Origin of the sequence: Nisaea denitrificans DSM 18348 (assembly GCF_000426505.1) — a bacterium.
Lineage (GTDB): Bacteria > Pseudomonadota > Alphaproteobacteria > Thalassobaculales > Thalassobaculaceae > Nisaea > Nisaea denitrificans.
On sequence record NZ_AUFM01000021.1, the window covers coordinates 1 to 53,556 of the forward strand.

Consider the following 53,556-nt stretch of genomic DNA (forward strand, 5'->3'; position numbering starts at 1 on the left):
CGATGGCGAAGGAAAAGTTTGAGCGGAATAAGCCGCACTGCAACATTGGCACGATCGGCCATGTTGATCACGGCAAGACGTCTTTGACGGCAGCGATCACGAAGGTCCTGGCGGAAGCCGGCGGCGCAAGCTTCACGGCTTACGACCAGATCGACAAAGCCCCGGAAGAGCGTGCTCGTGGTATCACGATCTCGACGGCCCACGTTGAGTATGAGACGGAAGCGCGTCATTACGCGCACGTCGATTGCCCGGGCCACGCCGATTATGTGAAGAACATGATCACGGGCGCTGCGCAGATGGACGGCGCGATCCTGGTTGTGTCGGCCGCTGACGGCCCGATGCCGCAGACCCGCGAGCACATCCTTCTGGCACGCCAGGTTGGTGTTCCGGCGCTTGTTGTGTTCCTGAACAAGGTCGATCAGGTTGACGACGAAGAGCTTCTTGAGCTTGTTGAGCTCGAAGTTCGTGAGCTTCTGTCGTCCTACGACTTCCCGGGCGACGACATTCCGATCGTGAAGGGGTCTGCTCTTGCGGCTCTGGAAGACAGCAACGAGGAAATCGGCAAGAAAGCCATTCTCGAGCTGATGGCCGAAGTCGACAAGTACATCCCGCAGCCGGAGCGTCCGATCGATCTGCCGTTCCTGATGCCGATCGAAGACGTTTTCTCGATCTCTGGCCGTGGCACGGTTGTGACCGGTCGCGTCGAGCGCGGTGTTGTGAATGTTGGCGACGAAATCGAAATCGTCGGTATCAAGGACACGGTGAAGACGACCTGCACGGGCGTCGAGATGTTCCGCAAGCTGCTTGATCGCGGTGAAGCTGGTGACAACGTCGGTGTTCTTCTGCGTGGCACGAAGCGTGAAGACGTTGAGCGCGGTCAGGTTCTGGCCAAGCCGGGTTCGATCACGCCGCACACGAAGTTCACCTGTGAGGCTTACATCCTGACGAAGGATGAAGGTGGCCGTCACACGCCGTTCTTCTCGAACTATCGTCCGCAGTTCTACTTCCGTACGACGGACGTGACCGGGACGGTTGAGCTTCCGGAAGGTACCGAGATGGTGATGCCGGGCGACAATATCGCGATGACGGTTAACCTGATCGCGCCGATTGCCATGGATGAAGGCCTGCGCTTCGCTATCCGCGAAGGTGGCCGCACCGTTGGCGCCGGCGTCGTTGCCAAAATCGTCGAGTAAAGCTGGACATTGGGCTCGGTCACCGAGCCGGAGATAGAAGAATATGGACAGTCAAAACATTAGAATTCGCCTCAAGGCGTTTGATCATCGGATCCTTGATCAGTCGACCGGCGAAATCGTGAACACGGCGAAGCGCACTGGCGCGCAGGTCAAGGGCCCGATCCCGCTGCCGACCCGTATCGAGCGCTTCACCGTTCTTCGCGGTCCGCACATCGACAAGAAGAGCCGTGAGCAATTCGAAATCCGCACACATAAGCGGGTTCTGGACATCGTCGACCCGACCCCGCAGACGGTCGACGCTCTGATGAAGCTTGATCTCGCGTCCGGTGTTGACGTCGAAATCAAGCTCTAACGCTGAAGGATTAGATTCATGCGTTCCGGAGTAATCGCACAGAAGATGGGCATGACCCGAGTGTTCACCGATACAGGTGATCACGTTCCGGTCACGGTCCTGAAGATGGACAGCTGCCAGGTGGTAGGTGTTCGAACCGAAGAGAATGACGGCTACAGCGCCGTTCAGCTCGGCGTTGGCGCAGCCAAGGTCAAGCGTGTCAGCAAGCAGATGCGCGGCCACTTCGCGAAAGCGAAAGTCGAGCCGAAGCGGAAACTGGCCGAATTCCGTGTCAGCCCCGATGCTCTCATTGAGGTCGGCGCGGAAATCACCGCGGACCATTTTGTTGCCGGTCAGAAGGTCGACGTTGTCGGCACCTCTATCGGTAAGGGTTTCGCCGGTGCCATGAAGCGGCACAATTTCGGCGGCATGCGCGCCTCTCACGGTGTCTCCATCTCCCACCGCGCACACGGTTCCACGGGTAACTCCCAGGATCCGGGGCGTGTGTGGAAGGGCAAGAAGATGGCCGGCCACATGGGCGACGAGCGGGTGACGACGCAGAACCTCGAAGTGGTTCAGCTCGACGTCGATCGTGGTCTGATCCTGGTCAAGGGATCGGTTCCGGGCGCCAAGGGCGGCTGGGTTCTGATTTCCGATGCCGTAAAGGTGAAGCAGCCTGAAAATCTCCCGTTCCCGGCTGCCGTGCGCATGCCGACCGCGGAAGAAGTGGCCGAGCCGGAAGTTGTCGAAGCCGCTGCTGATGCGCCGGCTGAAGCCGAGACCTCGGCTGACGACAACGCCGAGAATAAGGACTGAGGGTCATGAAGCTTCCTGTTACGACACTCGACAACAAGAAGTCTGGCGACATTGAAGTCGCGGACTCCGTGTTCGCCGTCGAGCCGCGCCGGGATATTCTTGCCCGTGTGGTAAACTGGCAGCTGGCCAAGCGCCGAGCCGGTACCCACGCGACCAAGACTGTTTCCCAGGTCAGCGGCACGACAAAGAAGCCGTTCAAGCAAAAAGGTACCGGTCGGGCCCGTGCGGGCTCGCTGCGGGCTACCCAGTACCGCGGTGGCGGTATCTCCCATGGTCCGATGTCTCGTGACCACGGGTTTGCTCTGCCGAAGAAGGTCCGCAAGCTCGGCATGCGCTCTGCGCTGTCGGCCAAGCAGGCCGAAGGCAAGCTGATCGTGATCGACGATGCGGCGGGCGAAACCAAGACCAAGGAACTGGCCAAGAAGCTTACCGCTCTCGGTTGGAATTCGGTCCTGTTCATCGGCGGTAGTGCGCTCGACGAGGGCTTTGCCCGGGCCGCGCGGAACATCCCGAATGTGGATGTGCTGCCGGAACAGGGCGCGAACGTCTATGACATCCTCCGCCGGGACACCCTGGTGCTGACCAAGGCCGCGGTGGAAAGCCTGGAGGCTCGCCTGAAATGAGCATGCGTCCTTACAATGCCAGCCAAGTTCGGCTGAGCGACGAGCGCGCGTACGACATCATCGTCCGCCCGATCGTCACCGAGAAATCCAGCCTCGGATCGCAGTTCGGCCAAGTGACTTTCGAAGTCACCCTCGATGCGACCAAGCCGGAAATCAAGGTCGCCGTCGAAAGGTTGTTCGATCGCAAGGTTAAAGCCGTCAACACCGTGCTGACCAAAGGCAAGGTTAAACGCTTCCGGGGCAAACTCGGCAAGCGGTCGGATTACAAAAAAGCGATCGTCACTTTCGAGGACGGTCAGGACATCGATGTTACGCAGGGGGTCTGATCCATGGCGTTGAAGACATTCAATCCGACGACGCCGTCCCAGCGCGACCTGGTGATCGTCGACCGCTCGGAACTCTGGAAAGGCAAGCCGGTCAAAGCATTGACCCGTGGCCTGACCAAGTCCGGCGGACGGAATAACACGGGCCGCACAACGTCTTTCTGGCGTGGCGGCGGGCATAAGCGTAAATACCGCATCATCGACTTCAAGCGCCGTAAATTTGACGTGGCGGCGACGGTCGAGCGGCTTGAATACGATCCGAACCGGACCGCGTTCATTGCGCTGATCAAATATGACGACGGTGAGCAGGCTTACATCCTGGCTCCGCAGCGTCTCAAGGCTGGTGACAAGGTCATCGCCGGTGAGCGCGCGGACATCAAGCCGGGCAACGCTATGCCGCTGAAGAGCATTCCGGTGGGCACGATCGTCCACAATGTGGAGTTCAAGGCAGGCAAGGGCGGTCAGATTGCCCGTTCTGCCGGTGCATACGTGCAGATCGTCGGTCGCGATCAGGGTTATGCCCTGCTGCGCCTCACCTCTGGTGAAGTGCGGATGGTTCGTGGCGAATGCATGGCAACTGTCGGTGCGGTGTCAAACCCGGATCAGCAGAACGTCAAGCTTGGCAAGGCGGGCCGTTCCCGCTGGCTCGGCAAACGCCCGCACGTTCGCGGTGTCGTTATGAACCCGGTCGACCACCCGCATGGTGGTGGTGAAGGCCGGACCTCGGGCGGTCGCCATCCGGTGACCCCATGGGGTAAGCCGACCAAAGGTAAGCGTACGCGCAGCAACAAGAAAACCGATCGCCTTATTGTGCGTCGGCGCCGGAAGTAAGAGGAGATAGACGTTGTCACGTTCTGTTTGGAAAGGCCCGTTTGTAGACGGGTATCTCCTGAAGAAGTCCGATGCGTCGCGCGCGTCCGGTCGTAACGAGGTCATCAAGACCTGGTCACGTCGGTCGACGGTTTTGCCGCAGTTCGTAGGACTGACCTTCGGGGTTCATAATGGCCAGAAATTCATCCCGGTCCTCGTGACCGAGAACATGGTCGGACACAAACTCGGCGAATTCGCGCCGACCCGCACTTATTACGGCCACACGGCCGATAAGAAGTCGCGGCGCTAGGACTGGAGCAGAGACCATGGGCAAGAGTGCGGTCGAACGCCGACTGGACGATACCGAGGCGAAAGCGGTGCTCCGCAATGTGCGGGTGAGCCCGCAAAAGCTGAATGTCGTCGCACAGATGATCCGCGGCATGGATGTGGAAAAGGCCCTCGCGGCCCTGACCTTCTCCCGCCGCCGCATCTCGAACGATGTTAAGAAGCTTCTGCAGTCCGCGATCGCGAATGCTGAGAACAATCATCAGCTCGATGTTGACCGGCTTTTCATCAAGGAAGCCTCCGTCGGCAAGAGCATCGTCATGAAGCGCTTCCGTCCGCGGGCGCGGGGGCGTGTCGGCAAAATCTTGAAGCCGTTTTCGCACCTTACCGTTGTCGTGCGTGAGCGCGGGGAGACCGAATAATGGGTCATAAAGTTAATCCGATCGGGCTTCGCCTCGGCATCAACCGGACGTGGGACTCACGCTGGTTCGCTGCCAAGGATTATGGCGATCTTCTGCACGAAGACATCCGTATGCGGCGCTACCTGCACAAGCGTCTGGCGCAGGCCGGCATTTCCCGGATCGTCATTGAGCGTCCGGCGAAGCGTTGCCGCGTTGCCATTTACACTGCCCGCCCGGGCGTTGTGATCGGCAAGAAGGGGCAGGATATCGAGAAGCTCCGTCAGGATCTCTCGAAGATGGTCGGCACCGAGGTCAGCCTGAATATCCTCGAGATCCGCAAGCCGGAAATCGATGCCAAGCTGGTCGCCGATAACATTGCGCAGCAGCTGGAGCGCCGGGTTGCTTTCCGTCGCGCCATGAAGCGGGCCGTTCAGTCGGCAATGCGTCTTGGTGCCCAGGGTATCCGGATCAATTGCGCAGGCCGTCTCGGCGGCGCGGAAATCGCCCGGACCGAATGGTACCGCGAAGGTCGCGTTCCGCTGCACACGCTGCGTGCGGACATCGATTATGGCGAATCCACCGCGCAGACCACCTACGGCGCCTGCGGTGTCAAGGTCTGGGTATTCAAGGGCGAGATTCTTGAACACGATCCGCTCGCCCACGAAAAGCGGCTGACCGACCAGCCTGGTCATCAGCGCTGAGCCGGCGGATAGGATAGAGGTTAGATAGATGCTTAGTCCGAAGCGCACAAAATTCCGTAAGGCCCACAAAGGCCGGATCCACGGAAATGCAAAAGGCGGTACGACGCTGAATTTCGGTTCTTTCGGTCTGAAGGCACTGACACCAGCGCGTGTCACCGCTCGTCAGATTGAGGCCGCACGTCGTGCGATTACCCGTCACATCCGCCGTTCCGGTCGGGTGTGGATCCGGATTTTCCCGGATGTTCCGGTGTCGTCGAAGCCGGCGGAAGTACGTATGGGTAAGGGTAAGGGTACCCCGGAATTCTGGGTTGCCCGTGTGAAGCCCGGTCGGATCATGTTCGAGCTCGAAGGCGTTCCGCGGGACCTGGCAGAAGAAGCGTTTACGCTTGCTGCTGCCAAGCTTCCGCTCGATACGCGCTTCATAGCCCGGCTTGGCGAATAAGGCTGCGGGAGAGAATGATGGCAAACAAGGCAGCAACAGATCTTCGCGCGAAGACGGGCGATGAGATGAAAACCAGCCTGGTGGACCTGAAGAAGGAGGCATTCAACCTTCGTTTTCAGCGTGCCAACGGTCAGCTGGAAAACACTGCGCGGATGCGGCAGGTGCGCCGTGAGATCGCGCGCATCAAGACGATCCTGCACGGGCAGGCCAGCGCTTAAGCAGCGTTGGATTTAGGAGACGAGAAATGCCGAGGCGAATTTTGCAGGGCACCGTGGTAAGCGATAAGGGCGAAAAATCTATCGTCGTTCGCGTCGAACGCCGCGTCATGCATCCGATCTACAAGAAGTTCATCAAGCGCTCGAAGAAATTCGCTGCACATGATGAACAGAACCAGTACAAGGTCGGCGACATTGTGCGGATCCAAGAATGTGCTCCGATTTCGAAGCGCAAGAACTGGACCGTTGTCACCGATGCTGCTGGCAGCAACGCCTAAGCGGCGAGGAGCGACGACATGATCCAGATGCAGTCCAACCTTGATGTCGCAGACAACTCCGGCGCTCGCCGTGTTCAGTGCATCAAGGTTCTCGGCGGCTCCAAGCGCAAAGTCGCTGCCGTCGGTGACGTGATTGTGGTCTCCGTTAAGGAAGCAATTCCGCGGGGCCGCGTTAAAAAGGGTGAAGTGCTTCGGGCCGTTATCGTCCGGACCGCCAAGGAAATCCGTCGCAATGACGGCTCCTCGATCCGGTTCGACAACAACGCCGCGGTGCTCATCAACAAGCAGAACGAGCCGATCGGGACCCGTATCTTTGGTCCGGTGACCCGTGAACTTCGTGCCAAGAAGTTCATGAAAATCGTCTCGCTCGCACCGGAGGTGCTGTGATGGCAACGAAGTTCAAGGTGAAGAAGGGCGACAAAGTCGTCGTCACCACCGGCAGGGACAAGGGAAAGACGGGCGAAATTCTGCGCGTCATCACGGATGAGAACCGTGTCCTGGTCCAGGGTGTGAACATGGTCAAGCGCCACACGCGTGCGACCCAGACCTCAGCCGGCGGTATTATTGAGAAAGAAGCGCCCGTTCATGTTTCGAACGTTGCGCATATCGACCCGAAATCCAACGAGCCGACGCGCGTCGGGATTCGTCTTCTCGAGGATGGCCGCAAGGTCCGCTTCGCGAAACGGTCCGGCGAAGTGCTCGACGCTTAAGCGCGCTCGAAACGAGGCCAGACATGTCGCGATTAAAAGAAGTTTACGAAGCCGAGATCAAGCCGGGAATGCTGTCGGAGTTCAAATATGCGAACCCGATGATGTGCCCGTCGATCGAGAAAGTCGTCGTCAATATCGGCGTCGGTGAGGCGGTGCAGGATTCCAAGCGGGTTAAAGCCGCTGCGGAAGAGCTTGCCATCATCACCGGTCAGCGTCCGATTGTAACCCGCGCGAAGAAGTCGATTGCCGGCTTCAAGCTCCGCGAGGGTATGCCGATTGGCTGTAAAGTCACCCTCCGCCGCGAACGGATGTACGAGTTCCTGGATCGTCTGGTGAACATCGCCCTGCCGCGCGTGCGTGACTTCCGTGGTCTCAGCCCGAAAAGCTTTGACGGACGCGGAAATTACTCGATGGGCCTGAAAGAGCAGATTGTGTTTCCGGAAATCGACTACGATCAGGTCGACCATATCCGGGGCATGGAAATCGTCGTGGTGACGACTGCCAATACCGATGATGAGGCGCGCGAACTGCTGCGTCGCTTTAACTTCCCGTTCGTAAACTGATCGGGCTGGAGAAGAGTCATGGCGAAAAAAAGCGCGATTGAAAAGAACAAGAGCCGCGGGAAGATTGTCCAGCGGGACGCCGGAAAGCGTGCCCGTCTGAAGGCGATTGCCTGCGACAAGGATCTTCCTTTGGAAGAGCAGTTTAAAGCCCGTCTGAAGCTGAACGAGCTGCCGCGCGATGGTGCGAAGATCCGTCTTCGCAACCGCTGCGAGGTCAGCGGCCGCCCGCGCGGTTACTATCGCAAGCTGAAGATGTCCCGTATTGCCCTGCGTGATCTTGGCTCGATTGGCCAGATCCCGGGCATGGTTAAGTCAAGCTGGTAAGAGAGGAGTCTTACAATGACGATGAGTGATCCTCTCGGGGACATGCTGACCCGAATCCGGAACGGCCAAACTGCTGGTAAAAGCGTTGTGGTTAGCCCGGCATCGAAAATGCGGAGCAATGTGCTCGAAGTGCTGATGCGCGAAGGTTTCATTCGCGGCTATTCCAGCGCCGAAGTGCGCAAGGGCATCGGCGAGCTGCAGATCGAACTGAAGTACCATGATGGTGAGCCGGTGATTCGCGAGATTCATCGCGTTTCCCGTCCGGGCCGTCGGGTGTACTCAAAGATCAAGGATCTGCCGCGGTGCTACAACGGTCTGGGTATCCAGATCCTGTCGACGCCGCGCGGCATTCTTTCCGACAATGAGGCCCGCGTTGCCAATGTTGGCGGCGAAGTCCTCTGCAAGGTATTCTGATCGGAGTCGGGGAAATGTCACGTATTGGTAAAAACCCAGTCGCTCTTCCGAGTGGCGTTACCGCCGAAATCGGCGCTGACGTTTTCTCTGCGAAGGGCAAACTCGGCCAGCTTTCTGTTCCGCTCAGCGATGCCGTAGACATCGTGATCGAGGACAGCCTGGTCACTGTGAAACCGAAGAATGCCTCCAAGCGTTCGCGGGCGATGTGGGGCACCATGCGTGCTCGCGTCCAGAATGCCGTAACCGGCGTGTCTGATGGTTTCACGATCAACCTGGAAATCAATGGCGTCGGTTATCGTGCGGCGGTCGAAGGCAAGAACCTCGTTCTGGCACTCGGTTTCAGCCACCCGGTGAACTATCCGATTCCGGAAGGCATCACCATGAAGTGTGAGCGCCCGACAGCGATTTCGATCCATGGTGCCGACAAGCAGCAGGTTGGTCAGATCGCGGCTGAAATTCGCGGGTATCGTCCGCCGGAGCCTTTCAAGGGCAAGGGCGTCAAGTACGAGACCGAGACCGTCCTCCGCAAGGAAGGCAAGAAGAAGTAAGGATTCGTGGCATGCTGACATCAAAACAACTTTTCCAGCGTCGCCGCCAGCGGACCCGTGCCGCGCTGCGCGCCAAGACAAACGGCAAGGCCCGGCTCTCCGTGTTCCGGTCTTCCAAGAACATCTATGCTCAGATCATCGACGATCTGAAGGGCGAGACCCTGGTGAGCGCATCTTCTCTCGAGAAGGCACAGCGCGAGCAGCTCAAGACGGGCGCGGACAAATCCGCGGCTGCGGAGATCGGCAAGCTGATCGGCGAGCGTGCGGTGAGCAAGGGCGTTACCGACGTCGTGTTCGACCGTGGCGGCTACCGGTATCACGGACGCGTCAAGGCACTCGCCGACGCGGCTCGTGAAGCCGGACTGAAGTTCTAGAAGGGGCCGGAACATGGCACGAGGCGAAAGAAGAGATCGCGACCAACGTGAAGATCCGGAACTGGTTGAAAAGCTAGTCGGTATCAACCGCGTCGCGAAGGTTGTGAAGGGTGGCCGTCGTTTCGGCTTCGCCGCCATCGTGATCGTCGGTGACGGTCGCGGTCGCGTCGGCTACGGCGCGGGTAAAGCCCGTGAAGTGCCGGAAGCAATCCGCAAGGCAACCGAGCAGGCGAAGCGTGGCATGGTCCGGGTTCCGCTGCGCGAAGGCCGCACACTGCATCACGATATCGGCGGGCGCTTCGGTGCTGGCCGTGTGATCCTGCGGTCGGCTCCGGCCGGTACCGGTATCATCGCAGGTGGCCCGATGCGCGCCATCTTCGAGGCGCTGGGTATGCAGGATGTGGTGGCGAAATCCACCGGTACGTCCAACCCGCACAACATGATCAAGGCCACTTTTGAAGCGCTGAAGAACGTCAGGTCTCCGCGCGCGGTAGCAGCCAAGCGTGGCAAGAAGGTCGCTGAGATCTTCGGCCGGGCTCCTGGCGAAGCCGAAGCGGCTCAGGCCTAAGGACGGAGAAGAGCCATGGCGGCAACGAAGAAGAAAGCGGCCAAGACGACTGTTACGGTCACTCAGACCGGCAGCCCGATCGGCCGTACCAAGGACCAGGAGCAGACGCTTGTCGGCCTGGGCCTGAACAAAATGCACCGCACGCGTACGCTGGAAGATACTCCGGCGGTTCGCGGCATGATCGGCAAGGTTGCTCATCTGGTGCGCGTCGAAGACGCGTCCTAACGCAACCGGGCAGAACATATAGGCGATCCGGTCGATGCCGGAACGAGGGCAAGAACGATGAAACTCAACGAACTTCGCGACAATCCGGGCGCGCACAAGCCCGCCAAACGGGTGGGTCGTGGCGCCGGTTCCGGCCTCGGCAAAACTGCCGGTAAAGGTCATAAGGGTCAGAGCGCTCGCTCCGGCGTAGCGATTAATGGCTTCGAGGGCGGCCAGATGCCGATCCATCGGCGTCTTCCGAAGCGTGGCTTCAAAAATCCGTTCCGCAAGGAATTCGCGCCGGTTAATGTCGGCTCGATCCAGGCGGCGATTGATGCCGGCAAGCTCGATGCCAAGAAAACGATCGATATCGCGGCCCTTCAGGCTGCTGGTCTTGTCGGTCGGGTGCGTGATGGTGTGCGCCTGCTTGCAAATGGCGAGCTGAAAGCCAAAGTGAAGGTGGATGTTTCCGGTGCTTCCGCGGCTGCTATCGCAGCTGTTGAAAAGGCCGGCGGCTCCGTGACGGTTGCGGCACCTGCTGCGAAGCCGGCTGATGAGGCGGGCGACTCCTCCACCGACTGATTGGGTTCAGTGAAATGGCTTCCAGCGCCGAGCAATACGCGTCATCGATCAATTTTGGGGCCTTCGCGAAAGCGGCGGAACTGAAAAAGCGCATCTGGTTTACACTGGGTGCGTTGATCATTTATCGCCTCGGGACCTATATCCCGATTCCGGGCATCGATCCGGCGGTGCTGGAGCAGATCTTTCAGCAGAACTCGGGCGGTATCCTCGGCATGTTCGACATGTTCGCGGGCGGTGCCCTCGGGCGGATGACGATCTTTGCGCTGAATATCATGCCTTACATTTCCGCGGCCATCATCATGCAGCTGATGACCGCGGTATCCCCCAGCCTCGAGACCCTGAAGAAGGAAGGCGAGGCCGGGCGGAAAAAGATCAATCAGTATACCCGGTATCTGACGGTGCTGCTGGCAGCCGTTCAGGCCTACGGTATCGCGTCGGGCCTTGAATCAATGGCTGACGGTACGGCTGTTGCTAATCCTGGATACTTTTTCCGTGCGACCGCAGTGATCACGCTGGTCGGCGGCACGGTCTTCCTGATGTGGCTGGGCGAGCAGATTACCGCCCGCGGTGTCGGTAACGGCATCTCGCTGATCATCTTCGCCGGTATCGTGGCTCAGCTGCCGACGGCGCTGGTCGGGATGCTTGAACTTGGCCGTACAGGCGCGCTTTCAGCCGTGGTGATCGTGCTGATCATGATCATGGCGGTCGCCGTTATTGCCGGCATCGTGTTCATCGAGCGCTCGCAGCGCCGGATCACGGTGCAGTATCCGAAGCGTCAGCAGGGCAACCGGATGTTTGGCGGCGAGAGTTCGCACCTTCCGTTGAAGATCAATGTTGCGGGTGTGATCCCGCCGATCTTCGCCAGCTCGCTGTTGCTGATGCCGGTGACGGTCGCGCAGATGAGCGCGGCGGGCGGCGGCGGTCCGGAGTGGCTGAGTACCTTTACGGCGATGGTCGGCCGAGGCCAGCCGCTGTACCTCGCGATCTTTGTCAGCCTGATTGTATTCTTTGCCTTCTTCTACACGGCGATCGTGTTCAATCCGGCCGATACGGCAGACAATCTGCGTAAATATGGTGGCTTCGTCCCCGGTATCCGTCCGGGCAAGAATACCGCCGACTATCTTGACTATGTTCTGACCAGGCTGACGGTGCTCGGTGCTGCCTATCTCGCAGCGATTTGTATCCTGCCGGAGATTTTGATCAGCCAGTACCAGGTGCCTTTCTACTTCGGGGGAACGAGCCTGCTCATTGTGGTGACGGTGACAATGGACACCGTGGGCCAGATCCAGTCGCATTTGCTGGCACATCAGTATGAGGGGCTAATTAAAAAATCGAAATTGCGGGGGAAACGTCGATGAATTTGATACTGCTCGGCCCTCCGGGCGCAGGAAAGGGTACCCAGGCGAAACGTCTGGAAGAGAAATTCAAAATCATCCAGCTCTCCACCGGTGACATGCTGCGGGCGGCAATGGCTTCGGGTTCGGATCTCGGCAATAAGGTGAAAAGCCTTGTGGATGCCGGCGATCTCGTTTCCGACAGTATCATGGTTCAGCTTATCTCCGAGCGGGTCGACCAGCCGGATTGCAAGAACGGCTTCATTCTCGACGGTTTCCCGCGCACGGTCGCGCAGGCGGAAGCTCTCGATACGATGCTGGCCGACAAGGGACTGAAGATCGATCACGTGATCGAGCTTAAAGTGGACGAGAGCATTCTGTTTGACCGCATCCGGTCCCGCATCGCGGAGACCCCGGAAGCCGAACGGCGTGCTGATGACACCGAGGAGACGCTGCGCAAGCGCCTTGGTGTCTTTAAGGAACAAACCGCACCGATCATTCCGTATTATTCGGATCGCGGTGCGCTGAAGAGTGTGGACGGTATGGCGTCCATTACTGAAGTAAGTGGTCAGATCGACAGCATTGTTGCGGCCTGACCAAGCTGTTTGAAGGTGTGGGTAAACCGGTTGACTCGGCAATCCGGTTGAGTATACTCCGCGCCCTCGGTTTCAGTGAAACCGTGCGCACTTGCTCGCGCGGATTTTCCGAGTTCGGTGCCTGGGTCGAATGACCCGTATTTTTGTTGGACGCTGACAAGCGTTGTACTGAGGAGTTTGCCCGTGGCGCGCATCGCAGGCGTGAATATCCCGACGCAAAAGCGTGTCGAGATTGCTTTGACTTACATTCATGGTATCGGCCGGACCACTTCCACAAAGATCTGTGAGAACGTTGGTATTCCGCGCGAACGCCGTGTGCATGAACTGACTGAAGACGAAGTCGCGCGGCTGCGTGAGATCATCGACCGCGATCAGGTGGTCGAGGGCGATCTCCGCCGCAAGATCGCGATGGATATCAAACGTCTTATGGATCTGGGCTGCTATCGTGGTCTGCGTCATCGTAAAGGCCTGCCGGTGCGCGGACAGCGTACTCATACCAACGCACGGACCCGTAAGGGCCCGGCGAAGGCTATCGCGGGTAAGAAGAAATAATTCGGGTCTGACCCGACAAGCCGGAGCGGCAAATTAATGGCAAAACAACCGACCCAGGGACGCGTGAAGCGCCGCGAACGGAAGAACATCACTTCCGGTGTAGCGCATGTGAACGCGACCTTTAACAACACCATGATCACCATCACCGACGCCCAGGGGAATGCGATTTCCTGGTCTTCCGCCGGTACGATGGGCTTCAAGGGTTCCCGTAAGTCCACCCCGTACGCGGCGCAGGTCGCGGCCGAGGATGCCGGCAAGAAAGCTGCCGAGCATGGCATGAAGACCCTCGAGATCGAAATCAGCGGCCCGGGTTCGGGACGTGAATCCGCTCTGCGCGCACTGCAGGCCGTCGGTTTTGCCGTGACTTCCATTCGCGATGTCACGCCGATCCCGCACAACGGTTGCCGTCCGCCGAAGCGGCGCCGGGTTTAAGCTGTTAGGGCGGCCTCGGCCGCCCGACCGGTACAGCCCGTGGCCCCGAAACGAACGGTTTTGGGGCCGAAAGCATAAGTTAGAGGCCCGCGGGTCTCGTTAGCGATGAGGTCACTCCCGTGATTCAGAACAACTGGCAGGCTCTTATCAAGCCGAACAAGCTCGATGTGCAACTGGGCTCGGATCCCGCCCGCAAGGCAACGATCGTGGCCGAGCCGCTGGAACGTGGATTCGGTCTGACCCTCGGCAACGCGCTGCGCCGTATCCTGTTGTCGTCCCTTCAGGGCGCGGCGGTGACGGCTGTACAGATCGACGGCGTGCTGCATGAATTCTCCTCCGTCGCCGGCGTCCGTGAGGACGTGACCGACATGGTCCTGAACATCAAGGCGATCGCGCTGCGGGCTCACAGCGAAGGCCCGCGCAAGATGCGCCTGAAGGCAGAGGGTCCGGGCGAAGTGAAGGCCGGCATGATTGAAGCCGGGTCCGACATCGAGGTCATGAACCCGGATCTGGTGATCTGCACCCTCGATAACGGTGCCACCCTGTCCATGGAGTTCACGGTCGAGACCGGCAAGGGCTACGTCCCAGCCAGTGCCAACCGTCCGGAAGACGCCCCGATCGGCCTGATCCCGGTCGACGCGATCTTCAGCCCGGTGCGCCAGGTCACTTACAAGGTCGATAACACCCGTGTTGGACAGGTCACCGATTACGACAAGCTGTCCATGCTCGTCGAAACCGACGGCTCTCTGACCCCGGAAGACGCCGTGGCTTACGCTTCGCGCATTCTTCAGGATCAGCTTCAGCTCTTCATCAACTTCGAAGAGCCGCAGCAGGTCGTTGAGGCCGAAGAGAAGACCGAGCTGCCGTTCAACAAGAACCTGCTTCGCAAGGTTGACGAGCTGGAACTTTCCGTCCGTTCGGCGAATTGCTTGAAGAACGACAACATCGTCTATATCGGCGATCTCGTTCAGAAGACCGAGCCGGAAATGCTGCGCACGCCGAACTTCGGCCGGAAGAGCCTCAACGAGATCAAGGAAGTTCTTGGTCAGATGGGGCTGGCACTGGGCATGGATATCCTGAACTGGCCGCCGGACAACATCGAAGAGCTCGCCAAGCGGCTCGAAGAGCCGTTCTGATCGGCTGAGCGTAATTGAATACTGTTTGTGCCGTGAGGCGCTGACGAATACGAAACTGGAGTTTTCGCGATGCGACATCGTTTTAAGGGCCGCCGTTTCAATCGGTCGTCCAGCCACCGCAAAGCCATGTTCAAGAACATGGCCAACGCGCTGATTAAGCATGAGCAGATCATCACCACCCTGCCGAAGGCCAAAGACCTGCGCAGTGTCGTTGAGAAGCTGATCACCCTCGGCAAGCGCCAGGACCTCCATGCCCGTCGTCAGGCGACGTCGGCGCTGCAGGATCCGATCATGGTCCGCAAGCTGTTTGACGTCCTGGCTGAGCGCTACAAGGAACGTCAGGGCGGTTATACCCGGGTTCTTAAGGCTGGTTTCCGCTATGGCGACAGCGCCCCGATGGCTGTGATCGAGCTTGTGGATCGTGACGAAGATGCCCGCGGCCAGGATTCCGGTCCGGTGCAGGTCGAGGAAGAAGAAGCCCTCGAAGGTGCGATGCCGGCCGCGATCTGATCGCGCCTGTCGCTCCAGGAATACGAAAGGCGGCCTTCGGGCCGCCTTTTCTTTTTGTTGGTTCGCCCTGATCCAGCCGGGACCTGGCTAGGTCGTGTGGAGCAGGCTGAGCCGGGCGGCGATATCCCAGATCTCGGGATCGTCAGGCCAGGCGGAGACCAGTGCCGTAAGCTCCTGACAGAGCAGATCCGCGTGAGCTTCCTCAGCGAGTGCGTCTGCGGTCAGGAGCAGGTTCGTGCAGGCCTTGGCATGGAGCAGGGCCATCTGCTCGTTAGCGGGCTCTTCGGAAGATGCCGCGAGGATGTCGTCATAGATGTGCCGGGCCTTTCCGATTGCGCCGTCCCGGCAGAAATCGGTCATCAGATTAAACGCCGCAAGCATCGTCTTCTCGCGCATCCTTATGTCCGTCGCGGCGCGTTTCCTCAAATCCATATAGATGGTCTCGGCAGCAGCCAACTTTTCCTTGTCGCCGAATACGGTGATGAGACCAAAACCCGCATCTGCCAGCACGTCCCGGAGGCTGGCGGTGCGACTTTTACTATTCACGAAAGCAGCCAGATTGAAGTAGAGATCGATGGCTTTCTTCGACGCGTCGGTTTGCGCTAGGTGGGTCGCCAGATTGAAGCTGCCGTTCGCCCTGTGCAGCATCGTGTCCGGCTGGCTGTTTGATACCGCGGCAAGGGCGCAGAGAGAGCTGTGCAGGTGTTGGGCGTCGCTTGTCCGGCCCGCGTCGCAATGGGCCGCGATCCTGTTCGCAATGGCTTTGGCGAGGGTGGAGCGCAGCAGACGGTCAGACGGATGACGGCCGGCGATGGTCCGAATTTCCTCGAAGGTGGCGTCAGCCTCGGCGGTTTTTCCCTGGCGGGTATATTCCAGACAAAGCGTGACGGACAATTCGCAATAGCCGCGCCGCATACCCGGGTCATGCGGGTGCCCCTGAGAGTAGCGCTCCAGATGGGTCCGGATGTCGTGAATGGCGCTCAACTCGCTGCGCCGGGCGTGGCAGGCAGCGAGCCTGAGAGCCCCGCATATAAGGCGGTCTCTTATGTCTGCTGAATTCGCATGGTCGTTGGCGAGAGTGTAGAGAGTATCGTAGCAGGCGCGGGCGTGTTTGATCTCGCCGTCGCTATCGCCGAGAGAGCTGATCGTATCGGCCAACTCTCCGGCTTTGGAAATCGTGGCTTTCCCGGCGTTCTGGGCGCCTGGCATTGACCCCTCCATTCCCGGTCCGGTGCTGTCTGGTGCGTCCCTTTTGGCCCATGCACCGACAACCCATATAGGATAGCCTACCTTCGACTTAATTTTGTGACAACAAACGGAAAAGCAACTGATGCGCCGCCCTGATTCTTCTCGCTTTTTCTCCTCGCCAGTCGCTTTCATGCTTCGCCAATTGGTGGTGGTGACATGCCTTGCCGGGCTTTTTCTGGTTTTTGCCGGGGCTGGGACGGTGATGGCGCAAGCCGTGAAACAGGTGCCGGGGACGCGAGCGGAGATTCAGTATTCTTTCGCCCCTCTGGTGCGCAAGGTCGGGCCCGCCGTCGTGAATATTTATGCCCGGGCGGAAGTGACCGAGCGCCGTGCATCGCCATTGTTCGACGATCCCTTCTTCCGGCGTTTCTTCGGCGATGTGTTTCCAGGCGAAGCCCGCAAGCGAACGGCGCAATCGCTCGGCTCCGGGGTCATCATGCGCGAGGATGGGTTGGTCGTGACCAACCATCACGTCATCAAGGGCGCGGACGAGATCACCGTTGTGCTGTCTGACCGGCGCGAGTTCGACGCCAAGATCCTGCTTCAGGAGGCGCGCACCGACCTTGCCGTGCTGAAGATCGAAACCGATGGTGAAAAGCTGCCGCATCTTGAGATCCGGGACAGCGACGAGCTGGAGGTCGGAGATCTCGTTCTGGCCATCGGCAATCCGTTCGGGGTCGGCCAGACGGTGACCAGCGGGATCGTCTCGGCATTGGCCCGGACAGCCCTGGGCATCACCGATTACAGCTTCTTTATTCAGACCGACGCCGCCATCAATCCAGGCAATTCGGGAGGCGCGCTGATTTCCATGGACGGGCGCCTGGTCGGCGTGAACACGGCGATTTTCAGCAACCAGAAAGGCGGCGGTGGGTCTGTCGGGATCGGCTTTGCCGTGCCGTCGAACATGGTCCGGACTATTCTTGACGGGGTGGACAAGGGCAATGTGGTGAGGCCCTGGATCGGCGTTTCCGGCCAGACCATGACCTCAGACCTTGCTGAGCAGTTCGGATTGCCCCGGCCGATCGGCGTTGCCGTGACCGACGTCTATCCTGACGGCCCGGCCGCCAAAGCCGGGATCCGGGTCGGCGATGTCATTCTGAATGTGGGCGGCAGGGAGATTGTCGACGAGCAGGCCCTGCGGTACCGCGTGGCAACGCGTCCGCTTGGCGGCGTGGCGCGGATCGAGATTCTCCGGGGTGGTGTGCATCAGGTTGTCGAGGTTTCGATGCGGGCGCCGCTCACCGAACCTGCCCCGGATCTGCGGGACATGATTGGCCAGCATCCGATGTCCGGGGCCCGGGTGGCGAACCTGTCGCCGGCCTTTGCCCTGGAGCACGGGCTCGACGACATGGCACGGGGCGTCGTGGTTCTCAAGGTTGCGCGGCAATCGCCTGCGGCTCGTGTCGGACTCCGACCGGGTGACGTTGTGCTGAAGATCAATGACGAGACGATCGATCTGGTCTCGAGCCTCGAGCCGGCCCTGATGTCAGCCAATAATGCCTGGCGGATTTCGATCCGCCGTGAGGGGCAGGTGCTGACGACTGAAATCAAGGGCTGATCGGTGGCAAGTCTGTTTGAAGCCGACGCACCGAGGCCGCTGGCCGACCGGCTGCGTCCGAATGTGCTTACCGAAGTGGTCGGGCAGGATCATCTGCTCGGTCCCGAAGCGCCGCTCGGTCGCATGCTGGCGCGCCAGCGGGTCGCCTCGATCCTGCTCTGGGGGCCGCCCGGCTGCGGCAAGACCACGATCGCCCGCCTGCTGGCGGACGGCACGGACATGGAGTTCGAGCCACTCTCGGCTGTATTCTCAGGCGTTGCCGATCTGCGCAAGGTGTTCGAGAAGGCAAAGGAGCGGCGGCAGATGGGGCGCGGCACGCTGCTCTTCATCGACGAGATCCACCGTTTCAACCGGGCCCAGCAGGATGGCTTCCTGCCCTATGTCGAAGACGGCACGGTCGTTCTGGTCGGCGCGACGACGGAAAACCCGTCCTTCGAGCTCAATGCGGCGCTGCTCTCCCGGTGCCAGGTGTTGGTTCTGCGGCGGCTCGACGATACCGCGCTGGATCTGCTGCTGACCCGTGCCGAAGAGATCGAGGGCCGCGCCCTGCCATTGACGCCGGACGGCCGTGAGGCTCTCAAGGCGATGGCGGATGGAGACGGGCGCTATCTGCTCAATCTGACCGAAGAGATTTTCCTGCTGCCGTCGGAGCCGCTGCTGGACGGTGCCGGGCTGGTCAAGACGGTGCAGCACCGGGCGCCGGTCTACGACAAGAACAGGGAAGAGCATTACAACCTGATCAGCGCCTTGCATAAATCCCTGCGCGGCTCGGACGCGGATGCGGCGCTGTACTGGCTGTCGCGGATGCTGGCTGGTGGGGAGGATGCGGGCTACATCATGCGGCGGCTGACCCGGTTCGCGTCGGAGGATATCGGCATGGCCGACCCGGCCGCGCTGCCCCAGGCTTTGGCCTGCTGGGACGCTTATGAGCGGATCGGCTCCCCCGAGGGCGACTTGATGCTGGCGCAATGCGTGATCTATCTGGCAACCGCGCCGAAATCGAACGCCGCCTACAAGGCTGCCGGTGCGGCGAAACGCGCGGCCAAGACGACCGGCTCTCTGGCGCCGCCCGCGCATATCCTGAATGCACCGACGAACCTGATGAAGGATCTCGGCTACGGCAAGGGCTATGCCTACGATCATGACGCGCCGGACGGCTTCAGCGGTGCGGATTACTTCCCGGAAGAAATGCGCCGGGAGCAGTTCTACCGTCCGGTCGAGCGCGGTTTCGAACGGGAAATCCAGAAGCGTCTGGCTTACTGGGACAAGCTGCGCCGCCATCGCGTGGCCGGCGGTCCGGACGGTGACGGCTGATCCCGGCTTCGATCTTTTCCTCGGCATCGACTGGTCCGGGGCAAAGGGCGCACGCACCAAGGGGATTCAGGTTGCTGCCGCCGGACCCGGTGAGGCACTGCCTCGTCTGATCGCCAATCCCTACCGGCCGCATGGCATCTGGTCCCGGCCCGATGTGCTTGCCTACCTGATTGCCAAAATGGATGAAGGCCGCCGCGTGCTGGCCGGATTCGATTTCGCCTTCTGCTACGCCTTCGAGGATGAGGGTGCCTATTTCCCCGGCCTACCGGACGCCCCACGCTCTCCGGAGGCGGTCTGGGCGCTTGTGGAGCAAGTTGGGCAGGATGACCCCGAATTCTATGGTGCAGCCCTCTACAAGCGCGCGGACCTGCCCTACAGGGATTACTTCTTGGCGCCGGGCTGGCGGGGGGAAAAGTACAGATACCGGCAGAGATTGGCGGAACAGGCGGCCGCTTCCGTGACAACGCCGCACCCGGTCTTCAAATGTATCGGCGCGGCCAATGTCGGCACGGGCTCCCTCGCCGGGATGCGATTGCTGCACCGGCTGCGTGGATTGAACCGGGATATCCGTGTCTGGCCGTTCGACCCGGAACCGGGAGGGGAGCTGACCATGATCGAGATCTTCCCCCGGCTTTACTACAAGCTGGCGGGCGGCGATCCACGGGCCTGGGGCAACCGGGACAATCTCACTGCCGTCTGCGGTCACTTCGGCGCCAGTGCAGGGGAGGTCCCCGAGATCCGCACCGAAGACGAGGCGGATGCCCTGATCGCGGCGGCCGCATTGAGGCTGCTACAAGCCGATCCCGCGCTCTGGCGGCAGGCACGCAGGGCTGGTGCCTCCAAGGAAGGCTGGATATTCGGCGCGGCTTAGGCTAGCAAGCGCTGATGTACATGCTCCTTGCCATTGCGTGCGGCGGAGCGCTCGGTGCGCTCGCCCGCCATAAAGTCGGTTCCATTGCCATGCATCTGTTTGGCAGCGGGTTCCCGTACGGCACAATCACGGTGAACATTGGCGGCTCGTTCCTGCTCGGCCTGCTGGCCGGCGGGCTGGCCTTCAGGTTCAGTCTGCCGCTGGAAGCGCGGGCTTTTCTAATCGTTGGTTTTTGCGGTGCCTTCACCACTTTCTCCACCTTCGCGCTCGACGTCGCGACCCTGACGGAGCGCGGCAATCTGATGCTTGCGGGCGTCTATGTCGCGCTATCGGTGGCGGGGGCCATTCTTGCCATGTTCGGCGGTCTCGCCGTGATGAGAGGACTCTTCGCATGAGCGGAGTTCAGACTATTCAGGTTAAGGGCGACGATGCGGATATGCGCATCGACCGCTGGTTCAAGAAGCATTATCCGGGCCTCGGCCATGGCCGGCTGGAAAAGCTGCTGCGTACCGGACAGGTCCGGGTCGACGGCAAGCGGGTGAAGGCGAACCAGCGTCTCGAAGAGGGGCAATATCTGCGCTTGCCGCCGCTTGGAGACAAGGAAACCAGCCCGCCGACGGCTGACAGTCGCCCCGGCAAGGAACCCCGCATCGACGAGGCCATGCTGGAGGAAATGCGCGAGCGGATCCTGTTCATGGATGACGATGTGATCGTGCTGGACAAGCCGGCCGGCATCGCTACCCAAGGCGGGACCGGGCAGAAAGTGCATGTCGACGGCATGCTGGACGGCTTTCGCTTTGGCCGCTCCGAACGGCCAAAGCTGGTGCACCGGCTCGACAAGGATACCTCCGGCATCCTGCTGATCGCCCGGTCGACTGCGGCAGCCCGCTGGCTTACGGCGGCGTTCCGGGAAAAGACCACGCGCAAGATCTACTGGGCACTGGTGCTCGGTGAGGTCAAGCCGAGGGTGGCCCGGATCGACATTCCCATCTCCAAGCTGCCCGGCAAGGCTGGTGAGAAGATGGCGGTTGATTACGAAACGGGACAAAAGTCCCTGACGGACTACGAAGTGGTCGAGCAACTCGGCAAACGCGTCGCCTGGGTGGCGCTCAGCCCGATCACGGGCCGAACCCACCAGCTCCGCGTTCATATGATGGAACGGCGGGCGCCGATCCTCGGCGACGGCAAGTATGGCGGCCCGGAAGCCTTCCTGGTGGCCGAAGGCCTGTCTCGCAAGCTGCATTTGCATGCCCGCGAGATCGAGGTGAAGCGGCCGAACGGCTCCCTGCTCAAGGTCACCGCGCCCTTGCCGGACCATATGCTGAAGGCATGGGATTTCTTCGGTTTCGATCCGGAAGGCGGCGCGGATGCGCTGCGCGAGGGTGTCTGAATGCGGTCATCCGATCCATTGCGGCTGGTCGTTTTCGACATGGACGGTACCCTTATCGATAGCCAGCACCATATTATCGCCTCAATGACACGGTCATTTGAGAGCAATGGTTTTGCCGCTCCCGATCCCGCCGTCGTGCGGGCAGGGGTCGGCCTGCCGCTGGAAGCCATCATCGGGTCGCTGCTGCCGGACATTTCACCGGAAAAGTGCGAGCGGCTGGTACAGGATTATCGCGGCGACCACCGCGCAAGGCTGGACCGCGGCGATCGGCATGAGCCGTTGATGCCGGGTGCGAAGGAAGTGGTGGAACGCTTGGATGCGGCGGGTTATCTGATCGCCCTTGCTACGGGCAAGGGAACCAGAGGCGCCCGTCATGCGTTGGAGGTACATGGGCTGATCGATCGCTTCGTCAGCATCCAGACCTCGGACACGGCACCGGGAAAACCACATCCGGGCATGCTGATTCAGGCAATGAACGAGGCCGGGGTTGAGGCATCCGCCACAATCATGGTCGGCGATACGGTGTACGATCTGGAAACGGCGCGGAACGCCTCGGTGACGTCGGTTGCGGTGACCTGGGGCTACCATGAGCGTGAAGACCTTGTGTCTTTCGGTCCCGGTGCGGTGATTGATCATTTTGATGATCTGGATGCGGAGGTCGAGCGGCTTCTGGCATTCTGATGGGAGCGGCTAAATGCGCATTCTGAAAATTCTCCTGTTGTCTTTCCTTGGGATGGTTGTTGCCCTTGCTGGAGGTGCTGCGGTCTACCTGACGTCCCTCGACGAGGAGGATGTTAAGCGGATCGTCGCGGAACAGGTTCAGAAGGCCACGGGCCGTACCCTGACGATTTCCGGTCCGTTGACGTATGAGCTGTCCTGGGAGCCCAAAATCCGGGTCGAGGATGTCCGTTTCCAGAATGCGGCCTGGGCCGGTGACGCGGACATGGTCTCGGTAGGGACCATGGAACTGGACCTCGATCTCGACCGGGTGTTCGACGGAGTCGTGATCGTCGAGAGGCTGTTTCTCGAACATGCCAAGGTGAACCTGCTGCGGGAAGCCGATGGCCGGGCGAACTGGCTGCTCGGCTCCGATGAGGCAGGCGAGGACAAGGACGAGGAGACCGGACCCTCTCGCAGCAGCATCTTTCCGGTTATCGAAAGCATCACCCTGATCGATGTCGATGTGGTCTACAGCGACAAGCTTGAGGGACAGGAGCATCGCGTCGATATCGATTCCGTCGATCTGGTTGCGCCTGATTTCGAAAACCCGGTTGAAGCCATCGTCAAGATGTCCGTCAACGGCAAGCGCATCGATGTGGCAGGCACCTTGCCGCCCGCCGTGGCACTTGGAGATGCCAGCGCGCCGCAGCCCTTCGATATTAGCGGCGAGGCCATGGGGCAGCCGTTTCGCGTCGCGGGTAAATTGCTGTTCGCCTATGAGGATGGCGTGCCCGCCAACATCGCTGTTCAGGGGCTGGTGGCCCACCTGTTTTCCTCCGATATCTCGGGCGATCTGAAGCTTGATACCGCCGGTCGCGTTCCCAGTCTTTCCGGTACTCTGAAGTCCCAACTCATTGATTTGCGTCAGATCGAAGCGCTGGCGGGACCCGGCCGTGGCGCGAAGAGCGGCAGCGGTTCGGCGACTGGCGATATCCGGGATATCATGGACGACCGTATCTCCACGGATTGGCTGGAGCAGGCCGACATCGATCTTTCGCTGAACGTGAAGGCCTTCAAATCGAGCGCCGCCGAGGCCTCGGACATTGCGCTGACCGTCGCCTTGAAGGATGGAAAGCTGTCGGTTTCTCCCTTCTGGGCAGTCTATGCGGACTCGCCGATCAAGTTGCAGGCGGAGGTGGAGAAGGACGACCGTGCTCTTGTGGCAGCTGTGGATCTTTCCATCAAGGGCGCCGACTTCGACCGGCTCGCCGGCACCGCAATGGATACGGCCGGCCTTGAGGCGAGTGGCGATCTGAACGTTTCAGTGAAGACATCCGGCAGGACCGTGGGAGAGTTGATGGCGGGCGCAACGGTCAATGCCAAAGCCGCACTTCCGTTGGTCCGTTACACTGACCCGGCTGGCCCGGGCGCGGGCCGGGATGCCACCATATCCAAGCTCGACATCCAGCTCGATGCCAGCGGAACCAATCCGGAAGCCGTTTTGAAACTGGTCGAGAATGTTGGAGATATCCGGCTCGATACGCCGCTGAACAAGATCGTTCTGAAAGGTATTTCCGGTGAGGCCCATATCCGGGCAGCCGAAGTTGCGACGGCGCAGGACAAGGTACGGGATCTCGATATAGCGGTCAGTCTGCAGGATCAGGTGCTGTCGGTCTCCATTCCGGAAATGATGCTGGCCAAGGCGAAACTGTCTGCTTCCGCGCGGGTTGAGCCGTCGGGTATTCGCACCAAGGTGTCCTCCCGCGTATTTTGGAAGGGTATCGATCTCGGTGTCGCCGCGGACCGTCTCGGCGCCGACGGCAAGGCTTCCGGGAAGGCGGATATCGATATCGATCTGATCGGTCAGGGCCGCACGATTGCCGCGATGCTGTCCTCGATTGACGGTACCTTCGGCATCGAAATGGACAAAGTGCGCTATACGGCGGCCTCGGCCGGGCCGGACGAACGCGTCGAAATCGACACGCTGTCCCTGAAGGCCGAGTCCATGTCGAAACCGATCACCGGAAAAATAGCCGGGCGTTTCGGCAAGAAGGAAATCGATATTGCTGGCCAGTTTCCCTCCATCAAGGCCTTGGTCGAAAAGGAACAGGCACTGCCGTTCGATTTCAATGGCATGGCCGTCGGCGAGAAGGTCGCGATCAAGGGCCAGCTGACCTTGGTGCAGGTAGACGACCGTTTCACCAGTTTCAAGATCTCCGGCCTGGATGCCCGAATCGGTAAGTCGGATCTGACTGGCTCCCTCAAGCTCAGCATGGAAGGCGAGCGGCCGAAAGGGGCTATCGATCTGGCCAGCACGTTCCTCGATCTTGAGCCCTATCTTGATGACGGAGAGCCAGCGGCTCCCCGCGACCCGGCCAAGAAGGTCAAGGCCGATGCGCCGTCCGACGAAGCGCTGGACAAGCCATTCCCGACAGAGATGCTGGACCGGGCGGACGGAACCATCAAGCTCACTGTCGGCGACCTTCGCCTGCCGGGGCTGGTCGTTACCAACCTGGACCTGAATGCGGCCCTGCAGGACAGGGTACTCTCCGTTTACCCGTCAGAAGGTGTCTTCAACGAGGGGCTGGTCAAGCTGGAAGCAACGGTCGACGGTAGCAAGGCGCCGATGACCGGTTTCTCGATCGACGGCACCTGGACCGGCGCTCATTTCGGCAATGTGCTGCGGGAGTATTTCGAGACGGAAGTGTTCCGTGGTTATGGCAATACCTCGGCCAAGCTGACCGCGAGCGGGCGCACCCCGCGCGAGGCGATGGATACGGTGAACGGCCATGTTGCGCTTTACCTGAAAGACGGCACTGTCTCGAACACCTATTGGGAGCTGATCGCGGCCGATCTGGTGACCAGCCTGCTGCCCTCCATCGGCAAGAAGGCGGAAAATGAATCGAAGCTGAATTGCATGGCCACACGGTTCGATATTGCCGACGGCATAGCGAAATCCAGGGTCTTTCTGGTCGACAGCTCCCGGGTCACGGTTGGCGGGGCTGGCACCCTAGATTTGCGCGATGAGAAAGTCGATTTCCTGCTTCATCCCAAGCCCAAGGATTTCGCTTTCCTCAGCCTTGCGACTCCCATCCGGATTTCCGGTCCGTTGTCCGACCCGACTTTCCTGCCCGATGCGGCGGGAGCGGCGAAAAGCGCTGTGCTTGGTGCGGGCGCCGTGGCCCTGACGGTGGTTAACCCGTTGGCGCTCGTGCTGCCTTTGATGTCTTCCGGCGAGACGGAAGACCCTTGCCCGGCGGCGCTCGCGCTGGCAGAAGGCAAGAGTCTGGAGGAAGCGGCTGCAATCGGCAGGGCGGCGAACAAGAGTTCAGGCAAGGGTAACGGCGCTGTCGAGACCGGCAAAGGTGTTCTGAAGCTGCCTGGCAAGGCGGTCGACGGCCTGTTCGGCGGGATCAAGAAAGTCTTGGAGTGAGTGCGTGAAACGGTTCTACAAGGCGGCCTCGGTCGGGGCGGCGGAAGGCGGCTATCAGGTTCTGCTTGATGACCGACCGGTCCGTACCCCGGCGAAGGCGCCGCTGCTGCTGCCGGGGGAAGAACTCGCGGTGGAAATCGCGACCGAATGGAATGCCCAGGAGGAGAAAATTCTCCCGGCTTCCATGCCGTTCATGTCGTTGGCATCGACCGGCATCGATCGGGTGACGCCGCAGCGCGACGCCGTGATCGATCAGATCGTCGCTTATGGCGGCTCCGATCTGGTTTGCTACCGGGCGGAAGACCCTGATGATCTGGTGATCCGGCAGGCCAAGTCATGGCAGCCGCTGCTGGACTGGTGCCGGGAGCGATTCGGCGCCGAGCTTGCCGTCACTGCCGGGATCATGCCCTTGACCCAGAGTGAAGAGGCTCTTGCCGCACTGCGTGGTGAGATTGCCGATCACAATGATCTGGTCCTCTCAGGGCTCTATCAGCTGACAACCGGTTTCGGCTCGCTCGTCATCGCGCTGTCCGTTCTGGAAGGCCGCATCGAGGCGGAAAAAGGCATCGAATACGCACTGCTGGACGAGCTGTTCCAGGCCGAGCGCTGGGGCGAGGACTGGGAAGCGACGGCCCGCCGCAAGGCGATGGCAACGGACATGACGAACGCCGCCCGTTTCATTACCTTCTGCCGGGTTTGACGCACCGCGCGGGCTGCGCCTATCGTGGCGCGATCCAGGGAGATTAGACGTATGCAGGAAATCATTGAGCGGCTCGGGGAAATGCGCGATGCAGCGCGTGCGGGCGGTGGCGAGAAGCGGGTCGCGGCGCAGCATGCCAAAGGCAAGCTGACAGCGCGGGAACGCATCGAGGTCTTGCTCGACGAAGGCTCGTTCGAGGAATGGGATATGTTCGTCGAGCATCGCTGCACCGATTTCGGCATGGCCGAGAACAAGGTGCCGGGCGATGGCGTGGTGACCGGCTACGGCACCGTGAACGGCCGGATGATTTTCGTCTTCAGTCAGGATTTCACCGTCTTCGGCGGCTCTCTCTCGGAAGCCCATGCGGAGAAGATCTGCAAGCTGATGGATCAGGCCATGAAGGTCGGTGCGCCGGTCATCGGGCTGAATGACAGCGGTGGGGCCCGCATCCAGGAAGGCGTAGCCTCCCTCGGCGGTTATGCCGAAGTGTTCCAGCGCAACGTACTCGCCTCGGGGGTGGTGCCGCAGATTTCCATGATCATGGGCCCGTGCGCCGGCGGGGCCGTCTATTCCCCGGCCATGACCGACTTCATCTTCATGGTGAAGGACAGCTCCTACATGTTCGTCACCGGCCCGGACGTGGTGAAGACCGTGACGCATGAGACCGTGACCCAGGAAGAACTGGGCGGCGCGGTCACGCATTCCACCAAGTCCGGCGTTGCCGATATGGCATTCGAGAACGATGTCGAGGCGCTGCTGCAGCTCCGCCGCTTTATCGACTTCCTGCCGTTGAACAATCGGGAAAAGCCGCCGGTGCGGCCGACCGCCGATACGATGGACCGGCCGGAAATCTCGCTCGACACGCTGGTGCCGAGCAATCCGAACAAGCCCTACGACATGAAGGAGCTGATCGAGAAGGTCGTCGACGAGGGCGATTTCTTCGAGATCCAGCCGAACTATGCCGGCAACATCATCGTCGGTTTCGCCCGGATGATGGGCTCGACGGTGGGCATCGTCGCCAACCAGCCGATGGTGCTGGCCGGCTGCCTCGATATCGAAAGCTCGAAGAAGGCGGCGCGCTTCGTCCGCTTCTGCGACTGCTTCAACATTCCGATTGTCACCTTCGTCGACGTGCCGGGCTTCCTGCCGGGCACCTCGCAGGAGTTCAACGGCATCATCAAGCACGGCGCCAAGCTGCTCTATGCTTATGCCGAAGCCACGGTGCCGAAAATCACGGTGATCACCCGCAAGGCCTATGGCGGCGCTTATGACGTCATGAGCTCGAAGCATTTGCGCGGCGATCTGAACTTCGCCTGGCCGACGGCGGAAATCGCCGTGATGGGGCCGAAAGGCGCGGTGGAGATCATCTTCCGGGGCGATCTCGGCGACGAGGAGAAAATCGCCGAACGGACCGAGGAATACCGCCAGAAATTCGCCAATCCCTTCGTGGCCGGTGCGCGCGGTTATATCGACGATGTCATCCTGCCGCACAACACGCGGCGGCGGATCTGCCGGGGCCTCTCGATGCTGAAGAACAAACAGCTCGAAAACCCCTGGAAGAAGCACGACAACATTCCTCTCTAACCTTCCTCTCGGACGGCAAACAAGATGCGTGTGGTTTATACGGACGGACATGCGGCGCATGCCCCGAAACGGTTCATTACGCGGGGCGCCATCGTGCAGAGCCCGGAGCGGCCGGAACGGGCGGAAATCCTGTTCAAGGCGGCAACGGAAGCCGGGCATGATCTGATCCCGACCAGTACGCACGGTGCTGCTCCTGCGGCCCGGATACACGATGCGGGCTATCTCGACTTTCTGGAGAATGCCTGGGAGCGCTGGTGCGCGTTGCCGGACCATGCGGACGAGATCATCCCGAACGTGCATTCCGGCCGCAACATGTCACAGCCGCCGCAGCATATCGTTGCCCAGTCAGGCCATTATCAGGCGGACACGGCCTGCCCGATCGGCGCAGGCACCTGGGAAGGGGCTCTGGCCTCCTCGGACGTCGCAGTGACCAGCGCGGACATGCTGGCGCAGGATCTCGACGGCGGGAACAGTGGGGCCTATCTCTACGCCCTCTGCCGCCCTCCGGGGCACCATGCCTACGCAGATCAGGCAGGCGGCTTCTGCTTCCTCAACAATTCCGCCATCGCCGCCCAGCGTCTGCGCGACCGGGGAGCGGCAAAGGTCGCGATCCTCGACGTGGATGTGCATCACGGCAACGGCACGCAGGGCATTTTCTATGAGCGTGGCGACGTGCTGACCGTCTCGCTGCATGGCGATCCGGCGGCCTACTATCCGTTCTTCACAGGCTTCGCGGGCGAGACCGGCGAGGGTGACGGTGCGGGCTGCAACGTGAATTACCCGCTGCCGCAAGGCACCGGCGACGACGCCTATATGGACGTCCTTGCCGACGCGCTGGAAAGCGTGGCTGCCTTCAAGCCGGATGTGCTCGTCGTCGCCCTCGGTCTCGACGCCTCCGAAGCCGACCCGCTGGCTTTCTGCAAGGTCACCACGGACGGCTTCCGCCGCATGGGCCGGACGATTTCGGAAGCCGGATACCCGAGCCTGCTGGTGCAGGAAGGCGGTTACATCTCCGATCAGCTCGGCGCCAATCTGGCGGCATTCCTGAACGGGTTTGAGGGCGTGCGCTCCTAAGAAATCGGCGCCGCCTTGATTTCCCGCAATAATTTCCGCCGGATTGCATGGATATAGTCCTCGTAGTCCGCTGCGGTGATGACGAAAGCGCCGGGGCCGGTGATAACGGTTTCCTCGAAATAGCCGCCGAGATCCAGCACCTGATTCTGGATCGCCAGCCCGTTGACGGTGACGCGGGCATTGCTGGCTATCTCACGGCCCTCCTGCATCAACCGGCCCGAATTGTTGAAGCCGTCTCCTGAAATATCGATCACCTGGCGCTGTCCGGCGAAGCCGTTCACGGCGAACAGGGGCACACTGTAGGCGATGGCGGCCGAGATCGAGGTGGCGCCGGTATCGACCATGCGGGCCGAGGAGGCGATGTCCGCGGCGAAGGCTTCGGCGCTTTCGACGCTGTTGATCAGACGCCAGGGAATGTTGACCGCCTGGCGGTCGACGCTGGACCATTCGATAAGGGTAACCGCGATGGCCTGGAAGGCGCCGTTTTTGATGGCCTGCTGCACGTCCGGATCGTTAAAGGCAAGGGCGAGACCGCGCAGCTGCAGGTCGAATTCATTGCGATCAACGCTGGCGGAGGAATCAATGGCGAGCACCAGTTCGACATCGACCGGGTACTCGCTCTGGGCAACGGAAGACGGCCCGAGGCAGAAAAGAAACAGGCCCAGAACCGCCTTCAGAAATCTCAAACCGTCACCCTGATCGCCACGTTGGTCGCCGCGTTCGAACTGATTCTTCAGCGCCGCTCCATGAGCAGCGCCTCGTTCCATGATGGGTCAAGGCCGGACCCGTCCGCAACGGGGACGTCGCGCAGTTCGCGGAAAAGTTTCCGGAAGATGGCGTTTCGGTAGTCCTCGTAATCTTTCGCCACTTCGGTAAAAGCCCTGTCGCCGCCGATCACCCGGTCCTCGAAATAGATGTCGAGATTGGGAAATTCATTCCGGATCGCCAGTCCGTTGATCGTGATGCCGCGGGCCAGCACCTGGGCGCGGGCGATATGAATGTCGAGGCCCTGATTGTTCTCGCCGTCCGCCGACATGTCGATCACCCGGCGGAACCCCTCCATGCCGTTCCCGTTGAAGCTGTTGGCGGCGAAAAGCAGCGCGTTTGCTATCGAGGTCGCACCGGTGCCGATGGTGCGCGGCATCGCCTCGATCTCGTTTGCCAGATTGTTCGCGTCGGCGGGACCGGTCAGCAGGCGCCAATGCACCGCGACATTCTGGAAACGCTCGCTCGACCACTGGATGATGGAGATCCCGATGGCGCCTTCGACACCGTTCTGGATGGCGTCCTGGATCATCGGATCGCGGAAGGCGTTGGCCATGCCGGAGACCTGCAGGGCGAATTCCTCATCATCCACACTGGAAGAACAGTCGATGGCCAGAACCAGCTCTATATCAACCGGGATGTCGGCCGCGCCGATGCGCGGTAGGGAACAAACGAACACGAGGATCAAACAAACGAGACGAAGCATGGTCCACCAAAGCCTTCCTGCCGGGCAGCTATCCTTGCAGATCTTTGTGAAAAAACCGTGTCGATGCCGCCTTAATGCGACGAAAGGGCGGCGCCGTCTGTGATTTCGTAATCCTCTTCGTCCCTGAATTCGTCGAAATAGGGATCTGAAAAGGCATCACCGTCCAACGGATAGACCACTTCGGGACGGTAGATCGGTCCGTCCCGGTGGAGAAAACTGCGATAGAGCGTGAAGGAGCCGACCGGGAACGGCCCGGTGCTGAACGGGCTCGCCTCGCAGATGAAATCATTTACCGGGCCGAGCGGCGCGTCCTTGAAGCGGGCCAGTGTCACATGAGGTTTGAACCTGCGGGTCTCGCGTTCGACGCCGACCGCATCAAGAGCGGTGTCGATCTTGCGTTGCAGATGAAGCAATTCGTCGCTGGCCACGACCCGAGTCCATAGCGCGCGGGCCCGGCCCTTGGTCTCGAAGCAGCCGAAACCGTCGAGCTCAAGGTCGAAACCCGGCTCGCGGACACGATCCAGTTGCGCGGCGATGTCGTCCATCGCCCGGTTATCGACCGCGCCGATAAATCTCAATGTCAGGTGAAAGTTTTCTTCCGCGACCCAACGGGCGCCGGGAAAACCGCGGCGCAGCCGGGAGAGTGCGGCGCGGACATGGTCGGGTAGCGCGAGCGCGACGAACAACCTGTTCATACATAATTGGCTATCACGCTCGCGCAGGCTGTCAAGGACAGGGATTTGAGTACAGCTGGTTAACCTTTTCGATCTCTTCCAGAAGGGCTTCCGGAAGCACCATTTCAGCAGTGTCTATATTGCTTTCCAGCTGCTTCATCGTCGTCGCGCCGATGATGTTCGAGGTGGTGAACTGGCGGGTGTTAACGAATGTGTTGGCGAGGTCCGCAGGCGCGAATCCGTACTCTTTAGCGAGCTTGGCATAGGCGATCGTGGCTTCCTCGGCATTCGGCTTCAGATAACGTGAGAAATTGCCGGGGAACAGCGTCATGCGGGCGCCTTCAGGCTGCGCGCCGTCGAGATATTTGCCGCTGAGCACGCCGCCGGCGATGGGCGAGTAGGCAAGCAGTCCGCAATCCTCGCGGATCGCCACTTCGGCCAGACCGACCTCGAAGCTGCGGTTCAGCAGATTGTAGGGATTCTGCACGGAGGCCGGGCGCGGCAGGCCCATGGCATCGGACAGCGCGATGCATTTCATCGTGCCCCAGGGCGTCTCGTTGGAAAGGCCGATATGCCGGATCTTGCCTTCCTTGATCAGGTCGGCCAGCACGCCGAGGGTCTCTTCCAGCGGTGTCCAGTCCTGCTCCTCGGCATGCACATAGTTGAGCTTGCCGAAAGTGTTGGTGGAACGCTCCGGCCAGTGCAGCTGGTAGAGGTCGATATAGTCCGTCTGCAGCCGCTTCAGGCTGGCATCGACCGCAGCCGTAATGTGCTCGCGGTTGAACTTGGGTTTGCCGTCGCGGACATGGGCGAAGCGCTCGCCCGGGCCGACCACCTTGGTCGCCAGGATCACCTTGTCCCGCTTGCCGCTGGCCTTGACCCAGGTGCCGATGACTTCCTCAGTCCGGCCGTAGGTCTCGGCGCGGGGCGGCACGGAATACATTTCCGCCGTGTCGAAGAAATTGACGCCGCGCTCCAGCGCGTAGTCCATCTGCTCATGGCCCTCGGCTTCGCTGTTCTGCTCGCCATAGGTCATGGTTCCGAGGCAGATCACACTGACGCGCAGGTCCGTTCGTCCGAGCGGGCGGTATTCCATTGGCAGCTCACTTCCGTTGATTGGCAGATAGGCGATTGGCTCACGGGCGATAGATAGCCGGGCAGGCAGGGCCCGAAGGCGCGGAGTTTAAGCGCTGGGCGCGTCCGGGATCAACGGGCGGCTGTCTTGCTTTTCGAGATAAGCTCTTTCACGCGCGGCATGATGCGTTTGACGATGATGGCAACGCCCTCCCTGGTCGGGTGGATGCCGTCCTTCTGGTTAAGCGCCGGGTCGCCGACGACACCATCGAGGAAGAAGGGGTAGAACAGCACCGCGTGCTTCTCTGCCAGTTCCCGGAAAACCGCCTCGAACTCTGCGCCATATTCCTGGCCGAGATTGGGCGGCGCCAGCATGCCCGCGAGCAGAACCGGCAGGCCTTTTTCATCGAGCGTCGTCAGTATGGCGTCGAGATTGCGTCTGGTTTCCGCCGGCTCCAGCCCGCGCAAACCGTCATTCGCGCCAAGTTCCAGGATCACCGCGTGCGGATTGGAGGCAAGTGCCCAGTCCAGCCGGGCCCGTCCGCCTGCACTGGTATCGCCGGACACACCGGCATTCACCACTTCGGCGTCGATACCCGTAGCCCGCAGCGCGTTTTGCAACTGGTCGGGAAAACCGTCGCCCGGGGGCAATCCATACCCTGCCATCAGGCTGTCACCGAGGCCGAGGATGCGGATCTCGGCATGTGCTACTGGGCCGAGAGTGAGGAAAATCAACAATAACGCCGGGAAGACAACCGCGGCACAGCGTCGGAAAGCACGGCTGACAGCGTTGCAATGCACCATGGTAACCCTATATGGCGGAGGTGCGCATAATTCCGGGGCGTCTGGCGATGCCGGGCTCCGCCGTTGTTTAATCTGGGAAGACTCACTCATGGCATTGATCCGACTGTCCGACTTGCACCTTAACCTGAGGAGCGGGGCGGGCGAGGTCAATATCCTCCGCGGAATCGATCTTGAGGTGACTGCCGGCGAGACGGTCAGCATCGTCGGGCCGTCCGGCGCCGGGAAGTCGACCCTGATGATGGTGATGGGCGGACTTGAGCAGGCCAGCTCCGGCAGTGTCTCCGTCGCCGATCACAACCTTTCCGCCATGAGCGAGGATGCGCTTGCCGTGTTCCGCCGGGATACGGTGGGGATCGTCTTCCAGGCCTTCCGTCTGGTGCCGACCATGACAGCTCTGGAGAATGTGGCCATACCGCTTGAGCTGGCGGGCTCCCGCGATGCCTTTGCTGTCGCAGAAGAGAGCCTCGCCAAGGTAGGACTGGCGCATCGGGTGACGCACTACCCGGACCAGCTTTCCGGAGGCGAGCAGCAGCGCGTGGCCATTGCCCGCGCCTTCGTCACCCGGCCGAAACTGTTGCTGGCGGACGAGCCGACGGGAAATCTCGACGGTGCTACCGGCGACAACATCATGGAACTGCTTTTTGAGTTGAGCGAGACCCACGGCACTACCCTGGTGCTGATCACCCATGACATGGCCCTCGCGGAACATTGTAGCCGGGTGATCTCCATGGCCGATGGCAAGATCGTAGGGGATACCAGACGCACGGCACCCGGTGAGGTCGCCCAACCGGATGACGGTGCGGCAGCCGAGCGGCAGAGCGCCTGATGCGAAATTTCTTCATTGCCCTGACGATTGCCCGCCGGGAGCTGCGCGGCGCCGCTTCGTCCTTTCGCGTGTTCCTGGCCTGCCTCGCCCTTGGCGTGGCGGCGATGGCAGGTGTCGGCTCCGTTTCCTCGGCCATGATGGCCGGGGTCGAGCGGGACGCCCGGGAGATCCTTGGCGGCGATATCGAGATCCGCTACACCCACCGCGAGGCGGCACCCGAACAGATCGACTGGTTCCACCAGTCCGGCACCGTGGCCAAAACCGTCGAGATGCGTGCCATGGCCCGCAAGACGGATGCTGACCGGCGCACTCTGGTCGAGCTGAAGGCGGTGAGCGACGCCTACCCAATGTTTGGCTCCCTTGATCTGCAAAAAGGTGGCGCCATCCAGACGGAACTGGCGCTGCGCGACGGTACCTACGGCGCGGTGGTGGATGAGGCTCTTGCGACCCGGCTTGAGCTTGTGCCGGGTGATAGCCTGAAAGTTGGAGAGGCCATCTTCGAGGTCCGCGACGTCATCGCGAAAGAGCCGGACCGGGCCGTCAGCTTTGCCTCCTTCGGGCCGCGCGTGATGATCCCGGCGGCTTCCCTGCCGGAGACAGGTCTGGTCCAGCGCGGCAGCCTGATCCGCTTCCACTACCTGATCGCCCTGAAACAGGGCATCAAGGGAGCCGACTGGATCGAGCAAACCAACAAGAAATTCCCTGACGCGGGCTGGCGGATACGCGGCGTCGACCGCGCTGCCCCGGGGTTCGACCGTTTCATCAACCGGGTGACGCAATTCCTGACACTGGTCGGGCTGACCGCGCTTCTGGTCGGCGGTGTCGGCATCGCCAATGCGGTGCGGGCCTTCCTCGACCGGCGGATGGCGACCATTGCCACCCTGAAATGCCTCGGTGCCACGACCGGGACCGTTTTCACCGCCTATTTCATCCAGATTTTGGCGGTTGCTACCGTCGGTATCGGCGCCGGGCTCGCCATTGGCGCGCTGGCGCCGTTGATCGCGGGCACGCTGATCAGCGGCATGCTGCCGTTCGAAGTGCCGGGCGGGCTTTACTGGAAGCCGCTGCTGACCGCCGGCGCCTTCGGCTACCTGACCACCGTCGCCTTCTCGCTATGGCCGCTCGGCCGGGCGGGGGCTGTGCGTGCGGCGCAGCTTTTCCGCGCCCTGATCGTGCCGCCGTCCGGACGGCCTGCCGGTAAATACATTGTTGCCAGTGCGATCAGCGCCCTGATTCTGGCCGGGTTGGCTGTGGTTGCAACGGACGATCCGAAACTGGCTGGCGGGTTTATCGCCGGGGCTGTGGGTGTTCTGTTACTGTTCGGCGGTGGAGCCCAGCTTATCGTCCGGGGTGCCCGCATGATACCGACGCCGAAGCGCCCGGACCTGCGGCTGGCCATTGCCAACCTGCACCGGCCCGGTGCGCCGACCGCCAGCGTGATCCTTTCCCTCGGGCTTGGTCTTACCGTGCTGGTGGCCATCGCCCTGATCGAGGCCAACCTGTCGCGGCAATTGAAAGAGCAGATTCCGGAAATCGCGCCGTCCTATTTCTTCATCGATATTCAGCCGCACCAGGTTGACGGCTTTATCGAGACGGTGGAGAGCGTGCCCGGCATCACCAAGATGGAACGCACGCCGCTGGTGCGCGGCCGGATCGTGCAGATTGCCGGTGTACCTGTCGCGGAGCGCAAGGTCGATCCAGACGTGCAATGGACCATCAACGGCGATCGCGGCCTGACCTATGCCGCCACGCCGCCACCCGGCACCGATCTGGTCGAGGGTGAGTGGTGGCCGGAGGATTATAGCGGTCCGCCGCTGCTGTCTTTCGACGCGGAAATCGCGCGCGGCTACGGCATCGGTGTCGGCGATACCATCACGCTGAACGTGCTGGGGCGCGAGATCACCGCGACGGTGCATAACCTGCGGAATATCGAGTGGCAGTCGCTCGGGATGAATTTCGTCTTCGTCTTCGCTCCCGGCACGCTGGAGGCGGCGCCGCACAGCATCATCTCGACGGTCTATGCCGAGACACCGGAGGCGGAAGAGGCGGTGCAGCGGGCGGTCACGGACCGGTTCGCCAATGTCTCCGCCATCCGGGTGAAGGATGCGCTGGAGAATGCCGGGCGGATCATGGACGCGGTCGGTATCGCTATCCGGATCACCGCATCGGTGACGCTGCTGGCCGGTGTGCTGGTACTGGCGGGCGCTGTCATCTCGGGTCATCAGCGTAGGATCTACGACGCTGTAGTGCTGAAGGTGCTCGGCGCGACCCGGCGGAAGGTGCTGACTGCCTATGTCATGGAATACGGCCTGCTCGGCCTCGCCACATCTCTGGTCGCGGCCCTGATCGGCACGGTCATCGGCTATGTGGTTATCACCCAGCTGATGCGGGGCGATTTCGCCTTCGACGCGCCGTCGGTTGTGCTGACGGCGGCCTTCTCGACGGCGATCACCATCACGCTCGGCCTGATCGGCACCTGGAGTGCTCTGTCACAGAAAGCGGCACCGCTGCTGCGGAACGAATAACGGACGGACCGCCAATAGGCGGTCCGCTGGTTCTTTCGGGAATATGGATCGGCCTCAGGCGACCGACAGCTTCACGTCGATATTGTTCCGTGTTGCGTTCGAGTACGGGCAGACCTGATGGGCTTTCTCGATCAGATCCTGCACCGCGTCCTTGTCCGCGCCGGGAACGGAAACGGCGAGCGATACCTCAAGCCCGAACCCGCCTTCCGCGCGCGGGCCGATGCCGACTTCGGAAGAGACGGTGGCCTCCGGCGTGATCTTCACCGAAGAGTCTCCCTGGGAAGCGACGAACTTCATGGCGCCGAGAAAGCAGGCGGCATAGCCCGCCGCGAAAAGCTGTTCCGGATTGTTACCTGCGCCGCCCGCGCCGCCGAGTTCCTTCGGGGTCGAGAGCGTGACGTCGAGCGCGCCGTCGCTGGTTTTTGCCTGGCCGTCCCGGCCGCCGGTTGCGGTGGCGCCGATGGTGTAGAGGACATTCACTGACATGATTAGGCTCCTTGAAGTGCGGTGATAAATATATCGTGCACGATATAAATAATGCTCATGTCGATAGCGTCAAGGGCTTGCGATTAAATCGTGTGCGATTAAATTTCTCCTGAACCTCTCTGGAGAGATCCATGACGGACCCGCATTCGGAAAAGCACCAGCCGCCTCATCTGGACGACTTTCTGTGTTTCGCCCTCTACAAGGCGCATCACGCCATGAACCGGTTCTACAAGCCGCTTCTGGGAGAGCTCGGGCTGACCTATCCGCAATATCTGGTGCTGATGGCCCTGTGGGAGCAGGACGATCAGAGCGTCGGTCAGCTTGGTGAGCTGCTGCATCTTGAATCGAACACCCTGACGCCTTTGCTGAAGCGGCTTGAAAGTGCAGGGCTGGTGCGCCGCCGCCGTACCGCCAACGACGAACGCCAGGTGCAGGTTTCCCTTATGCCGGAGGGGCGGGAGCTGAAGCAGAAGTCCTGGGACGTCGCGGCCTGCCTGTTCGAGACCATCGGCATGAGCCGGGAGGAGATTGGCACACTGGTCGAGGATCTGAATGGTGTCACCGGTGCCGTGGTTGCCGGGCGGGGCAGATAACTTGCCTCTGCCTTTTTGTCGGCTAAATCATGGCTATGATGGGTTGTCCTGACAAAGGAGCCATAGATGAAGACTCTACCGTCGCTAGCCGTACTTCTTGGCCTGTCCATGGCCGTCGCCGCGGGACCTGCAAGGGCCGCCGAAGAGCCGCCTGCAGACACGATCGAGCGCGGAGCGCAGATGGTGCTCGACGGCCTGCGCGCTTTCTTTTCCTCGATCCCGCAATACGAGGCACCGGAAGTCCTGCCGAACGGCGACATTATCATCCGCCGGGTCAATCCGAAGGGCGGGCAGCCGGACAAGCATGACGGCGACGAGAGTGAGGACAAAGGCCTAAAGCTCTGAGCTAATCCTGCGCGTAAGCATCCGCTTACAGGGCTTCTCATAAGCGAAAAGCGCATTCCGTAACGGTATGTCATGCGCCATCTGCAGATCACCGGCGGCAATCATGTTGTCGGACAATCTGAAGATTGGAGACAGTCATGAAGAAGCTGATGCTCGGTGTCTGCGCTGCGGCGCTCATCGCCATTCCCCTGGTTGGTTACAGCGTTGCCGGAACCGACAGCAAATCCGGCGAGCGGCTGTCGGATGCACAGGTCCGGACCCTGCTCGAAAAGCAGGGCTACGAAATTATCCGGTTGGAACACGACGACGATGAGATCGAGGTCTATGTGAAACGCGATGGTGTGACGTGGGAGCTGGAACTCGATCCGGTGACCGGTAAGACCCTCGAACAGGAGCGCAAGGACTGATGGACGGGAGCCGCCCGGTGCCCCTTCGGCTCTGGGACCCGGTCGTCTGCATCACACACTGGACCGTCGCGGTCTGCGTCCTGCTGAATTTCACTGTCGTTTCGGAACATTCGGAGCTGCATGAATGGCTCGGTTATGTGGCGCTCGCGATGGTCGTGTTGCGGATGATCTGGGGCGTCGTCGGAGCCCGACGCGCCCGGTTCTCTTCCTTTCCGCCCAGCCTGACGGCCGCGCGGGATCGTGCCCGGACCATGTTAAGTCCCGGCAGGCATGGGCATGGAGAGGCAAACCGGTCCCACAATCCTCTGGGCGCGCTGATGGTCTATGGGCTGTGGGGCATGTTGTTCGCGGTTGCCGGAACGGGCATCCTGCTGGAAAATTTCGGTGAGGCCAGCCAGATTGGCGAGGTTGCCGAAGAGGTGCATGAGGTTACGGCAAATCTCCTGGTTCTCATGGCCGCCTTGCATGTCGGCGGTGTATTGCTGGAATCGAGACTTTCCGGGATCAATCTGATCCGGCAAATGACATGGAGCCGGCGCGGCAAGTCCGGGCCTGTGTGAGGGGGCATTCTTGGGCGACACTGATTCAAAAGCCAGATTGCGGCGGCGGGTCTATGGGCTCGCCGCCGTTCTTGTTCTGCAGTCCGTTTGCGCGGTGTTCTTTGTCGGCGACGCGATCAGGGATCTGCACTTCTCCGGCTTGTCCGGGCACGATGTGCTGGAGGCGGCTGTTGCTGTCGCACTTGTGTCAGGCATCGTCTTCGGTGCAATTGAAATGCGCCGGACGATCGAGCAGGCGGGACGGGCGGAAGAAGCTGTAACGATTGCGTCCGGCGCGCTTGGTACGATGATCGGAGAGCATTTCAAGCACTGGCAACTGACTGGTGCCGAAGCAAACGTTGCGATGCTCGCCATCAAGGGGTTCGAGATAGCGGAAATCGCGGAGATCCGAAGGACCGCGGCAAGCACTGTCAGGGCCCAGCTTACCCGCATCTATGCCAAGGCCGGGGTGACCAGCCGCTCCCAACTGGTCAGCCTGTTCATTGACGATCTGCTCGGCGGCCCGTTGCCAGGGATGGAGGCGACGGAAGAAACCTCTTCGGCCGAGCGTTAACCGAGATCTGCGATTGTGGCGCCGGTGGCGTCACGAAGCGCGGTGCCGGTGATCTCGAACACCGCATTCGGCGCACCGGCCGCCGCCCAGACTGTTCCGAAGCCAAGCAAAGTCTCGTCCATCCAGGTCGTGACCGGGGTCAGATGTCCGAGCGGGGAGACACCGCCGATGGCGAAACCGGTGATCTCGCGGACTTCCTTCGGATCGGCCCGTTCCAGCGGCTCGCCAACCAGCGCCGCCGCCTTTTCCAGATCCACCTGATTGGCGCCGGAGACCAGCAGCAGTTTCAGCGCCCCCGTCTCGCCACCCTTGAAGATCAGCGACTTCACGATCTGCGCAATATCGCAGCCGCAGGCGGCGGCGGCTTCGGCGGCGGTCCGTGTAGAGTCCGGCATACGCAGGATCTCGATGGTCAGCCCGGCCGCCTCGGCGGCTGCTTTCACACGATTGACGCTCTTGCTCAAGGGGGTCCGTCTTTCAGGAGGGGGGCAAGAGAGGAGTGGAGCGCAGGCGCGAAGGAGTCGTCAATCGCCAATCGTCAACCGATGGCAGCGGCGCATGCCTCTCTATTGGCCGTGCGGAATTGGGCGGGCTCTTCAACCGGGGTTGAAAATAAAGAACGAGCCCCGCAACAGAGATTGCGGGGCTCGTACACATTAATCTGAAATCAGATGATCAAGAAGTCTGCCGCACTGAGATCGCTTGGCGCGACGCCGATAAGGGTGACAGTGTTGTCCCCACCGAGCGCGATCACCGCATCGCCGTTTTCGTTCTCGGTAACCCGAGACAGCAATTCCTGAGCGCTTTCGGGACCATCGTTGGCATCACCCTCGACATCAATCGGGTCCCACGCGATGACATCACCGTTGTCCGGGGCGAAATCATAGACCGTGTCCTGACCGGACTGGCCTGCGAACACGAACGTGTCGGCACCGGCTCCGCCGGTCAGCTGATCGTCATGGCGGCCGCCGTTCACTATGTCGTTGCCGTCACCGCCGTCGATCGTGTCGTTGTCCCGCCCGCCATGCAGCCAATCATTGCCAGCGCCACCATCCAGCGTGTCATTGCCGAAGTTGCCATAGGCAAAATCGTCTCCGTTCCCGCTGAGGACGGTATCGTTGTCTTGTCCCCCGTAGAGAATGTCGTACCCATCATCTCCGTCGAGGTGATCGGAGCCAGTGTTGCCGTAGATGATGTCATCGTCGGCTTCGCCATAGAGATCATCATCGCCGTTTCGGCCATACAACAAGTCCGAGCCGATGCCGCCATACAGATCGTCATGACCTTCGTGCCCTTCCAGATGGTCATCATCCAGATCGCCGTAGTCATCATCGTCATCGTCATCGTCATCGCTATCATAAAGATGGTCGTAATGATCATCTTCATCATCATCGTCGTCGTCGTCATCATGGGCGAGTTCTGCGAACAACTTTTCGTTCCAGTCGTCATCGAGTTCGTCGAAGCTAGCCATTAGTTTCTCCTCGGCTCCATTCGCGACGAGAGTCGCCGTATAGCGTGCAACACTCTCACGCAAACCTGACGTGAACCTGACAGCTTTGAAAAAAACGGTTGGGTTACTAAAAGCGGATGATCGCCTCGAACCCGTCATTGCGTCCGGTCGTCGGGGACCGGAGTTCGAGCGTTCCTCCAGCCTGCTCCACGATCGTCTTCACGATCGCGAGCCCGAGGCCGCTGCCTTCGGATCTGGAACGACCGCGGGAAAACCGGTCCGTCAGGTGAGACAACTTCTCACCGGGAACGACAGCGCCTTCGTTGATCACCCGAATCGAACAGTCTTTCCCGATCAGCACGATCACCGTGCAATCCTTCGCGCCGTGAACCAGGGCATTTTCAATCAGGTTCCGGAGGGCGATCGCGAGCGCATCGAGATCGGTCTCTACAACATCCTGACCTTCTTCGTCGGTCTCATTGACGAGCTTCACCAGCCCTGCATAGGGTGTCTTGCGGTCGAATTCATCCACGAGATACTGTGCGACGTAGCCGAGTTTCATCGGCTCGCGTTTCAGGGCCACCCCGGCTTCTGCTCTTGAAAGCTGCAGCAGCTTCTCGACCAGGCCACCAAGCTCACGAAGGATCTCTTCGATCCGTCTAACCCGATCCGTTGCCGGATGCTGCTGAAGGTCAGCCTTGAGGCGGGATACCTGCGCCAAGGCAGAGGCCACGGGTGTGCGCAGCTCATGAGCGCTGCTTGAGGCAAAGGCGCGTTCCGCCTGCAGTGATTTCTGCAAGCGTTCGAGCAACCGATTTACATCTTCCACAATCGGGCTCAGTTCCTGCGGGAGTGATTCATCGTCGATAGGCGCTGTGTTACCGCCTCCGCGAGAAGCGATCGACGCGCGGACGCTTGTAATCGGACGTAGCGTTCCCAGAACGAAACAGCGAACGATGAAGGCGGAAAGGGGCAACAACACGAACAAAGGCGCGGTCAGGGTAAGCACCAGATTGAAGAGTGCTTCGTCACGGTGATCCAGGGCTTCGGCGACCTGGATGAAGACATCCTGGCCGGCACTCGGCTCGGTATAGACGCGCCAGCCATTCCGGTTCGCGTAGCCTGGGGTCAGGGGTGTCTTGAAACCCTGCTTCGGCGCATCGTGCGAACGGATGAGCACGCGGCCGTCTGATGCCCGGATCTGGTATATGAGGTATTCTTCATGCTCTGCGACAACGATCTCTTCGCGGATCTCGCGCGACCATTCCACGGGCTCGCCTCGCTCCTTCAGGTCTTCGACCGCAAGTGGCAGCAATCGCTGCGCGATTTCCTGAAGTGCGCTGTCGAATACCTCGTTGAATTCGTATCGGATAACAAACGCGGTCGTTACCGCCGCCGCGATCCAGAGGAGTGCGAGAGCCGCGCTCAGGCGGACAGTCAATCGCTGCGTAAGGCTCCATCGTGCCATATTCAGATCACCAGATTGTAGCCCACGCCCCGCTGCGTGTTGATCAACTCGGCGCCGAGCTTTTTCCTTAAGCGGCTGATATGCACCTCCACCGCGTTGCTTTCGACTTCCTCGCCGAACTCGTAGAGCGCTTCCTCAAACTTTTCCTTCGATATGACCGTGCCGGGTCGGCGTGAGAGCAGATCGAGTATCGCCCATTCCCGCCGCGTGAGAGCAATTTCCGCACCGTTCTTTCGAACCAGCTTTGCCGTAATATCGACCGAGACGTCACCGAAATCGACAACCTGCTTCAGATTTCCAACATAACGTCTGATCACCGCATGAATGCGCGCCGACAGCTCTTCCAGATCGAAGGGTTTTACAAGGTAATCGTCCGCACCGGCGTTAAGGCCTGCGATCCGGTCGCTGATCTGGTCCTGTGCGGTAAGGATGAGCACAGGGCAGCTACTACCCCGCTCACGCATGGACTTGAGCAGATCAATACCATTTCCGTCCGGCAGATTCAGATCCAGAAGCAAGAGCTCGTAGTCAGTTGCGACAGCCGCCGCGTCTGCATCGGCCAGCGTCTGCACCCAGTCGACGGCATGGCTCTCGCTTCGAAGCTGCTCCTGGACAGCCGCGCCAAGATGATGCTCATCCTCAATCAGGAGTATGCGCACGCAAAGCCTCTCTCAACTGGTTGTGACGACATGTCGTTCCGTCAATGCCGCACACCTTCCGGCAATGCCGCTGGAAATGCAAATATCCGGGCTCGTGGTCCAACACGCGGCACATAGGAGCCGATTGGCTTGGGCCGCTTCCGGAACGGGCTGTTATAAGGGGGGCGGCTTGAGGATGGAGTGACGAAGCGATTGAAGCGCGGGTGACCGGAAGTCGTCAATTAAGAGATCAGCCCCGATGAGTGGAGCTGGATCGCCCGCACCGGTAATTGCGACTGAAAAGACACCGGCGCCGATGAGCGCGGTCAGCCCGCTTGGCGAATCCTCGAACCCGATTGCCGCCTCTGCCGTGCAGCCGATGCGAGAGAGGCCTTCCAGATAAGGTCCCGGGTCCGGTTTACCCAAGGGCACTTCTTCCGCGACAACAATTGCGTCGAAGCGGTCCGCAAGGCCAAGCGCGCGCAGCATCAGATCCGCATTCGCCCTCGGTGCGTTGGTTACAACGGCGGTTTTCAGACTGTGCTCGGCGGCCCAGTCCAGAAGCTCGGTCAGTCCTGGCATTCTGTCCAGCTGGACGACGCTGTTCCGGAACAGCTGCTCCTTCAGGTCGACATACTCCCGGCCCTTGCCTTCGGGATCTTCGGGAAACAGAAAGTGTCGGATGTCGTCATTGGCGCCGCCATGCAGGTGCGCTTCATAGTCTGGCCGGGAAATCTCGCGGTCGAATGTCGCGAGAGCGGCGTTGGTCGCGTCGACATGCAATTCGGCGGTGTCCACGAGCGTGCCGTCGAGATCGAACAGCAACGCATCGAGACGGAGAGGGACGGGGCGCTTGCCCGTCCCCTGCAGGATACTGCCTTGCACCGTTACTTACTCTGCCGCGTCCTGATAGGCCTCCAAAGGCGGGCAGGAGCAGATCAGGTGCTTGTCGCCGTAGGCTTGGTCGATCCGGGCGACCGGCGGCCAGTATTTGTTGCTCCGCAGGCTTTCGACCGGGAAGGCGCCCTGGGCGCGGGAATACTTCCGGTCCCAGTCGTCCGCCATCAGATCTCCGGCCGTATGCGGGGCATGGGCCAGCGGGCTCTCGTCGCGGGAGAGCTTGCCTTCCTCGATATCGCGGATTTCCTGCCGGATGGCGATCATCGCCGCACAGAACCGCTCCAGCTCGGCCAGCGGCTCGCTTTCGGTCGGCTCGATCATCAGCGTGCCCGGCACCGGGAAGGACATGGTGGGGGCGTGAAAGCCGTAATCCATCAGGCGCTTGGCGACATCGTCGACGGTAACGCCGGTTTCATCCTTCAGCGGGCGCAGATCGATAATGCATTCATGCGCAACCAGCCCGTTCTTGCCCTTGTACAGCACCGGGAAATGCTCTTCGAGGCGCTGCGCCAGATAGTTGGCGGAGAGGATCGCGACCTCGGTCGCTTTCTTCAGGCCGTTGGCGCCCATCAGCTCGATATAGCTCCAGGAGATCGGCAGGATGCCGGCGCTGCCGTATGGCGCGGCGCTGACCGGGCCGATGGCGGTTTCCTGGGCGTTCATGTTGCGATGGCCCGGCAGGAACGGCGCCAGATGCGCGCCGACGCCGATCGGGCCGACACCGGGTCCGCCGCCACCATGCGGGATGCAGAAGGTCTTATGCAGGTTCAGGTGGCTGACGTCGGAGCCGAACTGGCCCGGCTTGCAGATACCGACCATGGCATTGAGGTTGGCGCCGTCCATATAGACCTGCCCACCATGCTCGTGGATCAGATCGCAGATCTCGGTGACAGTCTCCTCGAACACGCCATGGGTCGAGGGATAGGTGATCATCAGGGCGGCGAGGTTGCTGCTGTGCTGCTCTACCTTGGACGTCAGATCGGCCATGTCGACATTGCCGTCATCGTCGCATTTCACGACCACGACCTTCATGCCGGCCATCGCGGCTGACGCCGGGTTGGTGCCGTGCGCGGAGCTCGGGATCAGGCAGATATTGCGATGCCCTTCGCCCCGGCTGGCGTGATAGGCGCTGATCACCAGCAGGCCGGCATATTCGCCCTGGCTGCCGGCATTCGGTTGCAGGGAGACGGCGGCATAGCCGGTGATCTCGGCCAGCATCCGCTCCAGCTCCGAGATCATCAGATGATAGCCCTCGACCTGATCGCGGGGGGCAAAGGGATGGATGTCGGAGAAAGAAGCCCAGGTGACCGGGATCATCTCGGTCGTCGCGTTCAGCTTCATGGTGCAGGAGCCGAGCGGGATCATCGAGCGGTCCAGCGCCACGTCCTTGTCCGCGAGACGGCGCAGATAGCGCAGCATCTCGGTCTCGGAATGATAGCTGTTGAAGGCCGGATGGGTCAGGAAGTCCGAGCTGCGTTCCAGCTTTGCCGGAATGGCGTCCGGGGTGCGGTCGGCGACGGCCTCGTAGGTCAGTTCCTTCATGCTGTCGAAGGCCATCATGGCCCAGAGCCGTTCGACCAGCTCGCGGGTGCAGGTCTCGTCCAGAGAGATGCCGACACTGTTCTCGAAGATGCGCAGATTGACGCCTTCGATGCGGGCCGCCTCGATGACGGAGCCGGTCCAGTCGTCCGTCTGCACGATGATGGTGTCGAAGAAATTATCGTGCGCGATGGTGTAGCCGAGCTCGCGCAGGCCCTGTGCCAGGATAGCGGTCCGGCGGTGCACCCGGCGGCCGATCTTGGTCAGCCCGTCCGGCCCGTGATAGCAGGCATAAGCCGCCGCCATGACGGCGAGCAGGACCTGGGCGGTGCAGATGTTACTGGTCGCTTTCTCGCGGCGGATATGCTGCTCGCGGGTCTGCAGGGCCAGCCGGTAGGCCGGGTCGCCATTCTTGTCGACCGACACGCCGACGATGCGGCCCGGGATGGAGCGCTTGTACTCGTCCTTGGTGGCGAAATAGGCCGCGTGCGGGCCGCCGAAGCCGAGCGGCACGCCGAAGCGCTGGCTGGTGCCGATGGCGACATCCGCGCCGAACTCGCCCGGAGGGGTGAGGTGGGTCAGGGCGAGCAGGTCCGCCGCGACCACGGCAAGTGCGCCCTGGGCATGGGCTTTCTCGACGATACCGGCATAGTCATGCACGGCGCCGTTGGTGTCCGGATATTGCAGCAGGACGGCAAAGGCGTCTTCCGGCAAAGCATCGTTCTCATCGCCGACCAGCACGGTCAACCCGGCCGGCGCGGCGCGGGTCTGCAGAATGTCGATGGTCTGCGGATGGCAATTCTTTGAGACGAAGAAGACGTTGCCCTTGTTCTTCGAGGCCTTGTGGCAGAAAGCCATGGCCTCCGCTGCCGCCGTGCCTTCGTCCAGCAACGATGCATTGGCGATTTCCAGACCGGTCAGATCGCCGATCATGGTCTGGAAGTTTAGCAGCATTTCCAGCCGGCCCTGGCTGATTTCCGGCTGGTACGGCGTATAGGCCGTGTACCAGGCCGGGTTTTCCAGGATGTTGCGCTGGATGACGGCCGGCACACGGGTGCCGTAATAGCCCATGCCGATCAGGGTGCGGTTCACCGTGTTGGTGTTGGCATATTGCCGGAGCTTCTGCAGCACCGCGCTTTCGGTCTGCGCGGGCGGCAGGTCGAGCGGCTCTTTGATGCGGATCTTTGCCGGAACGGCGGCATCGATCAGGGCGCCGAGGTTCTCGTAGCCGAGCGCCTTCAGCATCGTTGCCTGATCTTCCGGGCCGGGGCCGATATGACGGCGAATGAACTCTTCGCTTTCTTCCTGTTCGGCGAAGGCCAGCCTGTTGTCCATCATCTCTTCTGCTCCTTGTGGCCCGCAGGCCATACGTCATCTCGTGCATCAGGCGCCCGAACGGCGCCCGGCCTCAGGCCTCCGCGTGCGCCTTGTAGGCGTCCGCGTCCATCAGGGCGTCGAACTCGGCCTTGTCGGAAATCTTGATCTTGTAGAACCAGGCAGCGCCTTCAGGGTCGCTGTTCACCAGATCCGGCGTGTCGGCCAGTGCCGCATTGGCCTCGACTACTTCACCGGTCACCGGTGCGTAAAGCTCGCTTGCGGCTTTCACGGATTCAACGACGGCGGTTTCGTCCCCCTTGGCGACGGTCTTGCCGACATCCGGGACTTCCACGAACACGACTTCGCCAAGCTGTTCCTGGGCGAAATCGGTAATCCCCACTGTGCCGATCTCGCCGTCGAGATCGATCCATTCATGGTCTTCGGTAAAGCGACGCTCGCTCATATCTGATCCCCTCTGGTGCTTTGTTTTAACGTTTGTAGCCATTCGGGACGAACGGCATTTTGGCGGTTTTGGCGGGCAGGGCTTTGCCCCGAACGACAACATTTACAGCGCTACCGGCGGCTGCGTGTTCGGTGGTGACGTATCCCATGGCCAGCGGTGCTTCGAGGCTCGGCCCGAAACCGCCGCTGGTTATGGTGCCGATACTGGTGCCGTCCGGCGCCTGGATCTCGGTGCCTTCGCGGGCGGGAGCGCGGCCGTCCGGCAGGATGCCGACGCGTTTCCGCGGGGCGCCGCTCTTGATCTGGTCGAGAATGATTTCCGCGCCGGGAAAGCCGCCTTCCTCCCGCCGGCGCTTGCCGATGGACCAGGTGAGGGCGGCTTCGACCGGCGTCGTTGTCTCGTCGATATCGTGGCCGTAAAGGCAAAGCCCGGCTTCGAGGCGCAGGGAATCCCGGGCGCCAAGCCCGATGGCTTCCACGTCATTTTGGGCCAGAAGTTTGCGGGCGAGTGCATCGGCCTGATCGGCGGGCACGGAAATCTCGTAACCGTCCTCGCCGGTATAGCCTGACCGGGTGACGAAGCAGGCTGCCCCGTCCACATCCATTTCGGCGCCGGTCATGAAGCTGAGCGTCGCGGCGGCCGGGGCGAGGGCGGAGAGCGCCGCCTCGGCGCCGGGGCCCTGCAAGGCGATCAGCGCGCGATCTTCCAGAACGGTGATTTCGGAGGAAAGGTGCGCCCGCATATGGGCAATATCCGCGTCCTTGCAGGCCGCGTTGACGACGACCATCAGGCCGTCCTCGATCCGGCAGACCATCAGGTCATCCAGAATGCCGCCCTTGTCGTTCGTGAACATGCTGTAACGCATCTGGCCGATCGCGAGTCCGTCGAGATCGCCCGGCACCAGCCGTTCCAGGTCGCGTGCCGCGTCGGCACCGGTCAGCTTGACCTGGCCCATATGGGAGACGTCGAACAGCCCGGCCTTGGCGCGGGTGTGCAGGTGCTCGGCCTTGACGCCGGCGGGGTACTGGACAGGCATGTCATAGCCCGCGAACGGCACCATCTTGGCGCCGAGCTCGACATGCAGTCCGTGCAGGGGAGTCTTGAGAAGGGTCGGTTCCGTCATGGCACTCTCCGGTCAGCGTAAAGGCATCCCGGCGAAACGCCGGAACCTGCCCCCTCTGTCGCTAACCTGAGAGATTCACCCGGCGAACTCTGTGCCGGGCTTTCACCGTGGGTGAGGCGGTTTCCCGCCTGCTTTCCAGAAGTTCCTCGCCTCAAGGTCCTTTTGCCTGAGAGTTTCCGGGGGCGGTTGCTCCTTCGGCGCCGACCATGTGGCCGGTCTCTCCCTTGAGGGTCGTCGGTAGTGGCGAAACAATAGTCGCCGCCCAACAAAAAGAAAAGGGGCGTTGGTGACTAGCGCCGCCGTGCCCGGTTATAGGCGAGCTGTTCCGGGGTGAGCTGGAAGCCGATCAGCACCCGATATCTGTTCAGGGTTTTTTGGTCCGCCGGATAGGGGATGGTCGGCTCGAACTCGTCCTTGATGGCGACGCGGCGCAGGTTGCCCTTGAACGGCAGAGTGTTGTCGAAGGTCTGTTTGGCGATGACGACACCGGTCTCGTCCGCGATGGCAAGGAAGTAGGTCACCGCCGCCTGATTATCCTTGTTGGCCGGGCCGCGGGTGGCAATGACCTGGAACGCGATATCCATCACCAGCTCGTCGCTCTCGAAATTGCAGATCGCGCTGAGGCTGGCCAGTTGAGCGTCGAATCGGACATCGGTGAGATCGCCGACGGCACCGTCTGTAAAGACCGTCACATGGTCCAGATCGTTGACGAAATTCGTCACCGGGCAACCCGGGGGCGGGGCCTCGTCACTGGAGCAGGCGGCCACGAACGCCAGCAGCACTAGCGGCAGCAGGGCGCGGGTTGGAAAGCGGAATCGCGATTGAGAAAACATGGCTCAGCTCTGCTAGGGTTCGGTCGGCGCACACACTACTCGCTCGCAGGCGCCCCCGCAATTGGCGAGGGTGCCCGTGTTAAATGGTGCAGCAGACCCGCAAATGGGCATGGCCTGCTTCCGTCTTCTATGGACAAGTTTTTACCGAGGGACTACATCGCGGGCATGAACAAAGCTGATCTCACAATTCTGCTGGCCACGCCGCGCGGATTTTGCGCCGGGGTGGACCGTGCGATCCAGATCGTCGAGCGCAGCCTCGAGAAGTACGGCGCGCCGGTCTATGTCCGGCACGAGATCGTGCATAACCGCTATGTGGTCGAGGGCCTGGAAAAGAAGGGCGCGATTTTCGTCGAGGAGCTGGACCAGGTGCCGCTCGACGCGCCGGTGGTGTTCAGCGCACACGGCGTGCCGAAATCGGTTCCGGCCGAGGCCGAGCGGCGCAACATGGTCTATCTCGACGCCACCTGCCCTCTGGTCAGCAAGGTGCATCTGGAAGCCGAGCGGCATCTGAAGCAGGGTCGCCATATCATCCTGATCGGCCATGCAGGGCACCCCGAAGTGGTCGGCACCATGGGGCAAGTACCGGACGGCGCCATCACGCTTGTTGAAACACGCGCGGATGCCGAGACGGTCAGCTTCGAGGGCGATCCGGATCTTTCCTTCATCACCCAGACCACGCTTTCGGTGGACGACACGGCGGAGATTGTCTCGGTCCTGCAGCGTCGGTTCCCGAAGATGATCGGGCCGGCCAAGGAAGATATCTGCTACGCCACGACCAACCGGCAGGAAGCGGTAAAAGCCATATCGGAGCGTTGCGACGGCATGGTCGTCATCGGCGCCCCGAACTCCTCCAACTCCAAGCGTCTGGTGGAGGTCGCCAAGGGGCGCGGCTGCGCCAGATCGCTGCTGATCCAGCGTGCCGCCGATATCGACTGGGACTGGATGGCCGATGTCTCCGTGCTCGGCATTACCGCCGGGGCCTCTGCGCCTGAGATCCTTGTCGACGAGGTGATCGAGGCCTGCCGGGCTCATCGCACTGTCACCATCGAAGAGGTGACGGTCGCCCGCGAGGACGTTCATTTCAAATTGCCCCGCGAGCTGGCGAGTTAAGTTCTTGGCCGTTTACACGTCTATTTCCGACGAGGACCTCGCGTCCTTTCTCGCCGATTACGATATCGGCGATCCTCTGTCCTTTTCAGGCATCGCCGAAGGGGTGGAGAATTCGAACTTCATGGTCCGGACCACGACCGGCACCTACATCCTGACGCTCTATGAAAAGCGGGTGAACCCTGACGATCTGCCGTTTTTCCTCAATCTGATGAACCATCTGGCGGGCAAGGGCCTGTCCTGCCCGCGTCCGGTTCCGAAAAAATCCGGCGAGACGCTGAGCAGCCTGAATGGCCGCCCGGCGGCGGTGGTGACCTTCCTCGACGGGATCTGGCACCGCAAGATCATGCCGGTGCATTGCCGGGCGCTCGGTACGGAAATGGCGCGGATGCACCAGATGGGCGCCGATTTCGAGATGATCCGGGAGAACAGCCTCTCGGTGCGCTCCTGGCGGCCGTTGCTGGAATCCTGCGGGCCGCAGGCGGACAATGTGAAACCCGGTCTCTATGGGTTTCTCGACGAGGAAATCGGTTTCCTGGAGGAGAACTGGCCGACGGACCTGCCGCGTGGCGTGGTTCATGCCGACCTGTTCCAGGACAATGTCTTCTTTCTCGGCGACGAGTTGTCCGGCTTCATCGACTTCTATTTCGCCTGCACCGACATGCTGGCCTACGACCTCGCCATCTGCTTGAACGCCTGGTGTTTCGAGAGTGACGGCAGTTTCAATATCACCAAGGCGCGGTTGATGATCACGGCCTATGAAGAGGTTCGGGACCTCTCCGATGCGGAGCTTTCCGCTCTGCCGGTACTCGCGCGCGGCGCTGCCACCCGCTTTCTGCTGACGCGTCTGTATGACTGGCTGAACCACCCGGAAGGGGCGTTCGTGAAGCCGAAGGACCCGATGGAATATCATCGCAAGCTGAGCTTTCATCAGAGCGTCTCCTCCAGCGCGGGCTACGGCATCTGATGATGAAGAAACGGGTCGAGATTTATACTGACGGTGCCTGCAGCGGTAATCCCGGCCCCGGCGGCTGGGGGGCGATCCTGCGCTATGGCGATACCGAGAAAGAACTCTCCGGCGGCGATAAGGAGACGACCAACAACCGCATGGAGATGATGGCGGCGATCACATCGCTGGAAACCCTGACCCGGCCGATGCATGTGGACCTCTACACAGACAGCACCTATGTCCGCGACGGCATCACAAAGTGGATTCATGGCTGGAAGAAGCGTGGCTGGCGCACCGCCGACAAGAAGCCGGTGAAGAACATGGAGCTGTGGCAGCGCCTTGAGGCCGCCGTCGAGCGTCATGAGATCGAGTGGCACTGGGTCAAGGGCCATGCCGGCCATCCCGAGAACGAACGGGCGGACGAGCTGGCTCGACTGGCGATCCCGTGAGCGTCGGCGCCGTGGCGCCTGCTTCCGAGCGGACCCGCTGGGACATTGTCGCGCTCGCCGTTGGTGCGGGTGTCGTCGCCGCCCTTCAGGTCGGTAAAGTCCCCCCCGCCCTTCCGGCCCTGCGGGCCGATCTGGATCTCTCTCTGGTCGGTGGTGGCTGGCTCGCCTCCCTGCTGCATCTTTTCGCGGCCCTGTTCGCCATTCTCATCAGCATGGCCACGGACCGAACCGGTCCCGCCCGGCTGTTGGTCGCGGCGATGCTCGTCATCGCGGCAGGCTCGGCGCTCGGTGCAGCTTCCGGCTCCACGTTCGCCTTGTTCGCCGGGCGGGCGCTGGAAAGTCTCGGCTTCGTTGCCACCTCGATTGCCGCGCCGACCCTGATCGTTGCCGCCGCCAGACCAATGCATCGGTCGCTGGCGCTTGGTTTCTGGTCCGCCTATTTCCCCATTGGTGCCGCGATTGCGATGGTTGCCGCACCGGTGCTGATGGCCGCCGCAGGATGGCGCGGGCTCTGGCTTGCGGATGCAGGCATCTGTGTTCTCTTCGCCGGTATTCTGGCTGTTCTAACGACGCCTTCACGTTGGCCCGGTGTGCCCCGGCCCAGCCGGGAGCGCGGTTTCAGACAGGTGCTCGGGACATTGCGCCTGCCGGGGCCCTATCTGTTCTCAACCGCCTTCTTCCTTTATGCCTGCGCGATCTTCGCGCTGATGACCTGGATGCCGACCTTTCTGATCGAGCGGTTGGGCTATTCCCTCGAAGGCGCTGCTCTGATCGGCGCCGCGGTGGTGCTGGTCAACATTGTTGGAAATCTTGGCGCAGCCTGGCTGATGCACCGCCAGGTACCGCGCTGGCTCATCATCGCCATCAGCTTTATCGGGATCATGGGAACGGCCTGGTTCGTCTTTGCCGGCGGTGCCCCGGACGGCCTCCGGGTGCCTGCTGCGATTGCCATGTCCTGCATCAGCGGTGTTCTGCCTGCCGCCTGCCTCGCCGGTGCGCCGTCGCATGCCCGGACCGCTTCCGAGGTTGCGACATGCAGCGGCGTGGTTGTGCATGGCTCCAATCTCGGCAACCTGCTGGCAGCCCCGATCTTCGCCACGGTGGTGACCTATTTTGGCGGCTGGTCGAACGGCCACCTGCCGATGATCGGTCTCGGCGTGGCCGGCCTCGTTCTGGTTTTCTGGATCAAGCTTGTGGACGGGAGCCGCTAGGCGGCGCCGAACCGTGCCACCAGTGCATCGAAGCCGCTCTTGTAGATGAACTGGATGATGCCGTTCGCCTTGGTCTCATTGCCTTCGTCCGGGGCGAAGGCGGAGCACCAGCGGACAACGCAACCGCCGTCTGTATCCTCGACCGACATCCAGGCCGAGTAATTTTCCAGCGGGAAGGGCTTGCCGAGGATGGCATAGCGTAACCTGCGGCCGTCCTCGTCTCGCTCCAGCTGCACTTCGTCGAAGGTTGGCCCGCCACCACCGGATGTAAGACGCCGGATGCCGCCTTCGCCGATGGTTTCGCTTTTTTCGACGGCCGGGTGCCATTTGTCGAGATTGAGGAAGTCGCCGACGACTTCCCAGACCTCCGCGGCGGGTGCCGCCAGCTTCACGCTCATATCCACAGTTGCCATGTCCGCCTCCCTCAAGAACTGGAGCTAGCAGAGTAATCCCAGATGCGGATAAGGCAAGGTTCCGGGTCGGCTTCCGGAATGTCAACGCGGCACGATCATCGGTGTGCCGGTCACGGGGTCGGGCGTGACCATGGCTTCGAGACCGAAGGCGTGCCGCAGATTATCCTCGCTCAGGACTTCGTCCGGCGCTCCGGTTGCGACCAGCCCTGAGGGGCCAAGCAGGACCAGATGGTCCGAATAGCGGGCCGCGAGGTTGAGATCGTGCAGTACGGTGATGACCG

67 protein-coding genes and 2 riboswitches (1 of these 69 only partly in view) are annotated in these 53,556 nt (G+C 61.3%); of the genes, 49 read left to right on the forward strand and 18 right to left on the reverse strand.

From position 1 onward, the window contains the following. Positions 1–2 precede the first annotated feature (2 nt). The 28 genes from tuf to rplQ all read left to right on the forward strand — a co-directional run bounded on the left by tuf (position 3) and on the right by rplQ (position 15,265). Positions 3–1,193, forward strand: coding sequence for an elongation factor Tu (tuf, locus tag K328_RS0115640; RefSeq protein ID WP_028466775.1), 1,191 nt, complete (start codon positions 3–5; stop codon positions 1,191–1,193). A gap of 43 nt (positions 1,194–1,236) precedes the next feature. Beyond that, entirely contained in the window at positions 1,237–1,545 is a 309-nt protein-coding gene (gene rpsJ, locus K328_RS0115645; RefSeq protein ID WP_028466776.1) for a 30S ribosomal protein S10, read from the forward strand. Positions 1,546–1,563: 18 nt separating this feature from the next. Beyond that, positions 1,564–2,340, forward strand: a complete 777-nt coding sequence (gene rplC / locus K328_RS0115650; protein ID WP_028466777.1) for a 50S ribosomal protein L3 — start codon at positions 1,564–1,566, stop codon at positions 2,338–2,340. A gap of 5 nt (positions 2,341–2,345) precedes the next feature. After that, entirely contained in the window at positions 2,346–2,963 is a 618-nt protein-coding gene (gene rplD / locus K328_RS0115655; RefSeq protein WP_028466778.1) for a 50S ribosomal protein L4, read from the forward strand. Positions 2,964–2,965: 2 nt separating this feature from the next. Then, entirely contained in the window at positions 2,966–3,289 is a 324-nt protein-coding gene (locus K328_RS0115660; RefSeq protein ID WP_036554653.1) for a 50S ribosomal protein L23, read from the forward strand. Between the two features lie 3 nt (positions 3,290–3,292). Then, the gene (gene rplB, locus K328_RS0115665; protein WP_028466780.1) at positions 3,293–4,117 is read left to right on the forward strand and encodes a 50S ribosomal protein L2; all 825 of its coding nucleotides are present in this window, start codon (positions 3,293–3,295) and stop codon (positions 4,115–4,117) included. A gap of 13 nt (positions 4,118–4,130) precedes the next feature. Beyond that, a complete protein-coding gene (gene rpsS / locus K328_RS0115670) occupies positions 4,131–4,406 on the forward strand; it encodes a 30S ribosomal protein S19 (protein WP_028466781.1) in 276 nt (91 codons plus the stop codon). Positions 4,407–4,422: 16 nt separating this feature from the next. Then, entirely contained in the window at positions 4,423–4,803 is a 381-nt protein-coding gene (rplV, locus tag K328_RS0115675) for a 50S ribosomal protein L22 (protein WP_036554656.1), read from the forward strand. Further along, positions 4,803–5,483, forward strand: a complete 681-nt coding sequence (gene rpsC, locus K328_RS0115680; RefSeq protein ID WP_028466783.1) for a 30S ribosomal protein S3 — start codon at positions 4,803–4,805, stop codon at positions 5,481–5,483. The genes rplV and rpsC overlap by 1 nt, the downstream gene beginning before the upstream one ends. A gap of 28 nt (positions 5,484–5,511) precedes the next feature. After that, on the forward strand, positions 5,512–5,925 hold the full coding sequence (rplP, locus tag K328_RS0115685; protein WP_028466784.1) for a 50S ribosomal protein L16: 414 nt from the start codon (positions 5,512–5,514) through the stop codon (positions 5,923–5,925). Between the two features lie 17 nt (positions 5,926–5,942). Beyond that, positions 5,943–6,143: a 50S ribosomal protein L29 gene (rpmC, locus tag K328_RS0115690; RefSeq protein WP_028466785.1), complete on the forward strand. Its 201-nt coding sequence runs from the start codon at positions 5,943–5,945 to the stop codon at positions 6,141–6,143. Between the two features lie 26 nt (positions 6,144–6,169). After that, positions 6,170–6,418: a 30S ribosomal protein S17 gene (gene rpsQ, locus K328_RS0115695; RefSeq protein WP_028466786.1), complete on the forward strand. Its 249-nt coding sequence runs from the start codon at positions 6,170–6,172 to the stop codon at positions 6,416–6,418. 18 nt (positions 6,419–6,436) lie between these two features. Then, entirely contained in the window at positions 6,437–6,805 is a 369-nt protein-coding gene (gene rplN, locus K328_RS0115700; RefSeq protein ID WP_028466787.1) for a 50S ribosomal protein L14, read from the forward strand. Next, positions 6,805–7,128 (forward strand): 50S ribosomal protein L24, encoded by a 324-nt coding sequence (rplX, locus tag K328_RS0115705; RefSeq protein WP_028466788.1) that lies wholly within the window; start codon positions 6,805–6,807, stop codon positions 7,126–7,128. Before rplN ends, rplX begins: the two co-directional genes overlap by 1 nt. 23 nt (positions 7,129–7,151) lie before the next feature. Then, positions 7,152–7,691, forward strand: a complete 540-nt coding sequence (gene rplE / locus K328_RS0115710) for a 50S ribosomal protein L5 (protein WP_028466789.1) — start codon at positions 7,152–7,154, stop codon at positions 7,689–7,691. Between the two features lie 18 nt (positions 7,692–7,709). Further along, on the forward strand, positions 7,710–8,015 hold the full coding sequence (gene rpsN, locus K328_RS0115715) for a 30S ribosomal protein S14 (protein ID WP_028466790.1): 306 nt from the start codon (positions 7,710–7,712) through the stop codon (positions 8,013–8,015). A 15-nt stretch (positions 8,016–8,030) separates the two neighbouring features. Beyond that, entirely contained in the window at positions 8,031–8,429 is a 399-nt protein-coding gene (gene rpsH, locus K328_RS0115720; protein WP_028466791.1) for a 30S ribosomal protein S8, read from the forward strand. Positions 8,430–8,443: 14 nt separating this feature from the next. Continuing rightward, positions 8,444–8,977 (forward strand): 50S ribosomal protein L6, encoded by a 534-nt coding sequence (gene rplF / locus K328_RS0115725; protein WP_028466792.1) that lies wholly within the window; start codon positions 8,444–8,446, stop codon positions 8,975–8,977. An 11-nt stretch (positions 8,978–8,988) separates the two neighbouring features. Further along, positions 8,989–9,351, forward strand: a complete 363-nt coding sequence (gene rplR / locus K328_RS0115730) for a 50S ribosomal protein L18 (RefSeq protein WP_028466793.1) — start codon at positions 8,989–8,991, stop codon at positions 9,349–9,351. Between the two features lie 13 nt (positions 9,352–9,364). Then, positions 9,365–9,919 (forward strand): 30S ribosomal protein S5, encoded by a 555-nt coding sequence (gene rpsE / locus K328_RS0115735; RefSeq protein WP_028466794.1) that lies wholly within the window; start codon positions 9,365–9,367, stop codon positions 9,917–9,919. 15 nt (positions 9,920–9,934) lie between these two features. After that, complete coding sequence (gene rpmD, locus K328_RS0115740) at positions 9,935–10,144, forward strand: 50S ribosomal protein L30 (RefSeq protein WP_028466795.1); 210 nt, start codon at positions 9,935–9,937, stop codon at positions 10,142–10,144. Positions 10,145–10,201: 57 nt separating this feature from the next. Next, on the forward strand, positions 10,202–10,705 hold the full coding sequence (rplO, locus tag K328_RS0115745; protein WP_028466796.1) for a 50S ribosomal protein L15: 504 nt from the start codon (positions 10,202–10,204) through the stop codon (positions 10,703–10,705). A 14-nt stretch (positions 10,706–10,719) separates the two neighbouring features. After that, entirely contained in the window at positions 10,720–12,063 is a 1,344-nt protein-coding gene (gene secY / locus K328_RS0115750; protein WP_028466797.1) for a preprotein translocase subunit SecY, read from the forward strand. Next, entirely contained in the window at positions 12,060–12,635 is a 576-nt protein-coding gene (locus K328_RS0115755) for an adenylate kinase (RefSeq protein ID WP_028466798.1), read from the forward strand. Before secY ends, K328_RS0115755 begins: the two co-directional genes overlap by 4 nt. Positions 12,636–12,818: 183 nt before the next feature. Beyond that, positions 12,819–13,187 carry a 30S ribosomal protein S13 gene (gene rpsM, locus K328_RS0115760; protein ID WP_028466799.1) on the forward strand — a complete coding sequence of 123 codons (369 nt, stop codon included), beginning with the start codon at positions 12,819–12,821 and terminating at the stop codon, positions 13,185–13,187. Positions 13,188–13,223: 36 nt separating this feature from the next. Further along, positions 13,224–13,619 (forward strand): 30S ribosomal protein S11, encoded by a 396-nt coding sequence (gene rpsK, locus K328_RS0115765; protein WP_028466800.1) that lies wholly within the window; start codon positions 13,224–13,226, stop codon positions 13,617–13,619. A 119-nt stretch (positions 13,620–13,738) separates the two neighbouring features. After that, positions 13,739–14,755, forward strand: coding sequence for a DNA-directed RNA polymerase subunit alpha (locus tag K328_RS0115770; protein WP_028466801.1), 1,017 nt, complete (start codon positions 13,739–13,741; stop codon positions 14,753–14,755). 69 nt (positions 14,756–14,824) lie between these two features. Next, positions 14,825–15,265, forward strand: coding sequence for a 50S ribosomal protein L17 (gene rplQ, locus K328_RS0115775; protein WP_028466802.1), 441 nt, complete (start codon positions 14,825–14,827; stop codon positions 15,263–15,265). Positions 15,266–15,352: 87 nt separating this feature from the next. Here rplQ and K328_RS0115780 read toward each other — a convergent pair whose 3' ends face one another. Continuing rightward, positions 15,353–16,474, reverse strand: a complete 1,122-nt coding sequence (locus K328_RS0115780) for a hypothetical protein (RefSeq protein WP_028466803.1) — start codon at positions 16,472–16,474, stop codon at positions 15,353–15,355. Between the two features lie 169 nt (positions 16,475–16,643). On the opposite strand from K328_RS0115780, the gene K328_RS0115785 reads away from it, so the two are divergent. Genes K328_RS0115785 through K328_RS0115830 form a run of 10 tightly spaced genes read left to right on the forward strand, consistent with a single transcriptional unit; the run spans position 16,644 to position 29,097 of the window. After that, positions 16,644–18,071, forward strand: coding sequence for a Do family serine endopeptidase (locus K328_RS0115785; protein ID WP_036554695.1), 1,428 nt, complete (start codon positions 16,644–16,646; stop codon positions 18,069–18,071). 3 nt (positions 18,072–18,074) lie between these two features. Further along, entirely contained in the window at positions 18,075–19,385 is a 1,311-nt protein-coding gene (locus tag K328_RS0115790; protein ID WP_028466805.1) for a replication-associated recombination protein A, read from the forward strand. Further along, the gene (locus K328_RS0115795; RefSeq protein WP_028466806.1) at positions 19,375–20,256 is read left to right on the forward strand and encodes a hypothetical protein; all 882 of its coding nucleotides are present in this window, start codon (positions 19,375–19,377) and stop codon (positions 20,254–20,256) included. Before K328_RS0115790 ends, K328_RS0115795 begins: the two co-directional genes overlap by 11 nt. Positions 20,257–20,270: 14 nt before the next feature. Further along, positions 20,271–20,651: a fluoride efflux transporter CrcB gene (crcB, locus tag K328_RS0115800; protein ID WP_028466807.1), complete on the forward strand. Its 381-nt coding sequence runs from the start codon at positions 20,271–20,273 to the stop codon at positions 20,649–20,651. After that, positions 20,648–21,646 carry an RluA family pseudouridine synthase gene (locus K328_RS0115805; protein ID WP_028466808.1) on the forward strand — a complete coding sequence of 333 codons (999 nt, stop codon included), beginning with the start codon at positions 20,648–20,650 and terminating at the stop codon, positions 21,644–21,646. Before crcB ends, K328_RS0115805 begins: the two co-directional genes overlap by 4 nt. Then, complete coding sequence (locus tag K328_RS24360; RefSeq protein ID WP_036554659.1) at positions 21,647–22,327, forward strand: HAD-IA family hydrolase; 681 nt, start codon at positions 21,647–21,649, stop codon at positions 22,325–22,327. Positions 22,328–22,340: 13 nt separating this feature from the next. Next, on the forward strand, positions 22,341–25,739 hold the full coding sequence (locus K328_RS0115815; RefSeq protein WP_028466809.1) for an AsmA family protein: 3,399 nt from the start codon (positions 22,341–22,343) through the stop codon (positions 25,737–25,739). 4 nt (positions 25,740–25,743) lie between these two features. After that, positions 25,744–26,439 (forward strand): ATP12 family chaperone protein, encoded by a 696-nt coding sequence (locus tag K328_RS0115820; RefSeq protein WP_028466810.1) that lies wholly within the window; start codon positions 25,744–25,746, stop codon positions 26,437–26,439. 51 nt (positions 26,440–26,490) lie between these two features. Next, on the forward strand, positions 26,491–28,023 hold the full coding sequence (locus K328_RS0115825) for an acyl-CoA carboxylase subunit beta (RefSeq protein WP_028466811.1): 1,533 nt from the start codon (positions 26,491–26,493) through the stop codon (positions 28,021–28,023). Between the two features lie 24 nt (positions 28,024–28,047). Beyond that, positions 28,048–29,097: a histone deacetylase family protein gene (locus K328_RS0115830; RefSeq protein ID WP_028466812.1), complete on the forward strand. Its 1,050-nt coding sequence runs from the start codon at positions 28,048–28,050 to the stop codon at positions 29,095–29,097. Here K328_RS0115830 and K328_RS24365 read toward each other — a convergent pair. The 5 genes from K328_RS24365 to K328_RS24380 form a co-directional block, all read right to left on the reverse strand. After that, positions 29,094–29,864, reverse strand: a complete 771-nt coding sequence (locus tag K328_RS24365; protein WP_051284980.1) for a DUF1194 domain-containing protein — start codon at positions 29,862–29,864, stop codon at positions 29,094–29,096. The genes K328_RS0115830 and K328_RS24365 overlap by 4 nt on opposite strands. Beyond that, positions 29,831–30,568: a DUF1194 domain-containing protein gene (locus tag K328_RS24370; protein WP_051284981.1), complete on the reverse strand. Its 738-nt coding sequence runs from the start codon at positions 30,566–30,568 to the stop codon at positions 29,831–29,833. Before K328_RS24370 ends, K328_RS24365 begins: the two co-directional genes overlap by 34 nt. A gap of 71 nt (positions 30,569–30,639) precedes the next feature. After that, positions 30,640–31,263 (reverse strand): RNA 2',3'-cyclic phosphodiesterase, encoded by a 624-nt coding sequence (gene thpR, locus K328_RS24375; protein WP_084608343.1) that lies wholly within the window; start codon positions 31,261–31,263, stop codon positions 30,640–30,642. A gap of 31 nt (positions 31,264–31,294) precedes the next feature. Then, complete coding sequence (locus tag K328_RS0115850) at positions 31,295–32,338, reverse strand: NADP(H)-dependent aldo-keto reductase (RefSeq protein WP_028466813.1); 1,044 nt, start codon at positions 32,336–32,338, stop codon at positions 31,295–31,297. Between the two features lie 110 nt (positions 32,339–32,448). After that, the gene (locus K328_RS24380) at positions 32,449–33,051 is read right to left on the reverse strand and encodes an arylesterase (RefSeq protein WP_245577570.1); all 603 of its coding nucleotides are present in this window, start codon (positions 33,049–33,051) and stop codon (positions 32,449–32,451) included. 157 nt (positions 33,052–33,208) lie between these two features. Between K328_RS24380 and K328_RS24385 the strand changes: the two genes are divergently transcribed. Then, the gene (locus K328_RS24385; RefSeq protein ID WP_051284982.1) at positions 33,209–33,946 is read left to right on the forward strand and encodes an ABC transporter ATP-binding protein; all 738 of its coding nucleotides are present in this window, start codon (positions 33,209–33,211) and stop codon (positions 33,944–33,946) included. Continuing rightward, positions 33,946–36,471: an ABC transporter permease gene (locus K328_RS0115865; RefSeq protein WP_028466814.1), complete on the forward strand. Its 2,526-nt coding sequence runs from the start codon at positions 33,946–33,948 to the stop codon at positions 36,469–36,471. Before K328_RS24385 ends, K328_RS0115865 begins: the two co-directional genes overlap by 1 nt. 54 nt (positions 36,472–36,525) lie before the next feature. Here K328_RS0115865 and K328_RS0115870 read toward each other — a convergent pair whose 3' ends face one another. Then, entirely contained in the window at positions 36,526–36,957 is a 432-nt protein-coding gene (locus K328_RS0115870) for an organic hydroperoxide resistance protein (RefSeq protein ID WP_028466815.1), read from the reverse strand. A gap of 131 nt (positions 36,958–37,088) precedes the next feature. On the opposite strand from K328_RS0115870, the gene K328_RS24390 reads away from it, so the two are divergent. The 5 genes from K328_RS24390 to K328_RS0115895 all read left to right on the forward strand — a co-directional run bounded on the left by K328_RS24390 (position 37,089) and on the right by K328_RS0115895 (position 39,415). Next, entirely contained in the window at positions 37,089–37,550 is a 462-nt protein-coding gene (locus tag K328_RS24390; RefSeq protein WP_036554662.1) for a MarR family winged helix-turn-helix transcriptional regulator, read from the forward strand. Between the two features lie 66 nt (positions 37,551–37,616). After that, the gene (locus K328_RS0115880; RefSeq protein ID WP_028466816.1) at positions 37,617–37,895 is read left to right on the forward strand and encodes a hypothetical protein; all 279 of its coding nucleotides are present in this window, start codon (positions 37,617–37,619) and stop codon (positions 37,893–37,895) included. A gap of 137 nt (positions 37,896–38,032) precedes the next feature. Then, positions 38,033–38,302 carry a PepSY domain-containing protein gene (locus K328_RS0115885; RefSeq protein ID WP_028466817.1) on the forward strand — a complete coding sequence of 90 codons (270 nt, stop codon included), beginning with the start codon at positions 38,033–38,035 and terminating at the stop codon, positions 38,300–38,302. Further along, positions 38,302–38,862: a cytochrome b/b6 domain-containing protein gene (locus K328_RS24395; protein WP_051284983.1), complete on the forward strand. Its 561-nt coding sequence runs from the start codon at positions 38,302–38,304 to the stop codon at positions 38,860–38,862. Before K328_RS0115885 ends, K328_RS24395 begins: the two co-directional genes overlap by 1 nt. 10 nt (positions 38,863–38,872) lie before the next feature. Then, complete coding sequence (locus tag K328_RS0115895; RefSeq protein ID WP_051284984.1) at positions 38,873–39,415, forward strand: helix-turn-helix transcriptional regulator; 543 nt, start codon at positions 38,873–38,875, stop codon at positions 39,413–39,415. Here the strand turns inward: K328_RS0115895 and K328_RS0115900 are convergent. The 9 genes from K328_RS0115900 to K328_RS0115940 all read right to left on the reverse strand — a co-directional run bounded on the left by K328_RS0115900 (position 39,412) and on the right by K328_RS0115940 (position 49,146). After that, positions 39,412–39,879: a YbaK/EbsC family protein gene (locus K328_RS0115900; protein ID WP_028466819.1), complete on the reverse strand. Its 468-nt coding sequence runs from the start codon at positions 39,877–39,879 to the stop codon at positions 39,412–39,414. The genes K328_RS0115895 and K328_RS0115900 overlap by 4 nt on opposite strands. 203 nt (positions 39,880–40,082) lie before the next feature. Beyond that, positions 40,083–40,886: a calcium-binding protein gene (locus K328_RS0115905; protein WP_051284985.1), complete on the reverse strand. Its 804-nt coding sequence runs from the start codon at positions 40,884–40,886 to the stop codon at positions 40,083–40,085. A gap of 106 nt (positions 40,887–40,992) precedes the next feature. Then, entirely contained in the window at positions 40,993–42,333 is a 1,341-nt protein-coding gene (locus K328_RS0115910) for an ATP-binding protein (protein ID WP_036554665.1), read from the reverse strand. Positions 42,334–42,335: 2 nt separating this feature from the next. After that, positions 42,336–42,992 carry a response regulator gene (locus K328_RS0115915; RefSeq protein WP_028466822.1) on the reverse strand — a complete coding sequence of 219 codons (657 nt, stop codon included), beginning with the start codon at positions 42,990–42,992 and terminating at the stop codon, positions 42,336–42,338. A 153-nt stretch (positions 42,993–43,145) separates the two neighbouring features. Then, positions 43,146–43,856, reverse strand: coding sequence for an HAD family hydrolase (locus K328_RS0115920; protein ID WP_051284986.1), 711 nt, complete (start codon positions 43,854–43,856; stop codon positions 43,146–43,148). Between the two features lie 6 nt (positions 43,857–43,862). Further along, on the reverse strand, positions 43,863–46,748 hold the full coding sequence (gcvP, locus tag K328_RS0115925; protein WP_028466824.1) for an aminomethyl-transferring glycine dehydrogenase: 2,886 nt from the start codon (positions 46,746–46,748) through the stop codon (positions 43,863–43,865). Positions 46,749–46,818: 70 nt separating this feature from the next. Beyond that, entirely contained in the window at positions 46,819–47,190 is a 372-nt protein-coding gene (gene gcvH / locus K328_RS0115930) for a glycine cleavage system protein GcvH (protein ID WP_028466825.1), read from the reverse strand. A gap of 25 nt (positions 47,191–47,215) precedes the next feature. Next, positions 47,216–48,313 carry a glycine cleavage system aminomethyltransferase GcvT gene (gene gcvT, locus K328_RS0115935; RefSeq protein ID WP_028466826.1) on the reverse strand — a complete coding sequence of 366 codons (1,098 nt, stop codon included), beginning with the start codon at positions 48,311–48,313 and terminating at the stop codon, positions 47,216–47,218. Positions 48,314–48,358: 45 nt separating this feature from the next. Continuing rightward, a riboswitch (glycine riboswitch) is annotated at positions 48,359–48,457 on the reverse strand. Next, positions 48,458–48,548, reverse strand: a riboswitch (glycine riboswitch). It lies immediately after the preceding riboswitch. 55 nt (positions 48,549–48,603) lie between these two features. Then, positions 48,604–49,146 carry a hypothetical protein gene (locus K328_RS0115940; protein ID WP_028466827.1) on the reverse strand — a complete coding sequence of 181 codons (543 nt, stop codon included), beginning with the start codon at positions 49,144–49,146 and terminating at the stop codon, positions 48,604–48,606. 165 nt (positions 49,147–49,311) lie between these two features. Here K328_RS0115940 and ispH point away from each other — a divergent pair, with 165 nt between their 5' ends. Genes ispH through K328_RS0115960 form a run of 4 tightly spaced genes read left to right on the forward strand, consistent with a single transcriptional unit; the run spans position 49,312 to position 52,862 of the window. Next, positions 49,312–50,256, forward strand: a complete 945-nt coding sequence (gene ispH, locus K328_RS0115945; RefSeq protein WP_028466828.1) for a 4-hydroxy-3-methylbut-2-enyl diphosphate reductase — start codon at positions 49,312–49,314, stop codon at positions 50,254–50,256. Positions 50,257–50,260: 4 nt separating this feature from the next. After that, positions 50,261–51,220: a homoserine kinase gene (locus K328_RS0115950; RefSeq protein ID WP_028466829.1), complete on the forward strand. Its 960-nt coding sequence runs from the start codon at positions 50,261–50,263 to the stop codon at positions 51,218–51,220. Next, complete coding sequence (gene rnhA / locus K328_RS0115955) at positions 51,220–51,651, forward strand: ribonuclease HI (RefSeq protein WP_028466830.1); 432 nt, start codon at positions 51,220–51,222, stop codon at positions 51,649–51,651. The genes K328_RS0115950 and rnhA overlap by 1 nt, the downstream gene beginning before the upstream one ends. Then, positions 51,648–52,862 carry an MFS transporter gene (locus tag K328_RS0115960; protein WP_028466831.1) on the forward strand — a complete coding sequence of 405 codons (1,215 nt, stop codon included), beginning with the start codon at positions 51,648–51,650 and terminating at the stop codon, positions 52,860–52,862. The genes rnhA and K328_RS0115960 overlap by 4 nt, the downstream gene beginning before the upstream one ends. Here the strand turns inward: K328_RS0115960 and K328_RS24400 are convergent. Together K328_RS24400 and K328_RS0115970 are read right to left on the reverse strand one after the other, a co-directional pair. Continuing rightward, positions 52,859–53,275 carry an SRPBCC family protein gene (locus K328_RS24400; RefSeq protein ID WP_051284987.1) on the reverse strand — a complete coding sequence of 139 codons (417 nt, stop codon included), beginning with the start codon at positions 53,273–53,275 and terminating at the stop codon, positions 52,859–52,861. The genes K328_RS0115960 and K328_RS24400 overlap by 4 nt on opposite strands. Positions 53,276–53,356: 81 nt before the next feature. Continuing rightward, a protein-coding gene (locus tag K328_RS0115970) for an ABC transporter ATP-binding protein (RefSeq protein ID WP_028466832.1) crosses the window boundary here: on the reverse strand, positions 53,357–53,556 show its final stretch. It continues 580 nt past the right edge of the window; only the last 200 of its 780 coding nucleotides appear in the window; its start codon lies beyond the right edge, outside the window — the gene reads right to left on this strand; it ends in the stop codon at positions 53,357–53,359.

Excerpts from the sequence above, each read along its gene's own strand:
- crcB (WP_028466807.1), top strand. The coding sequence starts at position 20,271 with ATGTACATGCTCCTTGCCATTGCGTGCGGCGGAGCGCTCGGTGCGCTC.
- ispH (WP_028466828.1), top strand. The coding sequence starts at position 49,312 with ATGAACAAAGCTGATCTCACAATTCTGCTGGCCACGCCGCGCGGATTT.
- K328_RS0115870 (WP_028466815.1), bottom strand. The coding sequence starts at position 36,957 with ATGTCAGTGAATGTCCTCTACACCATCGGCGCCACCGCAACCGGCGGC.
- K328_RS0115805 (WP_028466808.1), top strand. The coding sequence starts at position 20,648 with ATGAGCGGAGTTCAGACTATTCAGGTTAAGGGCGACGATGCGGATATG.
- rplP (WP_028466784.1), top strand. The coding sequence starts at position 5,512 with ATGCTTAGTCCGAAGCGCACAAAATTCCGTAAGGCCCACAAAGGCCGG.
- rplB (WP_028466780.1), top strand. The coding sequence starts at position 3,293 with ATGGCGTTGAAGACATTCAATCCGACGACGCCGTCCCAGCGCGACCTG.
- rplN (WP_028466787.1), top strand. The coding sequence starts at position 6,437 with ATGATCCAGATGCAGTCCAACCTTGATGTCGCAGACAACTCCGGCGCT.
- rpsQ (WP_028466786.1), top strand. The coding sequence starts at position 6,170 with ATGCCGAGGCGAATTTTGCAGGGCACCGTGGTAAGCGATAAGGGCGAA.
- K328_RS24395 (WP_051284983.1), top strand. The coding sequence starts at position 38,302 with ATGGACGGGAGCCGCCCGGTGCCCCTTCGGCTCTGGGACCCGGTCGTC.
- gcvP (WP_028466824.1), bottom strand. The coding sequence starts at position 46,748 with ATGATGGACAACAGGCTGGCCTTCGCCGAACAGGAAGAAAGCGAAGAG.
- K328_RS24370 (WP_051284981.1), bottom strand. The coding sequence starts at position 30,568 with ATGCTTCGTCTCGTTTGTTTGATCCTCGTGTTCGTTTGTTCCCTACCG.
- rpsC (WP_028466783.1), top strand. The coding sequence starts at position 4,803 with ATGGGTCATAAAGTTAATCCGATCGGGCTTCGCCTCGGCATCAACCGG.
- rplQ (WP_028466802.1), top strand. The coding sequence starts at position 14,825 with ATGCGACATCGTTTTAAGGGCCGCCGTTTCAATCGGTCGTCCAGCCAC.
- thpR (WP_084608343.1), bottom strand. The coding sequence starts at position 31,263 with ATGAACAGGTTGTTCGTCGCGCTCGCGCTACCCGACCATGTCCGCGCC.
- K328_RS0115780 (WP_028466803.1), bottom strand. The coding sequence starts at position 16,474 with ATGCCAGGCGCCCAGAACGCCGGGAAAGCCACGATTTCCAAAGCCGGA.
- secY (WP_028466797.1), top strand. The coding sequence starts at position 10,720 with ATGGCTTCCAGCGCCGAGCAATACGCGTCATCGATCAATTTTGGGGCC.
- rpsN (WP_028466790.1), top strand. The coding sequence starts at position 7,710 with ATGGCGAAAAAAAGCGCGATTGAAAAGAACAAGAGCCGCGGGAAGATT.
- rplO (WP_028466796.1), top strand. The coding sequence starts at position 10,202 with ATGAAACTCAACGAACTTCGCGACAATCCGGGCGCGCACAAGCCCGCC.
- rpmD (WP_028466795.1), top strand. The coding sequence starts at position 9,935 with ATGGCGGCAACGAAGAAGAAAGCGGCCAAGACGACTGTTACGGTCACT.
- K328_RS0115660 (WP_036554653.1), top strand. The coding sequence starts at position 2,966 with ATGCGTCCTTACAATGCCAGCCAAGTTCGGCTGAGCGACGAGCGCGCG.
- K328_RS0115885 (WP_028466817.1), top strand. The coding sequence starts at position 38,033 with ATGAAGAAGCTGATGCTCGGTGTCTGCGCTGCGGCGCTCATCGCCATT.
- K328_RS0115910 (WP_036554665.1), bottom strand. The coding sequence starts at position 42,333 with ATGGCACGATGGAGCCTTACGCAGCGATTGACTGTCCGCCTGAGCGCG.
- K328_RS0115905 (WP_051284985.1), bottom strand. The coding sequence starts at position 40,886 with ATGGCTAGCTTCGACGAACTCGATGACGACTGGAACGAAAAGTTGTTC.
- rplE (WP_028466789.1), top strand. The coding sequence starts at position 7,152 with ATGTCGCGATTAAAAGAAGTTTACGAAGCCGAGATCAAGCCGGGAATG.
- rplX (WP_028466788.1), top strand. The coding sequence starts at position 6,805 with ATGGCAACGAAGTTCAAGGTGAAGAAGGGCGACAAAGTCGTCGTCACC.
- gcvH (WP_028466825.1), bottom strand. The coding sequence starts at position 47,190 with ATGAGCGAGCGTCGCTTTACCGAAGACCATGAATGGATCGATCTCGAC.
- K328_RS24400 (WP_051284987.1), bottom strand. The coding sequence starts at position 53,275 with ATGGCAACTGTGGATATGAGCGTGAAGCTGGCGGCACCCGCCGCGGAG.
- K328_RS24390 (WP_036554662.1), top strand. The coding sequence starts at position 37,089 with ATGACGGACCCGCATTCGGAAAAGCACCAGCCGCCTCATCTGGACGAC.
- rplV (WP_036554656.1), top strand. The coding sequence starts at position 4,423 with ATGGGCAAGAGTGCGGTCGAACGCCGACTGGACGATACCGAGGCGAAA.
- rplC (WP_028466777.1), top strand. The coding sequence starts at position 1,564 with ATGCGTTCCGGAGTAATCGCACAGAAGATGGGCATGACCCGAGTGTTC.
- K328_RS0115755 (WP_028466798.1), top strand. The coding sequence starts at position 12,060 with ATGAATTTGATACTGCTCGGCCCTCCGGGCGCAGGAAAGGGTACCCAG.
- rpsE (WP_028466794.1), top strand. The coding sequence starts at position 9,365 with ATGGCACGAGGCGAAAGAAGAGATCGCGACCAACGTGAAGATCCGGAA.
- tuf (WP_028466775.1), top strand. The coding sequence starts at position 3 with ATGGCGAAGGAAAAGTTTGAGCGGAATAAGCCGCACTGCAACATTGGC.
- rpsJ (WP_028466776.1), top strand. The coding sequence starts at position 1,237 with ATGGACAGTCAAAACATTAGAATTCGCCTCAAGGCGTTTGATCATCGG.
- K328_RS0115815 (WP_028466809.1), top strand. The coding sequence starts at position 22,341 with ATGCGCATTCTGAAAATTCTCCTGTTGTCTTTCCTTGGGATGGTTGTT.
- rnhA (WP_028466830.1), top strand. The coding sequence starts at position 51,220 with ATGATGAAGAAACGGGTCGAGATTTATACTGACGGTGCCTGCAGCGGT.
- K328_RS0115785 (WP_036554695.1), top strand. The coding sequence starts at position 16,644 with ATGCTTCGCCAATTGGTGGTGGTGACATGCCTTGCCGGGCTTTTTCTG.
- rpmC (WP_028466785.1), top strand. The coding sequence starts at position 5,943 with ATGGCAAACAAGGCAGCAACAGATCTTCGCGCGAAGACGGGCGATGAG.
- K328_RS0115830 (WP_028466812.1), top strand. The coding sequence starts at position 28,048 with ATGCGTGTGGTTTATACGGACGGACATGCGGCGCATGCCCCGAAACGG.
- K328_RS24365 (WP_051284980.1), bottom strand. The coding sequence starts at position 29,864 with ATGGAACGAGGCGCTGCTCATGGAGCGGCGCTGAAGAATCAGTTCGAA.
- rplF (WP_028466792.1), top strand. The coding sequence starts at position 8,444 with ATGTCACGTATTGGTAAAAACCCAGTCGCTCTTCCGAGTGGCGTTACC.
- K328_RS0115940 (WP_028466827.1), bottom strand. The coding sequence starts at position 49,146 with ATGTTTTCTCAATCGCGATTCCGCTTTCCAACCCGCGCCCTGCTGCCG.
- rplR (WP_028466793.1), top strand. The coding sequence starts at position 8,989 with ATGCTGACATCAAAACAACTTTTCCAGCGTCGCCGCCAGCGGACCCGT.
- K328_RS0115825 (WP_028466811.1), top strand. The coding sequence starts at position 26,491 with ATGCAGGAAATCATTGAGCGGCTCGGGGAAATGCGCGATGCAGCGCGT.
- gcvT (WP_028466826.1), bottom strand. The coding sequence starts at position 48,313 with ATGACGGAACCGACCCTTCTCAAGACTCCCCTGCACGGACTGCATGTC.
- K328_RS0115880 (WP_028466816.1), top strand. The coding sequence starts at position 37,617 with ATGAAGACTCTACCGTCGCTAGCCGTACTTCTTGGCCTGTCCATGGCC.
- K328_RS24360 (WP_036554659.1), top strand. The coding sequence starts at position 21,647 with ATGCGGTCATCCGATCCATTGCGGCTGGTCGTTTTCGACATGGACGGT.
- K328_RS24385 (WP_051284982.1), top strand. The coding sequence starts at position 33,209 with ATGGCATTGATCCGACTGTCCGACTTGCACCTTAACCTGAGGAGCGGG.
- rpsK (WP_028466800.1), top strand. The coding sequence starts at position 13,224 with ATGGCAAAACAACCGACCCAGGGACGCGTGAAGCGCCGCGAACGGAAG.
- K328_RS0115850 (WP_028466813.1), bottom strand. The coding sequence starts at position 32,338 with ATGGAATACCGCCCGCTCGGACGAACGGACCTGCGCGTCAGTGTGATC.
- K328_RS0115865 (WP_028466814.1), top strand. The coding sequence starts at position 33,946 with ATGCGAAATTTCTTCATTGCCCTGACGATTGCCCGCCGGGAGCTGCGC.
- rplD (WP_028466778.1), top strand. The coding sequence starts at position 2,346 with ATGAAGCTTCCTGTTACGACACTCGACAACAAGAAGTCTGGCGACATT.
- rpsH (WP_028466791.1), top strand. The coding sequence starts at position 8,031 with ATGACGATGAGTGATCCTCTCGGGGACATGCTGACCCGAATCCGGAAC.